54 protein-coding genes (2 of these 54 cut by a window edge) are annotated in these 56,027 nt (G+C 60.0%); 22 read left to right on the forward strand and 32 right to left on the reverse strand.

Annotated features, from left to right (window positions below; all coding sequences use genetic code 11):
* From nagZ to purT, 5 genes are all read left to right on the forward strand, one after another.
* On the forward strand, window positions 1-229 hold the final stretch of the coding sequence (gene nagZ, locus F7P80_RS08365) for a beta-N-acetylhexosaminidase (RefSeq protein ID WP_151043952.1). The gene continues 866 nt to the left of window position 1, outside the view; the window shows 229 of its 1,095 coding nt (coding positions 867-1,095); the start codon falls outside the window, past its left edge; it ends in the stop codon at window positions 227-229.
* A gap of 16 nt (window positions 230-245) precedes the next feature.
* Complete coding sequence (locus F7P80_RS08370; protein ID WP_151043957.1) at window positions 246-1,301, forward strand: 6-phosphofructokinase; 1,056 nt, start codon at window positions 246-248, stop codon at window positions 1,299-1,301.
* Window positions 1,302-1,579: 278 nt separating this feature from the next.
* A complete protein-coding gene (locus tag F7P80_RS17295) occupies window positions 1,580-3,355 on the forward strand; it encodes a methyl-accepting chemotaxis protein (RefSeq protein ID WP_428840862.1) in 1,776 nt (591 codons plus the stop codon).
* Between the two features lie 118 nt (window positions 3,356-3,473).
* Complete coding sequence (locus F7P80_RS08380; RefSeq protein WP_054067439.1) at window positions 3,474-3,956, forward strand: hypothetical protein; 483 nt, start codon at window positions 3,474-3,476, stop codon at window positions 3,954-3,956.
* A gap of 86 nt (window positions 3,957-4,042) precedes the next feature.
* Window positions 4,043-5,260, forward strand: coding sequence for a formate-dependent phosphoribosylglycinamide formyltransferase (purT, locus tag F7P80_RS08385; protein ID WP_058880117.1), 1,218 nt, complete (start codon window positions 4,043-4,045; stop codon window positions 5,258-5,260).
* Window positions 5,261-5,350: 90 nt separating this feature from the next.
* Here purT and F7P80_RS08390 read toward each other — a convergent pair whose 3' ends face one another.
* The 3 genes from F7P80_RS08390 to F7P80_RS08400 all read right to left on the reverse strand — a co-directional run bounded on the left by F7P80_RS08390 (window position 5,351) and on the right by F7P80_RS08400 (window position 8,628).
* On the reverse strand, window positions 5,351-6,064 hold the full coding sequence (locus tag F7P80_RS08390; protein WP_151043963.1) for a mechanosensitive ion channel family protein: 714 nt from the start codon (window positions 6,062-6,064) through the stop codon (window positions 5,351-5,353).
* A 165-nt stretch (window positions 6,065-6,229) separates the two neighbouring features.
* Window positions 6,230-7,777 carry a lysine--tRNA ligase gene (gene lysS, locus F7P80_RS08395; protein ID WP_151043966.1) on the reverse strand — a complete coding sequence of 516 codons (1,548 nt, stop codon included), beginning with the start codon at window positions 7,775-7,777 and terminating at the stop codon, window positions 6,230-6,232.
* 230 nt (window positions 7,778-8,007) lie between these two features.
* Window positions 8,008-8,628: an LON peptidase substrate-binding domain-containing protein gene (locus F7P80_RS08400; protein WP_151043969.1), complete on the reverse strand. Its 621-nt coding sequence runs from the start codon at window positions 8,626-8,628 to the stop codon at window positions 8,008-8,010.
* A gap of 126 nt (window positions 8,629-8,754) precedes the next feature.
* Here F7P80_RS08400 and F7P80_RS08405 point away from each other — a divergent pair, with 126 nt between their 5' ends.
* Window positions 8,755-9,312 carry a YggT family protein gene (locus F7P80_RS08405; protein WP_054067434.1) on the forward strand — a complete coding sequence of 186 codons (558 nt, stop codon included), beginning with the start codon at window positions 8,755-8,757 and terminating at the stop codon, window positions 9,310-9,312.
* 93 nt (window positions 9,313-9,405) lie between these two features.
* Here the strand turns inward: F7P80_RS08405 and accD are convergent, their stop codons facing one another.
* From accD to grpE, 17 genes are all read right to left on the reverse strand, one after another.
* Window positions 9,406-10,287 (reverse strand): acetyl-CoA carboxylase, carboxyltransferase subunit beta, encoded by an 882-nt coding sequence (gene accD / locus F7P80_RS08410; protein ID WP_054067433.1) that lies wholly within the window; start codon window positions 10,285-10,287, stop codon window positions 9,406-9,408.
* Window positions 10,288-10,353: 66 nt separating this feature from the next.
* Complete coding sequence (gene trpA / locus F7P80_RS08415) at window positions 10,354-11,175, reverse strand: tryptophan synthase subunit alpha (protein WP_151043971.1); 822 nt, start codon at window positions 11,173-11,175, stop codon at window positions 10,354-10,356.
* Entirely contained in the window at window positions 11,172-12,440 is a 1,269-nt protein-coding gene (gene trpB, locus F7P80_RS08420) for a tryptophan synthase subunit beta (RefSeq protein ID WP_054067431.1), read from the reverse strand. Before trpB ends, trpA begins: the two co-directional genes overlap by 4 nt.
* Window positions 12,433-13,164 carry a phosphoribosylanthranilate isomerase gene (locus F7P80_RS08425; protein ID WP_151043974.1) on the reverse strand — a complete coding sequence of 244 codons (732 nt, stop codon included), beginning with the start codon at window positions 13,162-13,164 and terminating at the stop codon, window positions 12,433-12,435. Before F7P80_RS08425 ends, trpB begins: the two co-directional genes overlap by 8 nt.
* Window positions 13,165-13,188: 24 nt before the next feature.
* On the reverse strand, window positions 13,189-14,004 hold the full coding sequence (gene truA, locus F7P80_RS08430; protein ID WP_151043977.1) for a tRNA pseudouridine(38-40) synthase TruA: 816 nt from the start codon (window positions 14,002-14,004) through the stop codon (window positions 13,189-13,191).
* A 44-nt stretch (window positions 14,005-14,048) separates the two neighbouring features.
* On the reverse strand, window positions 14,049-16,787 hold the full coding sequence (locus tag F7P80_RS08435; protein WP_151043980.1) for a motility hub landmark protein FimV: 2,739 nt from the start codon (window positions 16,785-16,787) through the stop codon (window positions 14,049-14,051).
* Window positions 16,788-17,155: 368 nt separating this feature from the next.
* Window positions 17,156-18,268 (reverse strand): aspartate-semialdehyde dehydrogenase, encoded by a 1,113-nt coding sequence (gene asd / locus F7P80_RS08440; RefSeq protein ID WP_151043983.1) that lies wholly within the window; start codon window positions 18,266-18,268, stop codon window positions 17,156-17,158.
* Window positions 18,269-18,657: 389 nt separating this feature from the next.
* A complete protein-coding gene (gene leuB, locus F7P80_RS08445; protein ID WP_054067427.1) occupies window positions 18,658-19,737 on the reverse strand; it encodes a 3-isopropylmalate dehydrogenase in 1,080 nt (359 codons plus the stop codon).
* A 129-nt stretch (window positions 19,738-19,866) separates the two neighbouring features.
* Entirely contained in the window at window positions 19,867-20,523 is a 657-nt protein-coding gene (leuD, locus tag F7P80_RS08450) for a 3-isopropylmalate dehydratase small subunit (protein WP_054067426.1), read from the reverse strand.
* Window positions 20,524-20,551: 28 nt separating this feature from the next.
* The gene (locus F7P80_RS08455) at window positions 20,552-20,677 is read right to left on the reverse strand and encodes an entericidin A/B family lipoprotein (protein ID WP_151043986.1); all 126 of its coding nucleotides are present in this window, start codon (window positions 20,675-20,677) and stop codon (window positions 20,552-20,554) included.
* Window positions 20,678-20,712: 35 nt separating this feature from the next.
* Window positions 20,713-22,134 carry a 3-isopropylmalate dehydratase large subunit gene (gene leuC, locus F7P80_RS08460; protein WP_151043989.1) on the reverse strand — a complete coding sequence of 474 codons (1,422 nt, stop codon included), beginning with the start codon at window positions 22,132-22,134 and terminating at the stop codon, window positions 20,713-20,715.
* Between the two features lie 45 nt (window positions 22,135-22,179).
* Entirely contained in the window at window positions 22,180-23,121 is a 942-nt protein-coding gene (locus tag F7P80_RS08465; RefSeq protein ID WP_151043992.1) for a LysR family transcriptional regulator, read from the reverse strand.
* 289 nt (window positions 23,122-23,410) lie between these two features.
* Complete coding sequence (locus tag F7P80_RS08470) at window positions 23,411-25,549, reverse strand: TonB-dependent receptor family protein (RefSeq protein WP_151043995.1); 2,139 nt, start codon at window positions 25,547-25,549, stop codon at window positions 23,411-23,413.
* A gap of 185 nt (window positions 25,550-25,734) precedes the next feature.
* Entirely contained in the window at window positions 25,735-28,152 is a 2,418-nt protein-coding gene (locus F7P80_RS08475) for a membrane-bound PQQ-dependent dehydrogenase, glucose/quinate/shikimate family (RefSeq protein ID WP_151043998.1), read from the reverse strand.
* Window positions 28,153-28,454: 302 nt separating this feature from the next.
* On the reverse strand, window positions 28,455-29,579 hold the full coding sequence (gene dnaJ, locus F7P80_RS08480) for a molecular chaperone DnaJ (RefSeq protein WP_151044001.1): 1,125 nt from the start codon (window positions 29,577-29,579) through the stop codon (window positions 28,455-28,457).
* Window positions 29,580-29,677: 98 nt separating this feature from the next.
* Window positions 29,678-31,618 (reverse strand): molecular chaperone DnaK, encoded by a 1,941-nt coding sequence (dnaK, locus tag F7P80_RS08485; RefSeq protein ID WP_151044003.1) that lies wholly within the window; start codon window positions 31,616-31,618, stop codon window positions 29,678-29,680.
* A 106-nt stretch (window positions 31,619-31,724) separates the two neighbouring features.
* A complete protein-coding gene (gene grpE / locus F7P80_RS08490; protein WP_054066807.1) occupies window positions 31,725-32,282 on the reverse strand; it encodes a nucleotide exchange factor GrpE in 558 nt (185 codons plus the stop codon).
* A 195-nt stretch (window positions 32,283-32,477) separates the two neighbouring features.
* On the opposite strand from grpE, the gene rpsF reads away from it, so the two are divergent.
* From rpsF to dnaB, 5 genes are all read left to right on the forward strand, one after another.
* Window positions 32,478-32,840 carry a 30S ribosomal protein S6 gene (gene rpsF / locus F7P80_RS08495; protein WP_054066806.1) on the forward strand — a complete coding sequence of 121 codons (363 nt, stop codon included), beginning with the start codon at window positions 32,478-32,480 and terminating at the stop codon, window positions 32,838-32,840.
* 21 nt (window positions 32,841-32,861) lie between these two features.
* Complete coding sequence (gene priB, locus F7P80_RS08500; RefSeq protein WP_054066805.1) at window positions 32,862-33,152, forward strand: primosomal replication protein N; 291 nt, start codon at window positions 32,862-32,864, stop codon at window positions 33,150-33,152.
* A gap of 18 nt (window positions 33,153-33,170) precedes the next feature.
* Window positions 33,171-33,452, forward strand: a complete 282-nt coding sequence (rpsR, locus tag F7P80_RS08505; protein WP_042411225.1) for a 30S ribosomal protein S18 — start codon at window positions 33,171-33,173, stop codon at window positions 33,450-33,452.
* Between the two features lie 12 nt (window positions 33,453-33,464).
* Window positions 33,465-33,914 (forward strand): 50S ribosomal protein L9, encoded by a 450-nt coding sequence (gene rplI, locus F7P80_RS08510; RefSeq protein WP_077345182.1) that lies wholly within the window; start codon window positions 33,465-33,467, stop codon window positions 33,912-33,914.
* Between the two features lie 240 nt (window positions 33,915-34,154).
* Complete coding sequence (gene dnaB / locus F7P80_RS08515) at window positions 34,155-35,582, forward strand: replicative DNA helicase (protein WP_054066803.1); 1,428 nt, start codon at window positions 34,155-34,157, stop codon at window positions 35,580-35,582.
* Window positions 35,583-35,735: 153 nt separating this feature from the next.
* Here dnaB and F7P80_RS08520 read toward each other — a convergent pair whose 3' ends face one another.
* From F7P80_RS08520 to F7P80_RS08535, 4 genes are all read right to left on the reverse strand, one after another.
* Window positions 35,736-36,137, reverse strand: a complete 402-nt coding sequence (locus tag F7P80_RS08520) for a hypothetical protein (protein WP_054066802.1) — start codon at window positions 36,135-36,137, stop codon at window positions 35,736-35,738.
* Window positions 36,137-38,008, reverse strand: a complete 1,872-nt coding sequence (locus F7P80_RS08525) for a PhoH family protein (protein WP_151044006.1) — start codon at window positions 38,006-38,008, stop codon at window positions 36,137-36,139. Before F7P80_RS08525 ends, F7P80_RS08520 begins: the two co-directional genes overlap by 1 nt.
* 174 nt (window positions 38,009-38,182) lie before the next feature.
* The gene (locus F7P80_RS08530) at window positions 38,183-38,671 is read right to left on the reverse strand and encodes a peroxiredoxin (RefSeq protein WP_054066800.1); all 489 of its coding nucleotides are present in this window, start codon (window positions 38,669-38,671) and stop codon (window positions 38,183-38,185) included.
* 139 nt (window positions 38,672-38,810) lie between these two features.
* A complete protein-coding gene (locus tag F7P80_RS08535) occupies window positions 38,811-39,179 on the reverse strand; it encodes an Mth938-like domain-containing protein (protein WP_054066799.1) in 369 nt (122 codons plus the stop codon).
* A 177-nt stretch (window positions 39,180-39,356) separates the two neighbouring features.
* Here F7P80_RS08535 and F7P80_RS08540 point away from each other — a divergent pair, with 177 nt between their 5' ends.
* From F7P80_RS08540 to F7P80_RS08570, 7 genes are all read left to right on the forward strand, one after another.
* Window positions 39,357-40,640: a pyridoxal phosphate-dependent aminotransferase gene (locus F7P80_RS08540; protein ID WP_054066798.1), complete on the forward strand. Its 1,284-nt coding sequence runs from the start codon at window positions 39,357-39,359 to the stop codon at window positions 40,638-40,640.
* Between the two features lie 73 nt (window positions 40,641-40,713).
* Window positions 40,714-42,048, forward strand: a complete 1,335-nt coding sequence (locus F7P80_RS08545) for a homoserine dehydrogenase (protein ID WP_054066797.1) — start codon at window positions 40,714-40,716, stop codon at window positions 42,046-42,048.
* On the forward strand, window positions 42,048-43,472 hold the full coding sequence (thrC, locus tag F7P80_RS08550; protein WP_054066796.1) for a threonine synthase: 1,425 nt from the start codon (window positions 42,048-42,050) through the stop codon (window positions 43,470-43,472). Before F7P80_RS08545 ends, thrC begins: the two co-directional genes overlap by 1 nt.
* Before the next feature lie 188 nt (window positions 43,473-43,660).
* Complete coding sequence (gene mobB, locus F7P80_RS08555; protein WP_151044009.1) at window positions 43,661-44,215, forward strand: molybdopterin-guanine dinucleotide biosynthesis protein B; 555 nt, start codon at window positions 43,661-43,663, stop codon at window positions 44,213-44,215.
* A complete protein-coding gene (locus F7P80_RS08560; RefSeq protein WP_249041415.1) occupies window positions 44,215-45,453 on the forward strand; it encodes a molybdopterin molybdotransferase MoeA in 1,239 nt (412 codons plus the stop codon). Before mobB ends, F7P80_RS08560 begins: the two co-directional genes overlap by 1 nt.
* Before the next feature lie 19 nt (window positions 45,454-45,472).
* The gene (moaD, locus tag F7P80_RS08565; protein ID WP_151044012.1) at window positions 45,473-45,724 is read left to right on the forward strand and encodes a molybdopterin converting factor subunit 1; all 252 of its coding nucleotides are present in this window, start codon (window positions 45,473-45,475) and stop codon (window positions 45,722-45,724) included.
* Window positions 45,725-45,727: 3 nt separating this feature from the next.
* On the forward strand, window positions 45,728-46,060 hold the full coding sequence (locus F7P80_RS08570) for a recombinase family protein (RefSeq protein ID WP_151044015.1): 333 nt from the start codon (window positions 45,728-45,730) through the stop codon (window positions 46,058-46,060).
* Between the two features lie 303 nt (window positions 46,061-46,363).
* On the opposite strand, the gene F7P80_RS08575 is transcribed toward F7P80_RS08570, so the two are convergent.
* The 5 genes from F7P80_RS08575 to F7P80_RS08595 form a co-directional block, all read right to left on the reverse strand.
* The gene (locus tag F7P80_RS08575) at window positions 46,364-46,969 is read right to left on the reverse strand and encodes a TetR/AcrR family transcriptional regulator (protein ID WP_151044018.1); all 606 of its coding nucleotides are present in this window, start codon (window positions 46,967-46,969) and stop codon (window positions 46,364-46,366) included.
* A 42-nt stretch (window positions 46,970-47,011) separates the two neighbouring features.
* On the reverse strand, window positions 47,012-48,229 hold the full coding sequence (locus F7P80_RS08580; protein WP_054066820.1) for a multidrug effflux MFS transporter: 1,218 nt from the start codon (window positions 48,227-48,229) through the stop codon (window positions 47,012-47,014).
* Window positions 48,230-48,461: 232 nt separating this feature from the next.
* A complete protein-coding gene (locus tag F7P80_RS08585; RefSeq protein ID WP_054066791.1) occupies window positions 48,462-48,659 on the reverse strand; it encodes a CsbD family protein in 198 nt (65 codons plus the stop codon).
* A 187-nt stretch (window positions 48,660-48,846) separates the two neighbouring features.
* The gene (locus tag F7P80_RS08590) at window positions 48,847-49,173 is read right to left on the reverse strand and encodes a hypothetical protein (RefSeq protein ID WP_151044021.1); all 327 of its coding nucleotides are present in this window, start codon (window positions 49,171-49,173) and stop codon (window positions 48,847-48,849) included.
* Window positions 49,174-49,184: 11 nt separating this feature from the next.
* Complete coding sequence (locus F7P80_RS08595) at window positions 49,185-49,439, reverse strand: hypothetical protein (protein ID WP_151044024.1); 255 nt, start codon at window positions 49,437-49,439, stop codon at window positions 49,185-49,187.
* A gap of 118 nt (window positions 49,440-49,557) precedes the next feature.
* Here F7P80_RS08595 and moaE point away from each other — a divergent pair, with 118 nt between their 5' ends.
* Complete coding sequence (gene moaE, locus F7P80_RS08600; RefSeq protein ID WP_054066788.1) at window positions 49,558-50,019, forward strand: molybdopterin synthase catalytic subunit MoaE; 462 nt, start codon at window positions 49,558-49,560, stop codon at window positions 50,017-50,019.
* Between the two features lie 69 nt (window positions 50,020-50,088).
* Here the strand turns inward: moaE and F7P80_RS08605 are convergent, their stop codons facing one another.
* From F7P80_RS08605 to F7P80_RS08615, 3 genes are all read right to left on the reverse strand, one after another.
* Window positions 50,089-50,664: a YceI family protein gene (locus F7P80_RS08605; RefSeq protein WP_151044027.1), complete on the reverse strand. Its 576-nt coding sequence runs from the start codon at window positions 50,662-50,664 to the stop codon at window positions 50,089-50,091.
* 129 nt (window positions 50,665-50,793) lie between these two features.
* A complete protein-coding gene (locus F7P80_RS08610; RefSeq protein ID WP_077345222.1) occupies window positions 50,794-51,366 on the reverse strand; it encodes a YceI family protein in 573 nt (190 codons plus the stop codon).
* A 38-nt stretch (window positions 51,367-51,404) separates the two neighbouring features.
* A complete protein-coding gene (locus F7P80_RS08615; RefSeq protein WP_151044030.1) occupies window positions 51,405-51,971 on the reverse strand; it encodes a cytochrome b in 567 nt (188 codons plus the stop codon).
* Window positions 51,972-52,213: 242 nt separating this feature from the next.
* On the opposite strand from F7P80_RS08615, the gene clpB reads away from it, so the two are divergent.
* The 3 genes from clpB to F7P80_RS08630 all read left to right on the forward strand — a co-directional run.
* The gene (gene clpB, locus F7P80_RS08620) at window positions 52,214-54,823 is read left to right on the forward strand and encodes an ATP-dependent chaperone ClpB (protein ID WP_054066786.1); all 2,610 of its coding nucleotides are present in this window, start codon (window positions 52,214-52,216) and stop codon (window positions 54,821-54,823) included.
* A 51-nt stretch (window positions 54,824-54,874) separates the two neighbouring features.
* Window positions 54,875-55,249, forward strand: coding sequence for a hypothetical protein (locus tag F7P80_RS08625; protein ID WP_077345189.1), 375 nt, complete (start codon window positions 54,875-54,877; stop codon window positions 55,247-55,249).
* A gap of 155 nt (window positions 55,250-55,404) precedes the next feature.
* A protein-coding gene (locus F7P80_RS08630) for a coniferyl aldehyde dehydrogenase (protein ID WP_054066784.1) crosses the window boundary here: on the forward strand, window positions 55,405-56,027 show its 5' portion. 826 nt of this gene lie beyond the right edge of the window; 623 of the gene's 1,449 nt are visible here — the first part of the coding sequence; its start codon is at window positions 55,405-55,407; its stop codon lies beyond the right edge, outside the window.

A 56,027-nucleotide genomic window follows, 5' to 3' on the forward strand; every position in this document is an offset into this window, starting at 1 on the left:
GAACGCGGGCTGCGACATGGTGCTGCTGTGCAACCAGAGCCTGGGTTTGGGTGAGCATGTCGATGCACTGCTGGACGGCATGGACGACGCACTGCGCACGGGTCGCTGGGTGCCGGATGTGGACTCGGAGTCACGCCGCCTGTCGCTGCTGCCCGAGACCATGCCCCAGCCCTGGGATGAGCTGATGCTGCAGCCTGCCTATCAGGATGCATTGAATTTGCTGAACTAAGCAGAAAGAGGGAGTGATGAAAGTTGGCGTGTTGACAGGGGGCGGCGACTGCCCCGGCTTGAACGCGGTGATCCGCGCCGTGACCAAGTCTTTGATCAGCCAGGGGCAGTGTGAGGTCATTGGCATTCAGGATGGCTTTGAAGGCCTGATGGGCGAGACGCCTCGCGTCAAGCCGCTGGGCTGGGATGAGGTTTCAGGCATCCTGCACATTGGAGGCACCATTCTGGGCACCAGCAACAGCGCCAACCCGCTCAAGAACGAGGAAACACTGGCCCAGGTCAAGCGCAATGTGCAGGCGCTGGGTCTGGACGTGGTGGTGTCCATTGGCGGTGACGGCACGCAAAGCCTGGCCTATGGCCTGGCCCATGCCGTTGGCATGCAGTGCGTGGGTGTGCCCAAGACCATTGACAACGACATTGCCAACTGCGAACGCAGCTTTGGCTTTGACACGGCCGTGGCTACCGCCACCGAGGCCCTGCGCCGCATTGAAAGCACGGCCAACAGCCACCACCGCGTGATGATTGTGGAGACCATGGGCCGCAATGCGGGCTGGCTGGCGCTGGAAGCGGGTATTGCTGGTGCGGCAGACATCATCCTGATTCCCGAGATCGATTACGACCTGCAGACCATCATCGAGGTGTGCAAGGCGCGCGAGCAGCGCCAGCGCTACACCATCATCTGCATCGGCGAGGGTGCCAAGGAAAGCGGCCACAGCCTGACGGTGCGCGAAACCGTGGCCTACAGCCCTGACCCTGTGCGTCTGGGAGGCGTTGGCCATGTGCTGCGGGAGCGTCTGCAGCCACACCTCAAGAGCGAGGTACGCACCACCGTGCTGGGCCACGTGCAGCGCGGTGGCGACCCTACGCCGTTTGACCGTGTGCTGGCCACCCAGTTTGGTCACCATGCCGCGCAGCTGATTCTGTCCGGCCAGTTTGGCCGCATGGTCACCCTGCAGAACGGCCAGATTGGCAGCGTAGCAATTGCCACGGTTGCCAATACCCAGCGCCGCATAGCGCTGGACCACCCGCTGCTGACCATGGCGCGGGACATTGGGATCTGCCTGGGGGCTTAAGCTGGTAGCCGTGCATGCGCAGAAAACAAGAAGCCGCTGGGGCCTGCACCAGCGGTTTTTTTTCATGGACTTGGCTTGCGATGCCTGCAATGCAACAGCTTGTACGAAAATGTAAAAAAAAGTTAATGAACAAGTGATTACAGGTAAACCCCAGGCAGTTTTCGACGATAAACCATGGAACGCGTGGCTCGTGATCTGCAAGGCCCGGGCCTTTTTTATTTGTTAGGAAAGATATGCAGTTTCAGAACTTGTCGGTGTCCAAAAAGATTTGGGCGCTGATGCTCTTGGTGATGGGTGCCTTGCTCGCTGCAGGCTTGGGCATGCAGACCTATATGCTGAGTCTGGAAAGCAGTTTGCGTCAGCAGCTGCAAAGCGTGGAAGAGCGCATCCGGGTGGTGGTGCAATGGCGAGGTGCGGTAGAAACCTCGGCCAGCTTTCTGGTGGCAGCCAATATGGCTCAGGACCAAGCGAGCATGGACTTTTTCAACACACGTTATGAAGAAGCACGCAAGATCACCACCGTGCTGCGCGAAGAAACGGAGGAGCATCTAGAGACGGCGGCCGGACGTCAGCGCCTCCAGAGCATCAATGCTGCCCGCGAGAAGGTGAACAATATTTCCCAGCAGGTGGCCATGGAGCGTCGCAGTGATGGTGATGTTGCCGCCATGGTGCAGTCTGATCTGATACCCGCAGTGACCAGCTACATAGCGGAGCTGGATGCCATGGTCAAACTGCAGGAGCAGTTGCGTACCACCATCATTCAGGACAGCGACAGCATCCGTACCCGAGCCATGATCATTGGAGGGCTAGGCTTGCTGGCTGTGGTGGTCGTAGGCTTGTTGATTTCAGCATGGCTGGTGCGCCAGCTAACAGCACCTTTGGCGAGGGCCGTAGATTTGGCACAGGAAATTGCCAACGGCAACCTCACCCGCGATGTACATGACGACCGCAAGGACGAGCTGGGCCAGCTGCTGCGCAGCCTGAACACCATGACGCAAAAGCTGCGCGCTGTGGTGGGTGAAGTGCGCAATGGCGTGGATTCTGTGTCCTCGGCCGCAACCCAGATCGCTTCGGGCAATCAGGATCTGTCGGCACGTACCGAGCAGACGGCTGCCAATCTGGAAGAAACGGCGGCTTCCATCGAAGAGCTGACAGCCACCGTGACCCAGTCTGCCGATACCGCACGCCAGGCCAATCAGCTGGCAGCCACGGCCGTGCAGGCCGCTGAGCGCGGTGGTGAGGTGGTCAGCCAGGTGGTCATGAGCATGGACCAGATCAATACCTCCAGCCGCAAGATCAGCGACATCATCGGTGTGATCGACGGTATTGCCTTCCAGACCAATATCCTGGCGCTGAACGCCGCCGTGGAAGCTGCCCGAGCGGGCGAGCAGGGCCGTGGCTTTGCCGTGGTGGCAGGTGAAGTGCGCTCGCTGGCGCAGCGCAGTGCCGAGGCGGCCAAGGAAATCAAGGCCTTGATCACGACCAGCGTGGGCAATGTGGAAGTGGGTGCCGAGCAGGTAGCGCAGGCCGGCGAGAGCATGCAGGAAATCGTTGCCAGCGTGCGCCGCGTGACGGATCTGATCGGGGAAATCTCTGCTTCTTCCCAGGAGCAGCGCGATGGTATTGCTCAGGTCAACCAGGCGGTGAGCAATCTGGATCAGATGACCCAGCAAAACGCTGCGCTGGTGGAAGAGTCCTCGGCCGCCGCGATTGCCATGAACGAGCAGGCACAGCGCCTGGCCCAGGTGGTGGCACTTTTCAATGTGGGGCAGGAGCAGGTGCAGCGTCTGGCAAGCCCAGCCTCAGCACCTCGCGCCAGTACAGCTGCAGCCCCCGCTGTGCCACGCAAGCCTGAAAATGTGGCCAAGGCTACAGTGCCCAAGTTGAGCAGCAAATCTGGCACAGCCAGCAAAGCAGACGCCGCGCAAGAAAAACCTGCATCTGCCGCCGCCAAGCCAGCACAGGAGGCTGCACCCAAGCTGCTGCGGCCTGCACCATTGCATGCAGCAAGCAGCAAAAATACCGTCAACGATGACGACTGGGAAACCTTCTAAGCCCCGTCGCCGTATCCGGTACAAAGGAGTCCTAGGGACTCCTTTTTTATGCGCAAAATAAGGCAGGAACGCTTATTTCATCAGCGCAATCAGCTATTCATTCAGAAAGCCAGACACCATGGACCGACACGAAGAAGCCGTCATGCATTTGCTCACGGCCAATGGCGACACCTTTATCGCGCCGCAGTACGACGTAGCTTCTGGTTGGATGTGTCCAGACTTTGTCGCTTTGCGGCCTGCCAAAAAACAGATCTGGGTGGCAGAGGTCACGGCATCTGGCTATCCCATCGGTCTGGTGGACAAGATCAACCAGCGTGTGGAGCGCTGCTACGCCCCATTGCTGGAGCAGCTGCAGCGCCTGCAGCTGACGGACAGTGAGTGGAGCATTGGCATGTTGATCTTTGCACGCGATGACCAGCTGGAATGGCTCAAGGGGCGTATCAAGGACAGCGCAGGCGTGCATGTGCTGAGCCTGGAGACTGCCAGCAGCTCCTGGCTGTGGGCAGACCTGGTGTGGTCTGAGGACATGGACTTTGGCCTGGGCTATATCCCGCGCAAAGATGGTGTCATACCTGCGGCCAGCAAGCCCACTACGCATTAACACGTTGCAGGCGGGCCACTGCCGTCACCTATGATCTGGGGCAGTTTGTGCAACACGGGCTGCCGTGCCCGAGACTGGGACAAGAAATGACAACGCTGGGAACGCCTTTATCTGCCAATGCCACCAAGGTCATGCTGCTGGGCAGCGGAGAGCTGGGCAAGGAAGTCTTGATTGCGCTGCAGCGCCTGGGTGTGGAAACCATTGCTGTGGATCGCTACGAGAATGCGCCCGGCCAGCAGGTGGCCCACCATGCGCGCACCATCACCATGAGTGATCCGGCGCAACTCAAGGCGCTGATTGAAGCCGTCAAGCCCGATCTGGTAGTGCCCGAGATTGAGGCCATCGCTACCCCCATGCTGGAAGCGCTGGAGGCCGCAGGCGTTATCACCTGCATTCCCACTGCGCGTGCTGCACGCCTGACCATGGACCGGGAAGGCATTCGCCGCCTGGCTGCCGAGACGCTGGGCTTGCCTACCAGTCCTTACCGCTTCTGTGATTCGCTGCAGGAGTTGCAGGCTGCCATCGATGGCAGCGACGGCCAGCCCGCCATTGGCTACCCCTGCGTGGTCAAGCCGGTGATGAGCAGCTCGGGCAAGGGCCAGAGCAAGATCGATGGCCCAGCGGACGTGGCCAAGGCCTGGGACTACGCCATGGCGGGTGGCCGTGTGGCCAAGGGCCGTGTGATTGTGGAAGGCTTTATCGACTTTGACTACGAAATCACCCAGCTGACCGTGCGTGCCAAGGGCAAGGACGGCCAGGTGGAAACCCACTTCTGTGACCCCGTGGGTCATATCCAGCAGTCGGGCGACTATGTGGAAAGCTGGCAGCCGCACCCCATGCACCCCGCAGCGCTGGAAAAGGCGCGCCAGATTGCCAAGGCAGTGACGGACGATCTGGGGGGGCTGGGTCTGTTTGGCGTGGAGCTGTTCGTCAAGGGTGAGCAGGTCTGGTTCAGCGAAGTCTCTCCCCGTCCGCACGACACAGGTCTGGTGACGCTGTGCACCCAGTGGCAGTCCGAGTTTGAACTGCATGCGCGTGCCATTCTGGGCCTGCCTGTGGATGCCAGCCTGCGCAACCCCGGCGCCAGCGCGGTGATCTATGGCGGCCAGGATGCAGAAGGCCTGGTGTTTGATGGCGTGGATGAAGCGCTGGCCATCGAAGGCACAGACCTGCGCCTGTTCGGCAAGCCAGAAGCCTTTGTGAAGCGCCGCATGGGCGTGGCACTGGCCCGTGCCAAGGATGTGGATACGGCCCGTGCGAATGCCAAGCTGGCAGCCAGCAAGGTGCAGCCCAGAAAGCCTTAAATTTTGTAGCTTCTAGCGCTTGCTGCATGGGCGTTAGAGTCCTGAAAGACCATAAAAAAACGCTGCCAGATCAGGGCAGCGTTTTTTGTTTCAGGGAATGATGGGCGTGTGTGATGGCTGCTTGCTGTTGTCAGCCGGCACGGCCTGCGTGGGCATGGCGGCCTCGGCTGCGCGCTGTACGCGGTGGGTGGGCACCGGTGTGCCCGCACGCCAGCGGCGCACCACGCGCTGAAAGATCAGGGCGTTGGGCACCTGGATCAGCGAGCCGGGCTGCTCGGTGGTCAGATCTTCCAGCGTGGTGTAGAGCAGGTTGATATCCACGACGCGGCCCAGTGCACCGGGCTTTTCGGCCGTGTCCAGCACTTCAATATGATCACCCACCCGGAAGGGGCCTACGGTAAAGATCAGGAAGGCGCAGAACAGGTTGGACAGCACACTCCAGGCCGCAAAAAATGCAACCGCACCTACGGTGGCAAAGCCCGTGAAGGCCGACCACAGCACACTGGCAGACACGCCCAGACGTTCCAGCACCAGCAGCAGGGAGCCCGCCACAATCAGCCAGCGCACGACAGCATGTACCGGGCGCAGCAGCTCATCGGGGAAGTCGTAGTGATGGCTGGCACGCTGCACCAGGCGCTTGAGCATGCGCTGCAGCAGCCAGGCCACGCCAATAATCAGCAGAATCTGTAAGACGGGGATAACGATTTCCACCCATTCGTGCAGCCACGCTGGCAGATGGTGGCGCAGGTTGGCAAGGCGATCGAACAAAGTCACAACAATCAATTCCTCTGGTTCAAAAAGCATGCAGACAGCTGGTGGCTGCTGCAGGCAAGGCGGTGTTCATGGTAGCTATTTGTCAGCCATTGATGCAAAGCCAGGCTGGTTTTTGGGTTTTTGCCAGATGCATGACAAAAAAAGGTGCGCCCGGCGCAGCCGGACACACCTTATCGCTTGCGGCTATGAATGTGCTCAGATCTGTTCGCGGCGCAGAGCAGGGAACAGAATCACGTCACGGATGCTGGGGCTGTCAGTCAGCAGCATCAGCAGACGGTCGATACCGATACCGCAGCCACCTGTGGGGGGCATGCCGTATTCCAGCGCGCGCACAAAGTCATGGTCGAAGTACATGGCTTCGTCGTCGCCGCTGTCCTTGGCTTCGACCTGGGCATTAAAGCGTGCGGCCTGGTCTTCGGCGTCGTTCAGCTCCGAGAAACCATTGCCGAATTCGCGGCCGGTGATGTACAGCTCAAAGCGCTCGGTCACTTCGGGGCGCTGGTCGTTGGCACGGGCCAGTGGCGAGATTTCTGTGGGGTGCTCCATGATGAAGGTGGGGTTCCACAGCTTTTCTTCGACCACTTCTTCGAAGTACAGCACCTGCAGGCTGGCCAGTGAGCGGGTGGACAGCTTGTCCTTTTCCTCGTTCATGCCCAGCTTCTTCAGAGCGTTGATCAGCCAGTCGCGGCTGGTGACGTTGTCACCGGCTTCGGTGTACTTCACGATGGCTTCGGGGATGGTCAGGCGCTCGAAAGGCTTGGCCAGGTCCACCGGCTTGCCGCCGTAGGTGCACTGCAGCGTGCCCACGGCCTTCATGGCGGCGTCACGGATCAGCTGCTCGGTGTAGTTCATCAGGTCCTGGTAGTCCCAGTACGTGGCGTAGAACTCCATCATGGTGAACTCGGGGTTGTGGCGCACCGAGATACCTTCGTTACGGAAGTTGCGGTTGATCTCGAACACGCGCTCAAAGCCACCGACGATCAGGCGCTTCAGATACAGCTCAGGCGCAATGCGCAGGTACATGTCCTGGTCCAGCGCATTGTGGTGGGTGATGAAGGGCTTGGCGTTGGCACCGCCGGGGATGGGGTGCAGCATGGGGGTTTCCACTTCCAGGAAGCCGTGCTCCACCATGAATTCGCGGATACCAGCCACTGCCTTGGAGCGTGCCACGAAGCGCTTGCGTGCGTCTTCGTTCATCATCAGATCGACATAGCGCTGGCGCACCTTCTGCTCGGGGTCAGCCATGCCGTGGAACTTGTCGGGCATGGGGCGCAGGCTCTTGGTGAGCAGGCGGATCTTGCTGGCCTTGATCGACAGCTCGCCGGTCTTGGTCTTCATCAGCGTGCCTTCGACGGCAATGATGTCGCCCAGGTCCCACTTCTTGAAGTCGGCATAGACCTCTTCACCTACGGCGTCGCGGGTGATGTAGGCCTGGATGCGGCCGGTAGCGTCCTGCACGGTGGCAAAGCTGGCCTTGCCCATGACGCGCTTGAGCATCATGCGGCCGCCTACGGATACGCTCAGGCCTTCAGCTTCCAGCGCTTCGGCTTCTTTCTCGCCGTGGGCTTCGATCAGGGGCAGGGCACGGTCAGCAGGCTTGAAATCGTTGGGGAATGCCGCTGTACCTGCAGCCTTGGCAGCTTCGCGCAAGGCTTTGAGTTTTTCGCGGCGCTCAGCGATGAGTTTGTTTTCGTCCTGGGGGGCAGCGGTTTCTGCTGCAGGTGTGTTTTGTGGTTCAGACATGGATGAGCGCAGCGCAGTGGCTGGTAAGACTTGCCAAAACCCGCTATTTTAGGTTTTTGTGCATCCCGGTGCATGCATGGCGTGCAATTACAAGGCTTTCTGGCTGATCGTGCAGCAGACAGGGCATGAAAAAATAAAAAAATAGCTGCAAGCGCTTGTATTTACTGGGTTTCAGATGGAAATCACCTTCAATTGCTTGCAGAACAAGCGCAAGCTGCTATTTTTTTGTGTCACACAATGCCAGCGCGCTCCAGCGCATCGGTGACCAGCTCCAGCCGCAGCAAGGGGCTGGCCGTCTCCAGCAGCTGCAGTTGCAGGTCTGTATCCAGCGGCAGCAGCTCGCACCAGCGGTTGGCCACCCAGCCACATTCATTCCAGCGCACATCGCTGGCGGGCAGCATGATCGGCTGCTGCGGCAGTTTGTTCAGCACCTGGCGCAGTGCAGTGGCGCTGTGGGCCAGATCGGGGGGAATGGCCATGGACATGTCTGGTGGCAGCAATTGCACATCTGCCACCCAGATGCTGCTTTGCAGCTGGCGTGTGCTGGTGATGCGAAAGCGCTCGTAGCCCTGGCCCTGCAGCAGTGCCAGCTGGGGGCTGATGGCAGAAAGCTGCGTGATCTTGGCCAGCGTACCCAGGGGATGAAAGCGTCCCTGGGCGGGCTGCTCTGCAGCTTCGTTCTGGGAATGTGTCAGTGTTACCACGCCAAAGGGGGCGTCCTGCTCCAGACAGCAGCGCACCATGGTGCGGTAGCGTTGTTCAAAGACGCGCAGCGTCAGCCTGCCATCCGGAAACAGTACGGTGCGCAGCGGGAACAGGGGTAGAGAAACCAGGGTCAGAGGAGGATTCATGGAGCATTACGGCGATACGCTGGATATGATGGCCTGCAGTGCCGCAGTGCTCGCGTAGGCAGAAGTCCCGCACTCTTGCCTGTGGAGCTGGCTTTTCTCGTAGTGTTCCAAGCGCTTTCAAACTACATGATTGTTCAAATTCTTCAGTTCTTGCTGGAAGTGGCATGCGGCCTGGTGGCCGGTGCCTGTCTGCTGCGTCTGTATATGCAGGCCCAGCGCATTCCGTTTTCCAACCCCATCGGGCAACTGGTGTTCGCGCTGTCGGACTGGCTGGTCATGCCGCTGCGCAAGCTCATTCCCAACCGAAGCAAGTACGACTTGTCCAGCCTGGCTGGGGCGTTGCTGGTCATGCTGGCGCAGTATGTGCTGGTCTGGCTGCTGCTGGGCGCGGTGGGCAACCCCGTCATGATTGTGCTGCTGGCCTGCTTTGGCCTGCTGCGCATGGTGCTCACGGGGCTGATTGGCATTCTTATCGTCTATGCCATCCTGAGCTGGGTGCAGCCACAGTCGCCGATTGCAGGCGTGCTGTACCGCCTGAGTGAGCCGCTGCTGCGCCCGCTGCGCAAGGTGATTCCGCTGGTAGGTGGCGTGGATCTGTCCGTGCTGGCAGCGATTGTCATTTTGCAGGTGCTGATGATGGTGCTGGGCCATCTGCAGCTGACTGCGCTGGGCGTGCTGTATTGACAATGGACAAAGCGCGCATGTCGCCGTTGCGGCGGCTTCAGCCATAAAAAAGGCTCCTGAATAAGGAGCCTTTTTTGTGCGTGCGAAGAGCGCTTAGTCTTGCACCACGGCGTCAGCAGGCAGGCGCTGCAGCATGGCCAGCGTAGAGGCCACGGTTTCGCGCAGCTCGCGGCGGTCCACGATCATGTCCACGGCACCCTTTTCCTGCAGGAATTCGGAGCGCTGGAAGCCTTCGGGGAGCTTCACACGCACGGTGGTTTCAATCACGCGGGGGCCGGCAAAGCCGATCAGCGCCTTGGGCTCGGCCATGACGATGTCGCCCATGAAGGCAAAGCCGGCAGACACGCCGCCCATGGTGGGGTCGGTCAGCACGGAAATGTAGGGCAGGCCCTTCTTGGCAAGACGGGTCAGCGCTGCATTGGTCTTGGCCATTTGCATCAGCGACAGCAGGCCTTCCTGCATGCGCGCGCCGCCGGTGGCGGTAAAGCACACAAAAGGCACCTTCTGCTCGATGGCGGTTTCCACGCCACGCACAAAGCGCTCGCCCACCACGGAGCCCATGGAGCCGCCCATGAAGTCAAATTCAAAGCAGGCCACGACCAGCTCGATGCCCTTGACGGAGCCGCCCATCACCACCAGTGCATCGGTTTCACCGGTGTTTTCCATCGCTTCTTTCAGGCGCTGGGGGTACTTGCGGCTGTCCTGGAACTTCAGTGGGTCCACAGGCAGGACTTCCTGGCCAATTTCATAGCGGCCTTCGCCATCGAGGAAATGGTTCAGACGTGCACGCGCGTTGATGCGGTGATGGTGGCCGCAGGTGGGGCAGACGTTCTGGTTGCTTTCCAGATCGGTCTTGTACAGCACCGATTCGCAGCTGGGGCACTTGATCCACAGACCTTCAGGAATCTGCTGTTGGCGATCCTTAGCTTCGGTTTGCTGAATTTTGGCGGGTAAAAGTTTTTCGAGCCAAGACATACGGTTTCCTTTTCAGGGCGATCGGGCTGTGCCGGTGCTGTGCACCGGCAGGCCAAGGGTCGCACATTATGCGTCCATCGCTTTGCGCACACCGCGCAAGAAGTCAATGGCCAGGGGAACAATCTTTTCGTGGGGCTGGTCTTCCAGCAGCTGGATGATGCGGCTGCCGATGATGGCGGCATCGGCAATCTCGGTCACAGCGTGGGCCGTCTGCGCATCGCGGATGCCGAATCCTACGCCAACTGGCAGATTCACGTACTGCTTGATGCGGGGCATCATGGCTGCCACATCTTCGATGTCCAGGGCATTGGAGCCCGTCACGCCCTTGAGCGAAACGTAGTAGACATAGCCGCTGGCAATGCGTGCCACCTGCTGAATGCGCTCGTCCGTGCTGGTGGGCGCCAACAGGAAAATCTGGTCCATGCCGTGTGCGCGCAGCTTGGCAGCAAAGCTTTCGCTTTCTTCTGGAGGGTAGTCCACCACCAGAATGCCATCTACACCGGCTTCAGCAGCGTCACGCACAAAAGCGTCTTCGCCGTGCAGCTGGTCATAGCGTTCGATGGGGTTGGCATAGCCCATCAGCACCACGGGGGTGGTGTGGTTTTTCTGACGGAACTCACGTACATAGCCCAGCACCTGCTTGAGGCCCACGCCGTTGGCAATGGCGCGGTCGCCAGCCTTCTGAATGGTCGGGCCGTCGGCCATGGGGTCGGAAAACGGCACGCCCAGTTCGATGATGTCAGCACCGGCTTCCACCATGCCGTGCATCAGCGAAGGCGTGATGGCAGCAAATGGATAGCCCGCAGTGACAAAAGGAATCAGGGCCTTGCGGCCTTCGGCATTCAGTTTGGCAAAAGTAGCGGCAATACGAGACTGATTAGGGCTCATGCAACAGGCCCTCCCTTGACGGACAGACCGCGTGAACTGGGGCGGTCATAAAAATCAACGCCGGACAGATCGGCCACAGTGCCGATGTCCTTGTCACCACGGCCGGACAGGCAGACCAGGATGGACTCTTCGGTCTTCATGGTCTTGGCCAGCTTCATGGCGTAGGCAATGGCATGGCTGGATTCCAGCGCAGGAATAATGCCTTCGGCACGGCACAGGTAGTGGAAGGCATCCAGCGCTTCCTTGTCGGTAATGCCCACGTACTGGGCACGGCCGATTTCCTGCAGCCAGGCGTGCTCGGGACCCACGCCAGGGTAGTCCAGGCCTGCACTGATGGAGTGCGTGTCCAGAATCTGGCCGTTGTCGTCCTGCATGATGAAGGTACGGTTGCCGTGCAGCACACCGGAGCTGCCTTTTTGCAGCGAGGCAGCGTGCTTGCCTGTATCCAGACCTTCGCCGGCAGCTTCCACGCCGATGAGCTTGGTGTTTTCGAACGGAATATAGGGGTAGAAGATGCCCATGGCGTTGGAGCCACCGCCCACGCAGGCCACAACGGCATCGGGCTGCTCGGCGGCCATCTTCAGTTCCTTGAAGAGCTCGGGCATCTGCGTGAGGCACTCCTGGCCAATCACGCTCTGAAAATCGCGCACCATGGCAGGGTAGGGGGCAGGGCCTGCAACCGTGCCGATGATGTAGAAGGTGTTGTCCACATTGGCCACCCAGTCGCGCATGGCCTCGTTGAGCGCATCCTTGAGCGTCTTGGAGCCCGATTCCACGGGGATCACGGTCGCGCCCAGCAGCTTCATGCGGTAGACGTTGGGGCTTTGGCGTTTCACGTCTTCGGCACCCATGTAGACGATGCATTCCAGACCATAGCGTGCGCAGATGGTGGCAGTAGCCACCCCGTGCTGACCTGCGCCAGTTTCGGCAATGATGCGCGTCTTGCCCATGCGCTTGGCCAGCATGGCCTGACCGATCACGTTGTTGATCTTGTGCGCGCCGGTGTGGTTGAGGTCTTCACGCTTGAGGTAGATCTGCGCGCCGCCCATTTCGCGGGACATGCGGGCTGCGTGGTAGACCGGCGAGGGACGACCCACGAAGTGGGCCAGTTCGGACTGGAATTCAGCAATGAATTCCGGATCGTTCTGGTACTTGGCATAGGCCTGACGCAGCTCATTCAGGGCGTGAGTGAGCGTTTCGCTGGCAAAGCTGCCACCGTAAGGGCCGAAGTGGCCGCTGGCATCGGGGTAAGAGTATTCAAACATCAGGATTAAGGGCAATTTGGGCGTCGGCGGTGCGTACTGCAGCGACGAAGCGTTGAATTTTTTCAGCATCCTTGATGCCCTTGAGCGGCTTGCCGTCAGGGCATGTAGCTTCTACACTGGAGCTGACATCAACTGCCAGAGACAGGCAGCGTGGGCGCAGTTGGCGGATGCCATCGATCACGTTTGCAGGCGTAAGTCCACCAGACAAAACGAGGTGAGCGCTGACGCTTGGTGGAAGCAGTGACCAATTGAATGCTTTGCCTGCGCCACCGTAGCCGTCCACATGGGCGTCTAGCAAAATGGCCTGGGCCTGAGAGTACTGATGCGCGTATTCTACGAGGTCAAAGTCACGGGCTGCATCGCCAAGGGGAATGCGTGCTGCCCGCAGATAGCGCACGCGGCCTTGCTGGCTCAGCCTTGTGCAGACTTGCGGGCTTTCATCGCCATGAAACTGCAGCAAGGCGTGGGGAATGGCGTGCAATGCTGCATCTACCTCCTCCTGGCTGGCGTTCACAAAGAGCAACACAGGTGTGACCAGGGGCGGCAGACGATCGATCAGCCTGCTCGCCTGTGCCAGGCTCACGGCGCGTGGGCTTTTGGGGTAGAGCACAAAGCCCAGGGCATCCACCCCGGCTGCCACGGCAGCATCTACGTCACACGCACGGGTCAGGCCACAGACTTTGATGCGGGTACGGGAAACAGGAGCATTCAACGCAGTATTCATAAGCGCTAGAGGGCAATTTAATGCTTAAGGCAGCCAGTCAAAGCCGGGCACATGGTCAGGCAGGCCCCACTGCGCATCGTAGCGCGGCCCCATGAAGTACAGGCCATCGGGAGAGAAGGTGGGGGCTGCCGCATCGCGCGAACGTGCATCCAGCACCTGCTGCATCCACTCAGGGGGGTGGGAGCCCTGGCCAATGTAGATCAGGCAGCCCATGATGTTGCGGATCATGTGGTGCAAAAAGGCGTTGCCCTCAAACTCGAAACGCCAGTAGCAGCATTCCATGTCGCGGTGCTGCGCGGAGGAAATGCTGCGGCGCGTGATGTCAATGCGGTGCAGGGTTTTGATGGGGGTCAGCGACTGGCAGGCAGCTGCGCGGAAGGAGCTGAAGTCATGCTCGCCCAGCAGGCAGGATGCTGCCTTGCGCATGGCATCCCCATCCAGAGGGTTGAACACCCAGCCCACGCGCCCGGCTTCCACGCTGGGGCGCACGGGCGATTGCAGCAGCACATAGGCATAGCGGCGTGAGGTGGCGCAGGCGCGGCTGTGGAAGGCATCCGGCATATGGCGTGCCCACTGCACGGCAATGTCGGGTGGCAAAAAGGTATTGGTGCCGCGCACCCAGGCGTTTTCGGGGCGCACGATGTCGGTGTCAAAGTGCACGACCTGCATCAGGCCATGTACACCGGCGTCGGTACGCCCAGCACACAAAGTGGAGATCTTTTCAGTAGCAAAGCGGCCCAGGGCCGCTTCGAGTTTGTCTTGAACGGTATTGCCGTTCGGTTGACTTTGCCAGCCGTTATAGGCTTGGCCGTTGTAGCTCAGCCCGAGGGCTATACGCATGCTGGCTCCTAGGGAAGCGGCCGCAGCCGCTTCAGAAAAATGCATCAATCAAGTTCGGACAGCATCTTCTGTGCACGCTCCTTGAGCGAACCGCTGGCTTCGGCCAGCACTTCCTCAATCAGGGCGCGTGCACCTTCGCTGTCGCCAATGGCGTTGAATTCCCTGGCCAGGTCAAGCTTGGTGGACAGGGGATCATCGGCGAGATTGTGCATGGGCTTGGCATTGTCTGCAGGCTCGGCGCTGGTGTCTGTGCCCAGGTCGAGGTTCAGAGAGCCCAGGTCAAAGTCCAGACTGGTGTCTGGCGCAGGGGCCGACGGTGCTTCTGGTGTTTCTGCGGGAGCAGCCTCCGCTGCGGGCGCTTCGATATTCAGATCGAAGTTGAGGCCGTCGTCCAGCTGGTCGGCAGCAGCGGCAGGTTCCGTGGCCGGTGTGCTCTGGCTCTGTGGCAAGTTGGCTTCAAAGCCCGACAGGTCCAGATCCAGTGCATCGCTGATGCTGTCGTTGTCCTGCACTGTGTCCTGCTCCAGCGATGGTGGCTCGGACGGTGTGAAGGGGGAAGACAGGTCCAGCTGGCTGTCCAGCGCGCTGGTATCGCCTTTGGTTTCGGACGCAGACGAAGTGGTGTCTGTGGCCGGAGTCGCTGGCGCAGTTTCCGAAGGCTCGGCAAATGCGGCAGACAGATCCAGAATGGGCAGCTCAGGGCTGGATGCAGTGTCTGTATCGCTGGCCAGTGCGCCTGCTGCAGCACCCGTTGCGGCAGCGGCTGTGCTGGCTTGCAAGGCTGCGGCAAAACCGGAGCCTGGCTTGTCAGCGGGGGCGTTGCTGGCTGCATCGGCCGCATCTGCATACAGGGGGTTCTGTGGTGCAAGCTGGCGGCCCAGTGCCGTGACGCGCTGCCACTCGGAAGAGCCAGTTTCGGTGTGTGGCTGCAGGCTGCGGGCGATGTCTTCCAGTGCCTTGGCGTCTTCGCGCTTGGCATAGATTTCTGCGAGCTTGACGTAGATGGCCGTGCGCTCAGGCTGGGTGCGAAGGGCTTCCTTAAGGATTTCCTCTGCCTGCACATCACGGCCATAGGCCAGGTAGACATCGGCTTCGGCGACGGGGTCTACGTCTGCACCGCCATCGAGCTGGCTGAGCGCGTAGGCCATGGTGGTGGCTGCAGCATCCGTGGTGTCCACGTGCTGGCCGCCGCTGCCGGCAAAGAAGGTGTCGGGGTGGAGCTGGCTGTCACCCAGGCTGGGGTCTTGCTCTGCAGCCTGTGCTGCACGGCGACGCTTCCAGGTGCTGTAGCCCAGCAGACCCAGCAGGATGGCAATCAGTGCACCACCGGCAGGAACCAGCGGGTTGTCCAGCAGCGAGGGCTCTTCCACAGGCATGGGCGCAGGTGCTGGAACTGGGCGGGGTTGTGCAGCAGCTGGCTTGGGCGCTGGCTCTTCGGCAGGCGCTGCTGGTGGGGCTTCGTTGCTGCTGGCAGCGGGTGTGGCATCGGCAGCAGCGCTGGCATTGGATTCGATCAGCGCCGCATTGGCGCTGGCCACTTCTACGGCAGGTAGGGAGGCATTAGCCTCTGCCGATGCAGCAGCTTGGCTGTCTGCAGGAGCCGCTGTAGCCGCTGCAGGGGCTGCAGGTGTTTCAGCAGGCTGGGTGCTGGCGTTGGCAGACGCTGGTGTGCTGCTCTGTGCCAGCTCGTTGAGTTCTGCCAGGTTGCGCTGCAGCTCAGACAGGCGGCTTTCCTGCGCTTCGGCCTGTTTATGTGCGGCCAGCTTTTCTTCTTCTTCTGCGGCAGTCTGGATGGCCCCCTTGGACAAAGTCAGCTTGTCTGCGGTCTCTGCATTGGCACGGGTTTCAGACACCTGGGCCTGTACCTGGCCGCTGGCGCTGCGTGCAGCAGCCTGCACGGCGGCCTGAGGTGCCTTGGCGGCAAGGCTGCGGCGGTAGGCATTGAAGTCACGGCTTTGGGCGGCGACGATCTGGCGCGCTTCCTGGGCGGAAGTCTCCAGTGCCTGTTCACGGCTGGGCATCTGCAGCACGGTGCCAGCACGCAGGCGGTTGACGTTGCCGTTGATAAAGGCATTGGGGTTGCTGCGCAGCATGGCGACCAGCATCTGGTCGAGCGACACACCTGCAGGGCGGTTGGCGTTGGCGATGCGCCCCGCAGTGTCGCCGGAGCGCACGCGCACGGCTTCATTCTGAGCGCCGGCAGGAGCAGGAGCTGGTGCCGTAGCTGCCGCGACTGGCTGGGCGGGAGGTGTGGTCGCGCGGATGCGTGGGCTGGAGGAGTAAGTCTTGCCTGTGACCGATACAGGTGCTGGAGCAGTGACCTGCGGTGCGGTGATCTGTGGTGCCGCAGCAGTTGCAGGTGCTGCGCTGCGCGGGGTGGAAGGAGGGTCCAGCAGCAGGGTGTAGCTGCGCTGCATGCTGCCGGTGTTCCATTGCGTGTCCACGATCAGATCGACAAAGGGATCGTTCAGTGGCGCATTGCTGCGCAGTTGCAACAGGGCGGTGCCATCAGGCTTTTGGACCAGTTGCACATTGATGGAGCTGGCTGCAGCGCTGTAGTCCAGACCACGGGCTCGGAAGGCTTCGGGGGGCGCGATCTGCACAATCAGGTTGCTCAACTCTGCAGGCGTGGCCTGTGGAATGGCAATTTCAGCGCGCAGGCTCTCGCCCAGCGCAGAATCAACGCGCAATGCACCCAGGGTCAAGGCAGAGGCACTCAGGCTGGTGAATGCGGTGGTGGCAAAGGCGGCCGCGGCCAGAGCTGAAAGTTTCCAACGATGCATGTTTGTGGTCACGTTCAAAATGTATGGCCGCTAGGTTTCGGCCAGTGTTCTTATCGGAGGTGCGCCCAGATTCCCCCCAGCGCAATGGATGCGCTGACATTAGCAGTATTGCCAGAGGGTGACAAGCAAGACCAAGGAGCAAAAAACAGGCTGTTTTGGCGCTGGAATGCTGTGAGCGTGCTCCATTATGTCAAGCGAAGCAGGAGCCAAGGCTTCAGTGACGTGCAAGGCGATGGGGTAGGGCATGTCAGATCAAAAGATGCACAGCGCATTGGTGTCCTACTGTTGTCTGGCGGAGACATTCTGCCGGAAGACGGGCACGAAAAAAGGAAGCCGAAGCTTCCTTTGCAGTGCAGGCAGGGGCTTGATTACTTGGCCAGCAGAATGCGCAGCATGCGGCGCAGGGGCTCGGCAGCACCCCACAGCAGCTGGTCGCCGATCACGAAGGCCGACAGGTATTCTCCGCCCATGTTCAGCTTGCGCACGCGGCCCACAGCCACTTCCAGGCCGCCGGTGGTGGCCGCTGGGGTCAATTCCTTGACGGTCTCAGCACGGTCGTTGGCCACGAACTTGACCCAGGGGTTGCCGCCCTTGATCAGTGCTTCGATTTCTTCCAGTGGCAAGTCCTTCTTCAGCTTCAAAGTCAAAGCCAAAGAGTGGCAGCGCATGGCGCCGATGCGCACGCACAGGCCGTCGACAGGGATGGTGGCTTCGGTGCCGAGGATCTTGTTGACTTCGGCCTGGCCCTTCCACTCTTCCTTGGACTGGCCGTTGGGCAGCTGCACGTCGATCCATGGGATCAGGCCGCCAGCCAGCGGTGCGCCGAAGAATTCGGTGGGCACATCTTCGCGGATGGTCTGGGCGACCTTGCGGTCGATGTCCAGAATGGCGGAAGCGGGGGTGGCCAGCTGGTCCGCCACGGCAGCGTGGATCACGCCCATGCCCTTGAGCAGTTCGCGCATGTGGTTGGCACCGCCACCCGATGCGGCTTGGTAAGTCATGGAAGACACCCACTCCACCAGACCCGCCTTGAACAGGCCGCCCAGGCCCATCAGCAGGATGGAGTTGGTGCAGTTGCCGCCAATCCAGTTCTTGCCGCCTGCGGCCAGCTTTTTCTGGATCAGGTCTTCGTTGACGGGGTCCAGCACGATGACGGCGTCTTCTTCCATGCGCAGGGAAGAAGCAGCGTCAATCCAATGGCCTTGCCAGCCCGCCGCGCGGATCTTGGGGAAGACTTCCTTGGTGTAGTCGCCACCCTGGCAGGTGATGATGATGTCGCACTTGGACAGCTCGGCGATGTCGTTGGCGTCCTTCAGTTCAGTGTGTGCCTTGGCCATGGCTGGGGCCTTGCCGCCAGCGTTGGAGGTGGAGAAGAACACGGGCTCGATCAGGTCAAAGTCGCCCTCGGCCTGCATGCGGTCCATCAGAACGGAGCCGACCATGCCGCGCCAGCCCACCAAACCTACCAATTGCTTGCTCATTGTTGAAACGCCCTTAAGAGAGATGTTGCAAAAACAGATGTGAAGAAGTGCTCAATCTGGCTTTCTGCACCCGGCTCGTCTGGCCGGTACAAGGGCGCACGACGAACCGGGCTGGGTCAGCCTTTAATCGTCGTAATGGTTGTCGCGCGCACGGCCACATCTGCCAGCAAGGCTTGGATGTGAGAGGCAGTGGGGGAGTGTGCGGCAAACATTGTGCGAGGATTGTAGCTTAACTAATGCGGCTTTAGAGAATCTAATTTCCTCCCGCCGTGGGAGTGATTGCTGGCATTGTGACCGTAAACCGTACGCACAAGGCCTGAAATTTGCTGAGCAGGCTTTAGCTGCATCCAAAAAGCCGCGTGACTGCATGGGCCACGCGGCTGTTCGTTTTAGACCGCTGCCAGCGCGGCGACGACGGCATCACCCATTTCGCTGGTGGAGACCTTGGTCGTGCCTTCGCTGTAGATGTCGGCAGTGCGCAGGCCATCGGCCAGCACCTTCTGCACCGCAGCTTCGATCTTCTGGGCTGCAGCTTCCTGGTTCAGAGAGAAGCGCAGCATCATCGCGGCCGACAGGATGGTGGCCAGCGGGTTGGCAATGCCCTTGCCAGCGATGTCGGGGGCCGAGCCGTGGCTGGGTTCGTACAGGCCCTGGCCCTTGGAGTTCAGCGAAGCCGAAGGCAGCATGCCGATGGAGCCTGTGAGCATGGAAGCTTCGTCGCTCAGGATGTCGCCAAACATATTGCCGGTGACGACCACGTCAAAGCGCTTGGGTTCCTTGACCAGCTGCATGGCGGCGTTGTCCACGTACATGTGGTCCAGTGCGACGTCTGGGTACTGCTTGCCGACTTCGGTGACGATGTCTTTCCAGAACTGGAAGGTTTCCAGCACGTTGGCCTTGTCCACGCTGGTCACGCGCTTGCTGCGCTTTTGCGCGGCCTGGAAGGCCACGTGGGCGATGCGCTCGATCTCGGGGCGCGAGTAGCGCATGGTGTCAAACGCTTCCTCGGTGCCGGGGAAGTGGCCGTCTTCGGCCGTGCGGCGGCCGCGGGGCTGGCCGAAGTAGATGTCGCCCGTCAGCTCACGGATGATGAGGATGTCCAGGCCAGCGACCAGCTCGGGCTTGAGGCTGGAAGCGTGGGTCAGTTCCTTGTAGCAGATGGCAGGGCGGAAGTTGGCGAACAGGCCCATGGCCTTGCGCAGGCCCAGAATGGCTTGCTCGGGGCGCAGGCGGCGCTCCAGCGTGTCGTACTTCCAGTCGCCCACGGCGCCGAACAGCACGGCGTCCGATTCCATGGCCAGCTTCAGCGTGGCTTCAGGCAGGGGGTGGCCCGCAGCTTCGTAGGCGGCACCGCCCACAGGTGCGGTTTCCATCTCCAGGTTCAGATCCAGTGCGTTGAGCACTTTCACGGCTTCAGCGACGATTTCCGGGCCAATGCCATCACCGGGCAGGACTGCAATCTTTGTCATGGTGTTTCCTCAACTTTGATAGCTGCAAGCGCTTGGTATTGCTTGTTTTCAGATAGTTTTCTATTGGAAAACCTTGCAGATCAAGCGCAAGCAGCTCTTTTATTTATAGATTTATAGATGTGGCGAGGCTTAGCCCTGCACCAGGGTGTGGGCCAGCCAGGGCTTCTGGGCCAGACGTTCGGCTTCGAAGGCCTTGATCTTGTCGGCGTGGCGCAGGGTCAGGCCGATATCGTCAAAGCCGTTGAGCAGGCAGTACTTGCGGAAAGGAATGACGTCGAAGGGGATCTCTTCACCCTGGGGGCGCACGATGACCTGGCGCTCTAAGTCAATGGTCAGCTCGTAGCCGGGAAAGGCCGCTACTTCGTGGAACAGCAGGTCAATCGTGGCCTCGGGCAGCACGATGGGCAGCAGGCCGTTCTTGAAGCAGTTGTTGAAGAAGATGTCGGCAAAGCTGGGGGCCAGAATGGCGCGGAAGCCGTACTGGTCCAGCGCCCAGGGGGCGTGCTCGCGGCTGGAGCCGCAGCCAAAGTTCTTGCGCGCAATCAGGATACTCGCACCTTTGTAGCGGGGCTGGTTCAGCACAAAGTCGGGGTTGGGCTTGCGCTGAGATTCAGGCACGCCGGGCTGGCCGGGCTGGTCCAGGTAGCGCCATTCATCAAAAGCATTCACGCCAAAGCCGGTCTTTTTGATCGACTTGAGGAACTGCTTGGGAATGATGGCATCGGTGTCGACGTTCTCGCGGTCCATGGGGGCTACCAGGCCCTTGTGCACGGTGAATTTCTGCATAACGTGTCTCTCGGTATTCAGTGGCGCTTTAACGGGCTGCACGCTCAATGGCGTTGCCGGCTTTCTGGATGTCCTGGCCCAGGCCCTGCACGGTGCTGCAGGCAGCCAGGGTGAAGGCCAGTCCAAGGAGCAAAATGGTGAAAGAGGGCTTCATGGCAAAGTTCTCTCGCAGTCCGTGTGGCACAAGGGTTAGGCGAATTTGCGGATGTCCACGAAGTGGCCGTGGATGGCGGCAGCGGCTGCCATCGCAGGGCTGACCAGGTGGGTGCGGCCACCCGCGCCCTGACGGCCTTCGAAGTTGCGGTTGGACGTGGAGGCGCAGCGCTCGCCGGGCTCCAGACGGTCGGCATTCATGGCCAGGCACATGGAGCAGCCTGGTTCACGCCATTCAAAACCAGCGGCCTTGAAGATCTGGTCCAGACCTTCACGCTCGGCTTGCTCCTTGACCAGGCCAGAGCCGGGAACCACCATGGCGAGCTTGACGTTCTTGGCCACTTTCTGGCCCAGTTTTTTCACCACAGCTGCGGCTTCGCGCATGTCTTCGATGCGGCTGTTGGTGCACGAGCCGATGAACACCTTGTCCACGCAGATGTCGCTCAGCGGCTTGCCGGGCTCCAGCGCCATATAGGTCAGCGCGCGCTCGATGGCGTTGCGCTTGTTGGGGTCCTGTTCCTTGTCAGGATCGGGCACGGTAGCGTCTACGCCCAGCACCATTTCGGGCGATGTACCCCAGGTCACCTGCGGCACGATCTCGGCGGCGTTCAGCTCCACCACGCGGTCGAACTGGGCGTCTGCGTCGGAGTGCAGCGTCTTCCAGTAGGCCACGGCAGCATCCCACTCCGCGCCTGTAGGTGCCAGGGGGCGGCCCTTGATGTATTCAATGGTCTTGTCGTCCACAGCCACCAGACCGGCGCGGGCACCGGCTTCGATCGCCATGTTGCACACGGTCATGCGGCCTTCCATGGACAGATCGCGAATGGCTTCACCGGCGAACTCGATGGTGTAGCCCGTGCCACCTGCGGTGCCGATCTTGCCGATGATGGCCAGCACGATGTCCTTGGCGGTAATGCCGGGCGCCACCTTGCCGTTGACCTTGACCAGCATGTTCTTGGCCTTCTTGGCCAGCAGGGTCTGCGTGGCCATGACGTGCTCGACTTCCGAGGTGCCGATGCCGTGCGCCAGTGCGCCAAAGGCGCCATGGGTGGAAGTGTGGCTGTCGCCGCAGACCACGGTCATGCCGGGCAGGGTGGCGCCCTGCTCAGGGCCCATCACGTGCACAATGCCCTGGCCCTTGCTCATGAAGGGGAAGAAAGCGGCAGCGCCAAACTCGGCAATATTGGTATTCAGCGTGGTGATCTGTTCCTTGCTGATGGGGTCAGCAATGCCGTCATAGCCCAGTTCCCAGCCATTGGTGGGCGTGTTGTGGTCGGCCGTTGCCACCACAGAGCTGATGCGCCACAGCTTGCGACCTGCCAGACGCAGCCCTTCAAAAGCCTGGGGGCTGGTGACTTCGTGCACCAGATGGCGGTCGATGTAGAGGATGGAGGTGCCATCTTCTTCGGTGTGGATGACGTGCTCGTCAAAAATCTTGTCGTAAAGCGTGCGGCCCATATGTTGTTCTCTGCTTCGTGGGGTGGGAAGTTGTCTCGGTAAATTTTAGGCAGCCGACTTGACGGGTGGCACCCAGCCTTTGCCGAGGTGCTCCACCAGCAAACGCGATGTCACTGGCAGGGCGTCAAAGTCGCGCGCGACCAGGCTCAGCGTACGCTGGGCCCAGCTGTCGGTCAGTGGCACGCTCTTTAAGCGGCCCACGCCATGCATGAGTTCGAACGCGCGGTCGGGGATGATGCCCACGCCCAGGCCGTTGTCGATCATGCGGCACATGGCATCCAGGCTTGTGACCTGAATGCGTTGTTGCAAGGGGCGGCCAGAGCGGGCTGCCGCGCCGCGCATGGCCAGGCTGATGGAGCTGCCGCCCTGCAGGCCCACCACGTCCCATTCCAGCACTTCTTCAAACGAGATGTTTTCGCGCTTGGCCAGGGGGTGGTCCTGTGGCACGACCAGCAGCAGGCGGTCAGTGCGGTAAGGCTTGGTCTGCAGGCCATTGGTATTGGCCTGGCCCATGTTGCAGATGCCGATGTCGGCTGTGCCTTCGTGCACAGCCTGCAGCACGTCGGCCGAGAGGTGCTCCTGCAGGTCAATCTTGATCTGGGGGTGGTCCTTGCTGAAGGCACCCAGGTCTTCAGGCAGGAACTGCACGATGGCCGAGATGTTGGCGTGCATGCGCACATGGCCACGGATGCCGTCGGCGTACTCGGACAGCTCGCCCTGCATGCGCTCCAGTCCGTACAGCACGTTGCGAGCGTGATGCAGCAGGCTTTCACCAGCGGGGGTCAGGGTCACGCCACGGCTGTGGCGGTAGAGCAGCGCGGTATCGACGGCCGCTTCCAAATCAGACAGGCGCTTGCTGACAGCAGAGGCGGCAATGTATTCGCGCTCAGCAGCGCGGCCAATGCTGCCCAGTTCGCACACGGCGACGAACAGTTGCAAGGAGGTCAGGTCGATACGACGAGCAAAACTGCGTTCGGAATTCTTCATGGCGGGGGGAATGTTTTCAGTCTTCTCGTTTTGAGAAGTTGATGTCATTTTGCGTCATGAAAATGCGTTTGTCATCGCGCGGTGCGAAGACGATGCCAGATAAAACGCAGGTCAGGCATCGCGTTTCACGATGTCTATGCTTTTTTCTTATTAAAAAGAGAGCGGTTAGTGCATATCAAATCTGGCTTTGATAAGCATTTGTGCTTAAAAATGGCAAAAATAAAGCGCAGGCAGCTCCTGATTTGGGAGTGGTCTGCGCTCAAAGGCGACCAGTCAGTCTGCTGCAAATTTAGAAGTTGTAGCGCAGGTTTACGCCGGTAGCCCAGTTGCGGCCTTGTGCGCTTTCGTAATAGCGGCCGTTGCCATCGTTGACGATGACGGAGCCCACATAGTTGCGGTCAAACAGGTTGTCCACACGCGCAAACGCATGCAGGCGCCAGTCGCCCATATCCTTGGTGTAGCCCACGCTGGCCGAGGCAATGGTGAAGGCGGGTGCGGCTTCGCTGTTGCTGTCATTCACAAACACCTTGCTGGCGTGCTGTGCAGACAGGCCCAGCTTCCATGCAGGGGTCAGCTGGTAGCTGGTGGCCACAAACATGTTCTGCCTGGACAGGCCGGGCAGCTGATTGCCCATGGCAGCGTCCCCCGAAGCCTGGCGGAATGTGGCGTCCAGATAGGTGTAGGCCGCCTGCACTTGCCACTTTGGGGTCAGGTGCATATCGGCCTGCAGCTCTACGCCCTGGCGGCGGGTCTTGCCAGCGTTGCGGTAGGTGGTGCGGCCCCCGGTACCACCGGCGCTGACGATTTCATCGCTGGTCTGCGAGTGGAATACAGCAGCGCTCCACTGGCCCTTGACGCTGCCACGCAGGCGCTGGCGATAGCCCAGCTCATATTGGGTGCTCACGCTGGGCTGCAGGTTCAGGTTCAGACCATTGATGTTGTTAGGGCTGTAGGACAGCTCGGCAAAGGTCGGGGTTTCAAAGCCGCGGCCTACGCTGGCGTAGACGGTGTCATCCGGTGTGAGTGCATGGGCCAGCGACACCACGGGCAGCGCCTTGCGGTGCGTGACCTTGCCGGAGTCGTCGGGGTTACCTGATTGGATGAAGTTGTCCTGGGTATCAAACTTCACGCGGCTGTAGCGCAGGCCGGTGTCCAGCGTCCAGGTGGGGGCCAGCTTCCAGGTGGCCTGCACATAGGGGTCAATATTGGTGATGGTGTTTTTCTCATCACGGCGCAGTTCGCCTTTGATGCCAAGCGCTGTTGGGGCAGAAGCATTGCCGGTGTAGTTTCTATAGCCCTTGCGATCTTCAACGACCCGGTCGATTGCAATACCAGCCGTCAAGGTGACGGGTACAGGTGCTTCGCTGAAGTTTGCAGTCCAGCGTGCATCTACCCCAGCGTAGTTGCGAGACATGTCAATCACGCCGCCTGGATGCTTGGGGTTTTCTTGAATGGGATAGCCAGTGTCGGGGTTGGTCAAGGGAATGGACTGGTACTGTTCCATGGAACGGTGACCGGCATAGGCCATCAGCGCGATGCTGTGCGTGCCGCTGAGGCGGCGCTCGTACGTCATGCCGACCTGGGTTTGTTCCAGCGACTTGCGGGTGTTAAAACGCTCTGCCACCACGGAAGGCTGCTTGCGGTTGGCCAGGTATTGGTCCCATGTCAGCCCCTGCGGATCCTGCGCACTGGACTTCATGGTATTGGCCACCAGGGTCCAGCGGGCATCGTCGCCAATGGCGGCAGACAGCTTCACATTGCCCACATTGCGGTCAGCAGCGCTGTGCGCACGGTAGCCATCGGTCAGAAAGCGGCTGGCGCTGACCAGATAGCTCAGGCCCTGGGCGGTTTCGCCGCCGGCCTTGGCGGAAAAGCGCTTCTGGCCATTGCTGCCAAAGGCCACGCCAGCTTCCACAAAAGGCTTGCCTTCCGGTGTTTCGGTAAAGATGCTGACTACGCCGCCGGACGAGTTACCGTACAGGGCCGAGTAGGGGCCGCGCAGCACTTCGACGCGCTCAATGCTGCCAATATCGATGTGCGAGAGCGAGCCCTGGCCATCAGGCATGGTGGCAGGGATGTTGTCGACATACAGACGTACACCACGCACGCCAAAAGTGGAACGTGCACCATAGCCGCGGATCGAAAGCTGCAAGTCCTGTGCGTAGTTCTGGCGGTTCTTGATCTGCAGGCCGGGTACGCTGGCCAGACCTTCGGATAGGTTGACCTGCAGCTGGTGTTCACGCATGTGCTCACCGTCCAGCACGGTGGCCGAGGTGGGCAGGGACTGCAGGCTGGCTCCATTGGTGGCTGAGCGGATTTCCACGGTATCCAGTGTGGGGGGCGTCTCTTGCGCCCAAGCGCTCAGGCTCAAGCCACTGAGCAAAATGGCAATGGCCTGGCTTTGGGTGGAGCGGGGAAAGGAATGCATGTTTCTGAAAAAGATAAAGCTGCTTGCAAGGTGCGCAAGCATTCGTCGGCAAATCGTAGGTTCTGGCGACGCATGTCCTGTGGGCTGGCTCCAGAGCCCATGCATGCAGCATAGGCTTGCAGTGGCCTGCCACACATAAAAAAGGGTGGCTGATACGCCACCCTTTTTTTGCATGGTCGCAGTGCTTATTGCTTGGGCAGCGCGAAGGCGATCACGTAGTCACCCTTTTCCGGGGTCATGCGTGCACCGCCCGCAGAGACCACCACAAACTGGCGGCCCGACTCTGGCGAGAGGTAGGACATGGGGGTCGCCTGCGCGCCCACGGGCATGCGGTACTTCCACACTTCCTTGCCAGTCTTGTTGTCAAAGGCACGGATGTAACGGTCCATGGAGCCTGCAAAGAAGGTCAGGCCACCGGCTGTGGTGATGGGGCCGGACAGCGAAGGCATGCCCACGGGGATGGTGGCATCCACGGTCACACCAGCCATTTGCGAGCCAGCCACGGTGCCCAGAGGCACTTGCCAGGCGATGCTCTTGGTGTTCATGTCGATGGCGGTCAGATTGCCCCACGAAGGCTGGTGGCAAGGCAGGCCCAGGAAGGAATTGAACGCACCACGGATCGACTGGAAGGGGGTGCCTTCCTGGACGTGGGTGGCCCATGCCGACTTGTGCATGCCGTCTTCTGCCTTGAGCTTGGCCAGCATGTCCGCAGCCTGGTCCTGAGGTGCCAGGAAGCCGATCTGTGGCATGCGCATGTCGTTGACGAAGTACATGTTGGTACGTGGGTCAAACGCATGGCCGCCCCAGTTGAAGCCACCGTAGTAACCGGGGTAGATGAGGGTCATCTTGTCGGTCAGCTTGGTGTAGGGGCCTTCATAGTTCAGCTGCTTGAACTTGATGCGGCAGTACAGCTGGTCAAACATGGTGGCGCCCCACATGTCGGCCTCGCTCAGCTCCATGGGCGCTACCTGGGGCATGCCTGTGGAGAAGGGCTGGGTGGCCGAAGCCGGTGCATCACCTGCCATGGTGGCTTGCGACACGGGCAGCTCTTGCACCTCAGCCAGAGGCTGGCCATTGGTACGGTCCAGCAGGAACAGCTGGTGGGTCTTGGTGGCGGCCACCAGCGCCTTGTTCATGCCGCCCTTGCCGTCTGGCAGGTCCATCAAAGTGGGAGGGGTGCCGTTGTCATAGTCCCAGGTGTCCATGTGCAGGGTCTGGTACTTCCAGGCCAGCTTGCCGGTCTTGGCATCGAGCGCGACCATGGAGGTCGAGAACTCATTCATCTCTGGCGTGCGGTGGGCACCCCAGAAGTCAGGCGTGGCATTGCCCAGTGGCAGGTACACCTGATCCAGTTCGGCGTCATAGGAGCCGTTGGACCAGAAGTTGGGTGTGCCCTTGGTATAGGTTTCACCATCGGCAGGCAGCTTGGTGTTGGCTGCATTGCCCAGGTCCCAAGCCCAGTCCAATGTGCCGTCTACGAGGTTGTAGGCACGCACTACGCCCGAAGGCTGTTCGGTCTTCTTGCCGTCCCAGACCCAGCCGCCAATGACCACGCGGTCATCCGCCACCAGAGGCTGGGAGGTAGGCATGTAATAGAAGTCCTGGTACTCACCCATGCCAACGCTCAGGTCGGTATAACCCTTGTCGGTGTCGCCAAAGCTCTGGCAGATCTCGCCAGTTTGCGCATCCAGTGCCCACATGCGAGCCTGCTTGTCGGTGGTGATGATGCGTGCTTCGCACTTGCCAGCAGGTGCTTGCGGGTTGGCAGCCTTGGCTTGTTGCAGTGCGGGCATTTCGTAGTAGGCTACGCCACGGCAGCGGCTCCACCACTTGTTTTCCTTGGCCTGTGGGTCAAAGCTCCACTTTTCTTCGCCGGTTTCGGCGTTCAGTGCAATCACCTTGTTCTGTGGTGTGCACAGGTAGACTGAGTCACCGACCTGGATCGGGGTGTTCTGGTCTTCATTGCCGCCGCCAGTTTGTGCGCCGGTGCGGTATGTCCATGCCACTTCCAGCTGGTCGACGTTGTCGGCATTGATCTGGTCAAAAGCCGCAAAGCGCTGGCTGGCAGCATTGCCACCGTAGTATTTCCAGCTGTTGGCTTCACTCTGAGCATCGGTCACCAGAGGTATATCGTTGACGATGTCCACACCCTTGCTGGCTGTGTTCTCAATGGTGTTGTGTGGAGTGGTCAGCGATGCCGCGCCAGCTACCAGTACGACAGCTTGAACGGCTGCAGCGGGCATTGCCAGCTTTTTGGCTTCAGGACGCAGGCTGCGTACTGCCAGCGCAGCTACAAAACCCAGCACCAGCACGGGAGCGAGGCGAGGCACAAGACCCCAGAACGCGGTGCCGACTTCGGCCAGCGCCCATACAGCGGTTCCAATGACGACGACGAGGTACAGCAGGCCGCCCTGGGCTTTGCCGCGCACCAGCAGTGCGCCGGATACCAGCGTGGCCAGACCTGCGATCAGGTAGTACCAGGAGCCGCCCAGCGTGGCCAGGCGTAATCCGCCCAGCAGCAGTGCCAGGCCAACCAGGGCCAGTACTACGCCAAAAATGCGCACCCACATGGGGGTAGGCGCAGGAGTAGAGGGGGTAGACATAGCAATTCCACAAATTTCTAAAGTGTGGCGATTCTAGGAATGCTGGGCTTTTCTTGCTGGGCGTCTTATATAAGAGTTGGTGATGTGTGGAGCCTTACTGCGGAAACCTTTGGTTTTGCTTTCCAAGGGTTAACCCTTTGTATATAAGTCATTGTTTTATAAAGATTGATTGATTTTCTGAAATTTCTGAAATCGCATTAATTTGATTAAAACCTTGATTTATGCAGGCTTATTGCGTCAATCCATAGAAAGCAGGCAAGAAAAAACCCCGCCAGGGCGGGGTTTGCAGTGAGGTTGTGGCTTTAGCTAAAGAAACGCTTGAGCTTGTCTGTCCAGCTGTCTGCGCTGGGCGAGTGCTTGCTGCCACCCTTTTTCAGAGATTCTTCCAGCTCGCGCAGCAGCTTGCGCTGGTACTCCGTCAGCTTCACGGGTGTTTCCACCACGATGTGGCAGTACAGGTCACCGGGGTAGCTGGAGCGCACACCCTTGATGCCCTTGCCACGCAGGCGGAACTGCTTGCCAGCCTGGGTGCCTTCGGGGATGTCAATCGCCACCTTGCCTTGCAGGGTCGGCACTTCAATCTCACCGCCCAGCGCTGCCGTGATAAAGCTCACGGGCACCTGGCAGTGCAGGTCATCGCCGTCGCGCTCAAAGATGTCGTGTTCCTTGACGCGAATTTCGATGTACAGGTCGCCGGGAGGGCCGCCGTTGACGCCGGGCTCGCCATTGCCGCTGGAGCGGATGCGCATGCCATCGTCGATACCCGCGGGAATCTTGACCTCCAGCGTCTTCTGGCGCTTGATCTTGCCTTGGCCGCTGCAGCTTGGGCATGGCTCGGGAATGATCTTGCCCGTGCCACGGCAGTGGGGGCAGGTCTGCTGGACGCTGAAGAAGCCCTGGCGCATCTGCACCGAGCCCTGACCACCGCAAGTGGTACAGGTCTTGGGGCTGGTGCCGGGCTTGGCACCGCTGCCATGGCAGGTATCGCAGCTGTCCCAGCTGGGGATGCGAATCTGGGCATCCTTGCCCTTGGCCGCTTCCTCCAGGGTGATGTCCATGGAGTAGCTCAGATCATTGCCGCGATAGACCTGGCGACCGCCGCGTGTGCGTGCGCCGCCGAACATATCGCCAAAGATGTCGCCAAAAGCTTCGGCGAAACCGCCGGCACCAAAGCCGCCGCCCATGCCACTGTTGGGGTCTACGCCGGCATGGCCGTACTGGTCATAGGCTGCGCGCTTCTGACCGTCCGAGAGCATCTCGTAGGCCTCTTTGACCTCCTTGAACTTCTCTTCGGCTTCCTTGCCTTTTTCACCCTGATTGCGGTCAGGGTGGTACTTCATGGCCAGCTTGCGGTAGGCCTTCTTGATTTCATCGTCCGAGGCCGTCTTGGAGACGCCCAGAACTTCGTAATAGTCGCGTTTGGACATGTGATGTGCAGCCGGTTAAAACAGGAACGCCGCGCAAGTCGCCCCAGTTGAGGCGGCAGCGCGGCGGCAAGCGGTCAGGAATGCCGCTCTGCGTCCAATTACTTCTTCACTTCCTTGACTTCAGCGTCTACGATGTCGTCGTCGCCGGAGCCTGCGGGCTTGGCCTGTGCAGCTTCTGCACCAGCTTCGGCAGCGCCGCCTGCAGCTGCCGCAGCCTGGGCTTCGGCGTAGACCTTCTCGCCCAGCTTCTGGCTGGCAGTCATCAGGGCAGTGGTCTTGGCCTCGATGGCGTCCTTGTCGGAACCATTCAGGGCTTCTTCCAGATCCTTGACGGCAGCTTCAATCGCTTCCTTCTCGGCAGCTTCCAGCTTGTCGCCGTGCTCGCCCAGGCTCTTCTTGACGCTGTGGACAGCGGCTTCGCCCTGGTTCTTGGCCTGCACCAGCTCCAGCTTCTTCTTGTCTTCTGCGGCGTTCAGTTCCGCGTCCTTGACCATCTGCTGGATTTCTTCTTCCGACAGACCGGAGTTGGCCTTGATGGTGATCTTGTTTTCCTTGCCAGTGCCCTTGTCCTTGGCGGACACGTTCAGGATACCGTTGGCGTCGATGTCAAAAGTCACCTCAATCTGGGGCGTGCCGCGAGGAGCGGAAGGAATGCCTTCCAGGTTGAATTCACCCAGCAGCTTGTTGCCCGAAGCCATCTCACGCTCGCCCTGGTAGACCTTGATGGTCACTGCAGGCTGGTTGTCCTCAGCGGTTGAGAAAGTCTGCGAGAACTTGGTGGGAATGGTCGTGTTCTTGGTGATCATCTTGGTCATGACGCCGCCCAGGGTTTCGATACCCAGAGACAGAGGGGTCACGTCCAGCAGCAGCACGTCGGAACGCTCACCACCCAGCACCTGGCCTTGCACGGCAGCACCCACGGCCACGGCTTCGTCAGGGTTCACGTCCTTGCGGGGATCCTTGCCGAAGAATTCCTTGACCTTTTCCTGCACTTTGGGCATGCGGCTCATACCACCGACCAGGATCACGTCCTGAATGTCAGACACAGAGATACCTGCGTCCTTGATGGCAGTGCGGCAGGGAGCGATGGTGCGCTCGATCAGGTCTTCCACCAGCGATTCCAGCTTGGCGCGGGTCAGCTTCAGGTTCAGGTGCTTGGGACCGGAGGCGTCAGCCGTGATGTAGGGCAGGTTGATGTCGGTCTGTGTGGAGTTCGACAGCTCGATCTTGGCCTTTTCAGCAGCTTCCTTCAGGCGTTGCAGCGCCAGCACGTCCTTGGTCAGGTCTACGCCTTGCTCTTTCTTGAACTCGGCAATGATGTAGTCAATGATGCGCTGGTCAAAGTCTTCGCCGCCCAGGAAGGTGTCGCCGTTGGTCGACAGCACTTCGAACTGCTTTTCGCCGTCCACGTCAGCGATTTCGATGATGGACACGTCGAACGTACCGCCACCCAGGTCATACACGGCAATCTTGCGGTCGCCCTTGCCAGCCTTGTCCAGGCCGAAGGCCAGTGCAGCAGCAGTAGGCTCGTTGATGATGCGCTTGACTTCCAGACCTGCGATGCGGCCGGCGTCCTTGGTCGCCTGACGCTGTGCGTCGTTGAAGTAGGCAGGCACGGTGATCACGGCTTCGGTCACGGGCTCGCCCAGGAAGTCCTCAGCGGTCTTCTTCATCTTGCGCAGCACTTCTGCGGAGATCTGGGGAGGTGCCAGCTTCTGGCCGCGCACTTCCACCCAGGCGTCGCCGTTGTCAGCCTTGGTGATGGTGAAGGGCATCAGGTCGATGTCCTTTTGCACTTCCTTTTCGTCGAACTTGCGGCCAATCAGACGCTTGGCGGCAAAGATGGTGTTCTTGGGGTTGGTGACAGCTTGACGCTTGGCAGATGCACCCACCAGAATCTCACCGTCTTCCAGGTAAGCAACGATCGAAGGCGTGGTGCGCGCACCTTCGCTGTTTTCGATCACGCGGGTGTTGTTGCCTTCCATCACAGCCACGCAGCTGTTGGTGGTGCCCAGGTCAATACCGATAATTTTTCCCATTTGAATGCTCCGAATTCTGAAATTTGTTGGTCGATTGGCTTGTAACTAAGGGTTGTGCCGGAGGTTTCAAGTCAATCGATGAAATTTTTTTGTGGCTGCTATGCGCTTACTTAGGGGCTGCCACGGTCACCAGGGCAGGGCGCAGCACACGGTCTGCAATCAGGTAGCCCTTTTGCAGCACGGTCACGATGGTGTTGGCTTCCTGCTCGGCAGGCACCACGGAGATGGCCTGGTGCTGGTGGGGGTCAAACTTGCTGGCAGGGGCGGGGTTGATCACCACCACCTTGTTGCGCTCCAGGGCCTGCTGCAGTTGGCGCAGTGTGGCTTCAGAGCCTTCGCGCAGTTGTTCGGCGGTAGCGTTCTGGATGGCCAGTGCAGCGTCCAGGCTGTCGCACACGGGCAGCAGGCTTTCTGCAAAGCTTTCGATGCCAAACTTGCGGGCCTTGGCCACTTCTTCGTCTGCGCGGCGGCGCATGTTTTCTGTTTCGGCCTTGGCGCGCAGGTACTGGTCGGCCATTTCACCGTTCTTGGCCTTGAGCTCACTCAGCTCGGCCTGCAGGCGGGAGATTTCGTCTGCCACATTGGCGGCCATTGCGGCTTCCATCTCTTCAGCGGAAGCATCGGAAGGCGCGGCATTTTGTGTAGTGTGTTGTTGTTCGGTCATGTGGATAGCGTCTCTAAAGAGTGAAACCTGAAAAGTCAGGTGGGGATGCCTGAAAGCTTTTCAAGGTCTTGGACACACTGAGGATATTCAAAGCCCCTGAGTGTACAAGCCTGCTAGGAATGCCTATAATTGCCCGTTTTACCTTGCCCCACCGCTACAGACGCAGTGGGGGGCTTAACCCAAAAGGGAGTTTTCATGCGTCATTACGAAATCATTTTGTTGATCCATCCGGATCAAAGCGAGCAAGTTCCAGCCATGCTGGAGCGTTACAAGGGCATGATTGTCGCTGGTGGCGGCAAGGTGCACCGCGAAGAAGACTGGGGCCGTCGTCAGCTGGCTTACATGATCAACAAGCTCGCCAAGGCTCACTACATCTGCTTGAACATCGAAGCCGACCAGGCTGTGATGGCTGAGCTGGAGCACGCATTCAAGTTCAACGATGCTGTGCTGCGTCACCTGACAGTTCAGAAGAAGAAGGCTGAAACAGCTGCTTCTTCCATGATGAAGACTGTCGAGCGCGAAGAAGCTCGCAAGGCTAACCAAGCCGCTGAAGCCTAATTCCTAGACTTCGCTTGGAGAGTGGAAAACCACGTTGTCCTGACGGCCTGTATTGATGAGCTGCAAAGCCTGCGATACACGCCCGCTGGATTGCCTGCTCTGGATTTGCGCCTGGTGCACGAATCCTCTCAAGTAGAAGCAGGCAGCCCGCGCAAGGTCTCGGCAGCTGTGAAGGCGGTGGCATTTGGCGCACTGGCTGAGCGACTTGCTCGTCAGGCGCCGGGAAGTATCTGGACTTTTCAGGGCTTTCTTGCCACGCCGCGCAACAGCAAAACCGTGGTGCTGCATATCCAGGATGTTCAACAAAATTAATTTTCAAGAGGTCCAGTAATGGCCACGTTCAAGAAATTCAACAAAGACAAGCGCCCAAAGCGCAACACCCAGTCGCTGCTGTTCAAGCGCAAGCGCTTCTGCCGCTTCACCGTGGCAGGTGTTGAAGAGATCGATTACAAGGATGTAGACACCCTGCGTGACTTCATCGCCGAAAACGGCAAGATCATCCCCGCACGCCTGACAGGCACTCGCGCCATCTACCAGCGTCAGCTGAACACAGCCATCAAGCGCGCTCGCTTCCTGGCTCTGCTGCCCTACACCGACCAGCACAAGATCTAAGGAGTCGCAACCATGCAAATCATTCTGCTCGAAAAGGTTGTGAACCTGGGTAACCTGGGCGATATCGTCAAGGTGAAGGACGGCTACGCTCGCAACTTCCTGATCCCCTCTGGCAAGGCTCGCCGTGCTACCGAAGCAGCTAAGGCTGAATTCGAAGCCAAGCGTGCTGAACTGGAAAAGGCTGCTGCTGAGAAGCTGGCTGCTGCACAAGCTGAAGGCGAAAAGCTGAACGGTTTCACCGTGAAGCTGTCGCAAAAGGCTGGCGTGGACGGCCGCCTGTTCGGTTCCGTGACCAACTACGACATCGCCGACGCTCTGACAGCCCAAGGCTTCAACGTGCACAAGGCGCAAGTGCGTATGCCTAACGGTCCTATCAAGACTGTTTCTGCTTCCACCGTGGAAGTGGCGCTGCACACTGACGTGGTAGTGGAAGTGAACGTGGAAGTGACAGGCGAAGCCTAATCACTGCTGCGGAAATCTTTCCCTGCACTGCAAAAGCCGCCTTCGGGCGGCTTTTGTGTTTTATGCGTTCTTATGCATAAAAATGCCTGCCAGCGCTTGCTGTGTCTGTGCTGGCAGCTTCTGTTTTGAAAGCATGTTTGGCACTAAGCCGTGCGTGCATGTCTGTGTTTGGCAAGGTTGGAGTGACGTCTGCATGCGCTGGCGTTACGATCTCAGGCTTGTCTTTTTGTGGGTGGATCGATGTCCTCTGTAATGCCTCCGTTGGAAGATGATGTGTTTGGCACACCTGCGCCTGAAGCTGATGACCAGCAGGTGGCCAAGCTGCGCCTGCCGCAGTACTCCATGGAATCCGAATCCAGTGTGCTGGGTGGCTTGCTGCTGGATAACTCGGCCTGGGACCGCGTGGGGGACTTGCTCACCGAGCGCGATTTCTACCGCCACGAGCACCAGCTGATCTACGCAGCCATTGGCAAGCTGATCAATGAAAGCAAGCCAGCTGACGTGATTACGGTGTTCGAGCACCTGCAGGGCATGGGCAAGGCCGAGGAGGTGGGGGGGATTCTCTACCTCAACCAGCTGGCCCAGTATGTGCCCAGTGCCACGAACATCCGCCGCTATGCGGAAATCGTGCGCGAGAAGGGCATCTTGCGCAAGCTGCTCACGGTGAGTGACGAGATTGCCACCAATGCACTCAACCCCCAGGGCAAGCCGGTAGAGCGCATTCTGGATGAAGCCGAGCAGAAGATCTTTGCCATTGGCGAAGAAGGCTCACGCATGAAGCAGGGCTTCCAGAGCATGGAAACCCTGGTGGGTGATCTGCTGGACCGCGTGCAGGAAATGGCAGACAACCCGGTCGATGTGACCGGTATTCCCACCGGTTTTGCGGATCTGGACCGCATGACCAGCGGCCTGCAGGCTGGTGACCTGGTGATTCTGGCGGCCCGCCCTTCCATGGGTAAGACCTCGTTTGCGGTGAATATTGCCGAGCACGTGGCGCTCAACGAAGGTCTGCCGGTGGCCATCTTCTCCATGGAAATGGGTGCCGCCCAACTGGCGGTGCGTATCGTGGGTTCAATTGGCCGTGTGAACCAGGGCCACCTGCGTACCGGCAAGCTCGAGCCCGATGAATGGGCGCGCCTGACCGAAGCGGTGGAAAAGCTCAGCCAGATCTCGCTGCACATTGACGAAACGCCGGGTCTGACGCCTTCGGAGCTGCGTGCCAACGCACGCCGTCTGGCGCGTACCTGCGGCAAGCTGGGTCTGATCGTGGTCGACTATTTGCAGCTGATGAGTGGCTCCAGCGGCGGTGGTGGTGACAATCGTGCGACCGAGCTGGGTGAAATCTCGCGAGGCCTGAAGATGCTGGCCAAGGAGCTGCAGTGTCCGGTGATTGCGCTGTCGCAGCTCAACCGCTCGGTGGAGCAACGCACCGACAAGCGTCCCATGATGTCTGACCTGCGTGAATCCGGCGCTATCGAGCAGGACGCGGACATCATCATGTTCATCTACCGCGACGACTACTACAACAAGGACTCCAAGGAGCCCAATATTGCGGAAGTCATTATCGGCAAGCAGCGTAACGGCCCGACAGGCACCGTGAAGCTGTACTTCCAGAAGAACCAGACGCGCTTTGAAAATCTGGCCATGGGGGCGGGTGACGACTACTGAGAGCCTGTAGCCGATGCCGTCCAAAGAAAAGGCCTTGTCAGATGACAAGGCCTTTTTGCTTGTGAAAGTAGAGCGCCTAGTGCTTGATATACATAGAGTTTAGATACTTATCTATCTGAAATCTATGAATAATGAGTGCTGGCAGCTATGTTTTTAGAAGCTGTAGACCAGCAGGCCGATCACCGCCACGCTCAGAATGCCGCAAGCCCACGCCAAGCGTGTAGCGCCCGTGCGCAGCAAGCCTACGGTCTTGACGATCTGTGCCTGCTGCTCGGCCATCTTCTCCAGCACCTGGTTGGAGGCGCGCTGCGCCGCTTCCAGCTGCTGGATGCGAGCCTCCAGCTGTGCCACCTTCTGCAGTGCCAGTTCGCCCGCATTGGCGGCAGGCGTCTGGCTTTCGGCGCTGGCAGGGAAGGCCGCCTGTGCGGCGTCTTCCAGCTCCTGCTCGGGGCTTTTCTTCATCAGGCCCTTGGCGGCCTTGAGTACCGTGGGGGCGGCCTGAATGACATCGCCCCAGGGCACCAGTTTGAGAGCACTTACCCAGCTGATCGCCATCACAGCACCTCACTCGCAAAGTCCGCCAGACGCGAGCGTTCGCCGCGTGCCAGCTGGATATGACCGCCGTGGGCCCAGCCCTTGAAGCGGTCGACGGCAAAGGTCAGGCCTGACGAACCTTCGGTCAGGTAGGGTGTATCGATCTGCGCCAGATTGCCCATGCAGATGATCTTGGTGCCGGGGCCGGCGCGCGTGATCAAGGTTTTCATCTGCTTGGGGGTCAGGTTCTGCGCTTCGTCGATGATGACCCACTTGTTCAGAAAGGTGCGACCGCGCATGAAGTTCATGCTCTTGATCTTGATGCGGCTGCGGATCAGCTCATTGGTGGCTGCACGGCCCCATTCGCCGGGATTGCCGCCGTCGCCCTTGGCCAGAAATTCGAGGTTGTCGTCCAGCGCGCCCATCCAGGGGCCCATCTTCTCTTCCTCGGTGCCGGGCAGAAAGCCAATGTCTTCGCCCACGCTCACCGTGGCACGGGTCATGATGATTTCTGTGTAACGGCGGTCGTCGAGCACCTGCGACAGGCCTGCTGCCAGCGCCATCAGTGTCTTGCCGGTGCCGGCGGTGCCGGTCAGGCTGACGAAGTCGATGTTGGGGTCCATGAGCAGGTTCAGTGCAAAGTTCTGCTCGCGGTTGCGTGCGTTCACGCCCCAGACATTGTGCTTGCTGCTGCTGTAGTCGCGCAGGGTTTCCAGCACCGCGGTCTTGTCGCGGATCTCGACCACGCGCGCGTGCAGGCTGGGCTCGTTGGGTGCTTCAAAGTACACGTACTGGTTGATCAGCATCTGGCTGGTGAGCGGGCTGGTGAAGCTGTAGTAGGTCTTGCCGCGGTCCTGCCAGCTCTCCACGTTCTTGGCTTTTTTCCAGAAGTCTGCGGGCAGGGCCAGGCTGCCGGTGTACAGCAGGTCGCCGTCGTCCAGCGTCTTGTCGTTGCGGTAGTCCTCGGCGGGCAGGCCCAGTGCGCGCGCCTTGACGCGCATATTGATGTCCTTGGACACCAGCACCACTTCCTGCTGACCTTGCTTGAGCAGACGCAATGCTTGCACTACACCCAGAATCTGGTTGTCGGCCTTGCCCTGCGGCAGGCTGGAGGGCAGTTTGTAGTCCAGCGGCACGGTCTGGAAGAACAGATGGCCGGTGGCTGTTTTGTGGCCCGTGGCATCCAGGCGCAGGCCTGCGGCCAGGTCGGCATCCTTCTGGGCATCGACCAGTGCATCCAGCGTGCGGCTGACTTGGCGGCCATTGCGTGCCACTTCAGTCATGCCCTTTTTGTGGGCGTCCAGCTCTTCGAGCACCACCATGGGCAGGAAGATGTCGTGCTCTTCAAAGCGGAAGATGCTGGTGGGGTCGTGCAGCAGCACATTGGTGTCCAGCACAAACAGGCAGGACTGGCCGCTGCGCTTTTTGCCCACAGGGCTGGCTGTCTTTGGTTTGGCGGTGCTAGCAGCCTTGCTTACGGCCTGGACTGGCTTGGCCGCGGTTGTGGCCGCTGCTTTGTTATCTGCAGGCGCTTGCGCCTTGGTGGCTGTGGGTGCTGCCTGTGTTGCGGCTGTGTGCTGTGTGCTTTGCGCGGCCTGTGCAGCCTGCACGGCGGCGCGCTGTTGAGCCAGCAGCATGGCGGCGGTATTGGTGGCTGCGCTGGCAGCGGGATTGGCAGGCGCAGCTTTTTTGCGGCTGCGCACTGCTGCAGTGGTGGTCGTTGCGGTCACGGCAGGTGCTGCAGGGATTGCTGCCGCAGCTGGCAGCTCATCATCCAGTGAGACGACTGCAGACTTGCTGCCCGTGGCACGCTTGGGCGCACGAGCGGTGACTTCAAAAGCTTCCTTGGCAACGCGCGCGGCGCGTTTGGTAGGGGCTGGAGGCAATGGCATAGGTGTTTCAGTCCTTGTTTTCAGGGCTGCAGAAAGCACAAAGCCGCCGGGCACGAGCCCAGGCGGCTTTGTTAGCAAAGGGTTGGCAATGCAGGGGCATGGTGCGCAAAGGCATGCCCCATTATGCATATCCTGCTGTCTGCATGGCTGCAGACTCCGCAGAATGTATGTGGCTTAGGCAGCCTTCTTGGCAGCGGTCTTCAGGGCCTTGACGGCCTTGAGCACTTCGTCCACATGGCCGGGGACCTTCAGGCCACGCCACTCTTGCACCAAAATACCATTGGCGTCGATCAGGAATGTGGAGCGCTCAATGCCCTTGACCTTCTTGCCGTACATGATCTTGTTCTTGACCACGCCGAACATGTGGCACATTTTCTCTTCGGTGTCAGCGATGAGTTCGAAGGGCAGTTCCAGCTTGGTCTTGAAGTCGTCGTGCGACTTCATGTTGTCGCGCGACACGCCAAAGACGATGGCACCGGCCTTTTCAAATTCTTTGTGCTTGTCCCGGAACTGCATGGCTTCGGTGGTGCAACCAGGCGTATTGTCCTTGGGATAGAAGTACAGGATCAGAATCTGGCCTGTGTGCGAGGTATTGGATACCTTCACGCCACCTGTAGCGTTGGCTTCAAATTCGGGAAGGGGTTTGTTGACAACGATCGCCATGCGCTTTGATCTCTCGGGAGTAGTCGTTGGAATGCCGAGGGGTGTAGGTTGGTGTTGCTTTTATTTAAAAGTAGTGCCCCTCGACCGCAACCTGCGATTTTACCCCGGATCATAGGTCTTGACGAGCCCCTCCCGGATATTACTCCAATAGCAGTGCGGCTATCACATTGCGGCCTTCTCCAGCCAAAACGTTGTAGGTGCGGCATGCGGCATGGGTGTCCATGGTCTCCAGGCCGATGCGCTTTTGCATCAGTGGCTGCAGCCAGGAAGGGTGCACAAAGCGGATGCTTTTGCCGCTGCCAAAGATGATGACTTCGGCGTTGAGCTCGGCCAGCTCGGCAAAGTGTGCGGCGGTCAGGTCTTCAAAACGCGAGCAATTCCAAGGACGTAGAAAGCCGCTGGAGCCCAGCAGCAGGTTGTTGCGGTGCTCCTGTTTGTTGATGGCGATCCAGCTTGGGCCGTAGCCTGTCACCATTTGCACGTCAGAACGGTCGGCGTGTAGCTGCATGGGAATTCCTTCTCGGGGGCGTGTGCAAAGAGGTCGGTGGGCGGTTGCCTTGCAGCTAAATAGCATGGGCACCGCCGTTTGCGCGGGGGCATTCGGCCTGAACTGTGGTCAAATTATAGGTTTCACCGAGGCGCGGGCGCGCCTTGGCGCTGTTCAAGCTAGAGGTTGCATATTTCCATGAAAACCGTCCAAAAATCCGCAAAGCTGGCCCACGTTTGTTATGACATCCGGGGGCCGATCATGGACGCGGCCAAACAGATGGAAGAAGACGGCCACAAGATCATCAAGCTCAACATCGGCAATCTGGCCGTGTTCGGCTTTGATGCGCCGGAAGAAATCCAGCAGGACATGATCCGCAACCTGCCCAACTCGGCAGGCTACTCGGACAGCAAGGGCATTTTCGCGGCGCGCAAGGCGGTGATGCATGAAACCCAGCGTCAGGGTGTCAAAGGCGTGACGCTGGACGATATCTATCTGGGCAATGGTGCATCCGAGCTGATCAGCCTGGCCACCAACGCACTGCTGGACAACGGCGATGAGCTGCTGCTGCCTGCCCCTGACTATCCCCTGTGGACAGCGGCGACCAGCCTCTCGGGTGGCACACCCGTGCACTACATCTGTGACGAAAACAATGGCTGGATGCCCAGCCTGGACGACATTCGCAGCAAAGTGACACCCCGCACCAAGGGCATTGTGGTGATCAACCCCAACAACCCCACGGGCGCGCTGTATTCCAAGGAACTGCTGCTGGGCATTATCGAGATTGCCCGTGAGCATGGCCTGGTGATCTTTGCTGACGAGGTCTATGACAAGGTGCTGTATGACGATGTCAAGCACATTCCTCTGGCCACGCTGTCGGAAGATGTGCTGACGCTGACGTTCAACTCGCTGTCCAAGGCCTATCGCTCCTGCGGCTACCGTGCGGGCTGGATGGTGATTTCGGGCGACAAAAAGCCTGCCAAGGATTACATCGAGGGCCTGAACATGCTCTCGAACATGCGCCTGTGCGCTAACGTGCCCGGTCAGTGGGCGGTGCAGACTGCGCTGGGTGGCTATCAATCCATCAATGATCTGGTCTGCGAGGGCGGCCGTCTGCGCAAGCAGCGTGACTTGGCCTGGGAAATGATCAATGCCATCCCCGGTGTGAGCTGTGTGAAGCCGCAAGGCGCGCTGTACATGTTCCCCCGCCTGGATCCTGAGATTTACCCCATCCAGGACGACCAGCAGTTCTTCCTGGAAGTGCTGCAGGAAACCAAGGTCATGCTGGTGCAGGGCACGGGCTTTAACTGGCCCCATCCTGACCACTTCCGCATCGTCTTCCTGCCCCATGAGGCCGACCTGCGCGAAGCCATCAACCGCCTGGCGACTTTCCTCGCCAAGTACCGCCAGCGCCATGGCACGGACAAGCTGCTGAACAAGCCATCCGCCAAGGCCAAGCACAAGGCAGAGGCGGCAGCCTGAGATTTTTTGATAGCTGCAAGCGCAGACCCCGTAAGCGCTGTAGCCACTTTTGACGTAGAAACCAAAGAGACTTATGAAACCGATCCAAGTAGGCCTGTTGGGCATTGGCACCGTGGGTAGCGGCACATTCCATGTGCTCCAGCGTAACCAAGAAGAGATTCGCCGCCGTGCGGGTCGTGGCATTGAGATTGCCATGGTGGCCGACTTGGACACGACACGCGCCAAGCAGATCGTGGGTGATGCTGCCAAGGTGGTGGGCGATGCACGTGAAGTCATTGCCAACCCCGATATCGACGTCGTGGTCGAGCTGATCGGTGGCTACGGCATTGCCAAGGCGCTGGTGCTCGAAGCCATTGCCGCAGGCAAGCATGTGGTGACTGCCAACAAGGCGCTGCTGGCCGTGCATGGCACAGAAATCTTCAAGGCTGCGGCTGAGAAGGGCGTGATGGTGGCCTACGAAGCAGCCGTGGCTGGTGGCATTCCCATCATCAAGGCGCTGCGCGAAGGCCTGACGGCCAACTCCATCCAGTGGGTGGCAGGCATTATCAACGGCACGACCAACTTCATCCTGTCCGAAATGCGTGACAAGGGCCTGGACTTTGACGTTGTTCTGAAGGAAGCCCAGCGTCTGGGCTATGCCGAGGCCGACCCCACCTTTGACATCGAAGGCGTGGACGCCGCGCACAAGGCGACCTTGATGAGCGCGATTGCCTTTGGCATTCCTGTGCAGTTTGACAAGGCCTATGTGGAAGGCATTACCAAGCTGACCTCCACCGACATCAAGTACGCCGAGCAGCTGGGCTACCGCATCAAGCTGCTGGGCATTACCAAGCGCACCGACAAGGGCGTGGAGCTGCGCGTGCACCCCTCGCTGGTGCCCACCAAGCGCCTGATTGCCAATGTGGAAGGTGCGATGAATGCTGTGGTCGTGCATGGCGACGCCGTGGGCACCACGCTGTACTACGGCAAGGGTGCAGGCTCTGAGCCCACCGCTTCGGCCGTAATTGCAGACCTGGTAGACATTGCCCGCATGGATGGCTCTGACCCCGCACACCGCGTGCCTGCGCTGGCATTCCAGGCCAACACCCTGGCGGCAGCGGGCAACGAACTGCCCGTGCTGCCCATGGCCGATGTGGTCACCAGCTACTACCTGCGCATCCGCGTGGCGGACGAAGCAGGCGTGCTGGCCAAGATCACCACGCTGCTGGCCAATGCCGGCATCAGCATTGACGCCGTGATCCAGCGCGAAGCCGATGAAGTGGGCGGCGAAGGCTCGAACCAGACCGACCTCATCATCCTGACGCACGACACCCGCGAGGGTGATATGGACAAGGCACTGGCCGAAATCCAGGGCCTGCCCACCGTGCTGGCACCTATCACCCGCATCCGCAAGGAAGAGCTGAACTGATGCTGTATCTGTCCACCCGTGGTCATGCAGACCGCAAACGCTTTTGCGACATCCTGCTCGAAGGCCTGGCACCCGATGGTGGCCTGTACCTGCCTGAGCACTACCCACAGATTGACGATGCCAAGCTGACCCAGCTGCGCACCGTGCTGGCGCAGCAGGGCTACGCTGGGCTGGCGTTTGAAATCCTGTCGCTGTACATCGATGACATTCCTGCCGACGACCTGCGCGCCCTGTGCGCCAAGACGTACACCCCCGAAGTGTTCGGCACGGACGCCATCGTGCCCGTGCGCAAGCTGGAAAACAATCTGTACATCGAAGCCCTGTCCAACGGCCCCACACTGGCCTTCAAGGACATGGCCATGCAGCTGCTGGGCAACCTGTTCGAGTACGAACTGGCACGCCGTGGCGAAGAGCTGAACATTCTGGGCGCCACCTCGGGCGACACCGGCAGCGCGGCGGAATACGCCATGCGCGGCAAAAAGGGTGTGCGCGTGTTCATGACCAGCCCGCACGGCCGCATGAGTCCCTTCCAGCAGGCGCAGATGTTCAGCCTGCAGGACGCCAACATCCACAACATCGCCATCGAAGGCGTGTTTGACGACTGCCAGGACATCGTCAAGGCGGTGTCCAACGACCACGCCTTCAAGGCCAAGTACAAGATCGGCACCGTCAACTCCATCAACTGGGCACGTCTGCTGGCACAGGTGGTGTACTACTTTGCGGGCTATCTGCAGATCACCACGCACAATGCCGAGAAGGTGAGTTTCACCGTGCCTTCGGGCAACTTCGGCAATATCTGCGCAGGCCATGTGGCACGCCAGATGGGTCTGCCGATTGCGCAGCTGGTGGTGGCGACCAATGAAAACGATGTGCTGGACGAGTTCTTCCGCACGGGTGTCTATCAGGTGCGTGGCTCGGCCAATACCTATGAGACATCGAGCCCCTCGATGGACATCTCCAAGGCCAGCAACTTTGAGCGCTTTATCTTTGACTTGGTCGGCCGCGATGGCGAGCGCACGCGCCAGCTGTTTGCCGAAGGCGTGGCCAAGCAGGGCAAGTTTGACCTGAGCCAGGACGCCGTCTTCCAAGACGCTGCCATGAAGTATGGCTTTGTCAGCGGCAAGAGCACGCACGCCGACCGTTTGGCTACCATCAAGGACTGCTACGAGCGTCTGGGTCAGATGATCGACACCCACACCGCCGATGGCGTGAAGGTGGCGCGTGAGCGCCTGCGTGCTGAGCCCATGATCGTGCTGGAGACGGCATTGCCCATCAAGTTTGCAGCCACGATTGAGGAAGCGCTGGGCCGCCAGCCCGATCGTCCCGCCAAGTTTGAAGGCATCGAAGCCTTACCGAAGCGTGTGGTGGTGATGCCTGCGGATGTGGAAAAGGTTAAGGCCTATATTCAGCAGCATTGTGATTAAGCCATTGCAGAGCTTGTAAAAAGATAGCTGCCAGCGCTTGATAGAAAAGGTTTTGCGATAGAAATGATTTGCAAGCCAAGGAAATTCAAGCGCTGCAAGCTCTGATTTTTGAAGCTCTGCAGGCGAAAGCACATGGACGGCGCTTGGTTTTCAAGCGCCGTTTGTTATTGGAAAAGAAAGCGCACACCATGAAAGCTCTGGGCTTTGCCGCTTACTCCGGCATGGGCAAGACGACCTTGCTGGAACAATTGATCGCCGCGCTGCGCGCGCGCGGCCAGCGTGTGTCCACCGTCAAGCACGCCCACCATGATGTGGACATCGACATCCCCGGCAAGGACAGCTGGCGCCACCGCCAGGCGGGTGCCTCTGAAGTGCTGCTGGTCTGCGACAAGCGCCTGGCGCTGGTGCGCGAGTTTGAGGCTGAGCAAGACCTGGATGTGCATGCCATGCTGGCCGAGCTGCGCTCAGATGTGGACTGGGTGCTGATCGAAGGCTTCAAGCACGGCAATCTGCCCAAGGTGGAAATCTGGCGCGCACCAGATCCCGCCAGCGGCAAGCTGCCCAAGCCGCTGCGCTTTCCTGAAGACCCGCACGTTGTGGCGCTGGCTACCGATGATGTGGCGGCACTGCCCGTGCAGCCGCCTGCCCATATGGCACTGTTAGATTTGAACCAGCCGGAACAGATCGCCGACTGGATGCTGGCCAATGCCAGCCGTTTTGAATACCAAGGAGTGAATGCCTGATGGCTGCTATGACCACTTTGGATGATGCGCTGGCCCATGTGCTGGCGCAGGCCCAGCTGCTGGGCGTGGAACATGTTGACCTGTTCAACGCCGATGGCCGCGTGCTGGCGCAGGACTGCATCTCAGCCCTGCAGGTGCCGCCGCAGGACAACTCCGCCATGGACGGCTATGCCGTGCGCGTGGCAGACATTACGGCTGCGGGCGTGCAGCTGCCCGTGAGCCAGCGCATTCCCGCAGGCCATGTCGGCACGGAATTGCAGCCCGGCACAGTCGCCCGCATTTTCACCGGCGCGCCTGTGCCCCCCGGTGCAGATGCGGTGCTGATGCAGGAAGACACCCAGGTGCTCGATGATGGCCGCGTACAGTTCAACGCTGTACCCAAGCTGGGCCAGAACATCCGCCGCGCGGGCGAAGACATTGCCCTGCACAGCGCTGTGCTGAGCCGTGGCATGCGCCTGACGCCTGCTGCCGTGGGCCTGGCCGCCAGCATTGGCATGGCCACGCTGCCCGTGGGCCGCAAGCCCCGCGTGGCGCTGTTTTCCACGGGCGATGAGCTGGTCATCCCCGGTACTGTGGCGCCGCAAGACATGCAGCCCGGCCATATCTACAACAGCAACCGTTACTTTCTGCGCGCGTTGCTGCAGCGCCTGGGCTGTGAGGTGGTGGATGGCGGCATCCTCCCCGACAACCGTGAACAGACGGTGGAGGCCATTCATCAAGTGGCGCAGGACTGCGATCTGGTGCTCTCCAGTGCCGGTGTCTCCGTGGGCGAAGAGGACCACGTCAAGCCTGCCGTGGAGCAGCAGGGTGAGTTGAACCTGTGGATGATCTCCATGAAGCCCGGCAAGCCCTTTGCCTATGGCCGCGTGTTCCGCAATGGCAAGGATGATGCACAAGGCGTGGCCCACTTCATGGGCCTGCCCGGCAATCCGGTCTCCAGCTTCATCACTTTCTTGCTGCTGGTGCGCCCCTTTGTGCTGCGCCTGCAGGGCATGGAAGATGTCGCGCCCAAGGCCATTGAAGTCACGGCCCAGTTTGACTGGCTCAAGAACGAAAAACGCCGCGAATTCCTGCGTGCACGCCACACGGGCAATGGTGGGCTGGCACTGTTTGGCAACCAGGGCTCTGGCGTGCTGACTTCGACTGTCTGGGGCGATGGCTTGATCGACAACCCGCCGCTCACGCAAATCCGCCAGGGCGACATCGTGCGCTTTATTCCCTTCTCGGAATTGATGTAAGCAGCCAAGGAATACATCTATGAATATCACCGTTCGATACTTTGCATCGATTCGCGAAGCCATGGGCACCAGCAGCGAAAGCCTGACGACCATGGCCACTACCGTTGGTGCGTTGCGTGAAGAGTTGATGGCACGCAGCGAGGCAGCAGCCAATGCCCTGGCCCACGGCAAGGCCGTGCGCATGGCGCTGAACCAGGAGATGTGCCAGGGCGATGCCGCTTTGAAGGCAGGCGATGAAGTGGCATTCTTTCCGCCTGTCACCGGTGGCTAAGCCATGACAGCGGCCAACAAAGACGTGGATGAGGCCATCAGCCGCCGCACGCGCCAGGCGCTCAGCGAAGCCAAGGCACGCGGTGTGCAGCTGGGCAAGGCGGGCGCAGACAACATCCGCGCCACCGTGGAAAAGCGCAAGTCGGCGGCCGATGCTTTTGCCAGGCAGCATGAGGCCTTGTTTGCCGAATTCGTGGCGCAGGGCCTCACGCACCGCAAGATGGCCGACGTGCTCAATGAACGCGGCATTCCTGCCGCCAAGGGTGGGCCCTGGACGCATGGGCAGGTACAGCGCATTCTGAACCGCTACGCCGACTGGGCGCAGGCCCAAACTTAAGCACCAGCGGCTGAATAGGCCGCAACGCTGACCCATTGGTCTAGGGCGTGTTCACATAAAGCTTGAGATTCGCGTTGAAGGCGTGGGGATGGGATGCTAGGCGCGGTGGCGCAGCAATGCCGAGCGCCTTGCAAGCTGCCGCAACAACGCAGACCGCCCCAAGCCTTCAACCCCATTTGTGATCTCCATAATCAGGGGCAGCGAACCCAATGTTGATGTGAACACGGCCTAGCCCCCATAACAAAGCCCATCTGCTTGCCGATGGGCTTTGTTATGGGGTGCGGACATGCGCCGCTTCGGCGCTTAGCGGGCAGGAACCGCCTTGCTGTGCAAGGCCAGTGAGTCGCTCAATATTCCCCACATGGCCGTGTAGCGCCGCTGCATCTGGGCACGGCCGGCGTATTGCAGCTCCACGCACAGGCTCTCCACAATGCCTTGGTAGGCATCGGCATAGCGGTCGGTTTCAGCCGCGCTGAAGTGCTGGCCATAGGTGGCATGCATTTGGTGCAAGTAATGCTGGCGCACCAAGTCCCCCAAGCTTTCAAACAGCACGGCAATGCTGGCGCGGTGCTGCTGTGGAGGCAAGAACGCTGCGCGCAGCATGAAGCGCATGTGGGCAGAGTTTTCATAGCGCTCCCCCAGCGCCCGGGCGTAGGCTGCGCCTGGGCCGTCGGCGTCCACAGGCGCAGAGAGCATCTGCGTGGCAAAGTCTTTTTCAGCGGCAATTGCTTCTTCCAAGCACAGCACAAACAAAGCGTCTTTACCTGCCACGTGGGAGTACAGCGACGCTTTGCGGATGCCTACCAGGTCGGCAATCGCGCTGAGCGATGCACCGTCATAGCCATGCTCTGCAAAGTGGCTCATGGCAGCGGTGCAAATGCGCTGCAGGGCGGGGGAGTGTTTGCTCATAGCCAATGGCCTCCGTGGTAGATGTAGGGATGGTGTCGTGCGTTAGTGTGCGTGGCTCACCGTCACGCCGGACTGAACGATCATGCGGGCGGTGCGTACGCTCAAAGCCACGGCGATGACCCCCACGGCAAAGATCAAACCCAGCCATGTGGCGGCGTTGTGTTTTGCAGCAATGGCTGCCACCGGGGTGATGGCTGCACCCAGCAGCAAAGGTACGGCCCCCAAGAGGGCGGCGCTGGCACCCAGTGCGGTGCTGCGCAGCGACAAGGCCATGGACATCAGCATGGCCTCTGCCATGCCCACACCCGCCAAGGCAATGAAAAAGCCAGCGATGATGCCGGGCAAGCCAATGGCCGTGAGGGCAGACACCAGCCCTACCAGCGCGCCGACGGCCAAGCAGGTCAAGCCAGCGATGGCCAATTGTTCGGTACGAAAGCGCGCGACCAGTTTGGCTGTGGCGGCTGCGCCTATGAATACGGCGATGCCCGTACCCCCAAAGACAAAACCAAAGTCACGCGGCGACAGACCGTAATGCGTCTGATAGACGTAGGCTGCGCCGCCCACATAGACAAAGATAAAGACAAAAGCGGCAGACAAGGTCAGCCCCGCCAGCACAAAGCGCTGGTCTTGCATGATGGCGGCATAGGTGCGCAGCACCTCTCCCGGGCGCAAAGAGCTGCGTGCGGCAGGCGGCAGGGTTTCCTTCAGGTGGATGGCCGAGTTAATGGTCGCCATACAGCCCAGCATCGCCAGCGCAATGAACACCCCGCGCCAGCCAAAAGCACTGCCAATCAAACCGCCTGCAGCAGGTGCCAGCACAGGGCCTACGCCTTGGATGGTCATCAGCATGGCAAACAGTTTGGCGGCGTCGGCGCCTTCGGTCACATCGCGCACCGTGCTCATGGCGGTCACCAGCACCAAGGAGGCGGCCAGGCCTTGCACTGCACGCGCCAGCAGCAGCACGGGCAGGTTGTAGGCGTAGGCTGCCCCCAAGGAGGCCAGTGCAAACACGAACAAGGCGGTCAGCAAAGGGCGGCGACGGCCATAGGCATCAATCAGCGGGCCGCAGATTAGCTGCCCAGCGCCAAGCGCCACCAAAAACACGGCCAGCGTCAGCTGCATGGCGGCGTAGTCAGTGCCCAGCTCCTGCGCCATGGCAGGGATAAAAGGCAGGTACATATCGATCGACGCAGGGCCGATGAGGGTGATCAGGCCTAGCGAAACCGCGATGAGGCCCAGAGAAATGGAAGGGGAAGGCATGAGAGAGTGGGTGCGCCCCAGCGCCATTGACAAACGCTTGGGTGAGATGGAATAAAAAAGCTACCGATCGATAGGTAGCTTAATCGAGTACATCGACAGGCGTTGGGGTGCCGCGCAGCAAGCATGCTGTGGTGAGGGTTTTCTAGACATTGGGTTGGGGGCAGCAGTCAATACCCATAAAAAAGGAGCGCAGCAAGCGCTCCTGTACGGGATGAGGGCTCCGAGGGATGCGTCAGATGCGCTTCTTCACGGCATCAGCGGCATCTTTCGCCGCTTCTTTGACGTCGCCCACTTTCTGCTGGGCCAGCCCTTCCGCCTGTTTGGCCAAGCCCTTGGCCTGTTGCTCGGGGCTGTCGATCAGCTCGCCGGTCTTTTGCTGCACTTTGCCTACGGTTTCCTTGATCGTGCCGGTGATTTGGTCTTTGTTCATACCGCCTCCTTACATCGTAAAAACAAGGGCGGTCAGCGCTTGCTGACCGTTCGAAGGGATAGCGTAACCCGATGAGCGGCTGGGGATGGACGGTCAGAGGCGCCCATGTCTGTGCGCGATGACTGACAGGCAGAGCCTGCTTTTTAGAGAGCATGCAGCGTAGAAGGGGCAAGCGCTGGAGGCTGTTTTATGCTTGGTCCTGCAATGCGGGCAACTGTGGTGTAGGCCACTCCAGCAGCTCTGCCAAGCGCTGGATGACCCAGCCCGCTTCGGCTGGGGTGACGGGGCCACCTTCGGCAGACAGCGCCGCATGAAAACCCAGCAAAATGCCCTCTTCGCTGGAATTGCCGCTGTGGTACAGCGTCTGCGCCTGTTCCACCAGGTGGCAGGCCAGGTCTTCGCACAGCTCGTAGCGCGCGACGACCTCGGCAATCGGCGTCTTCAGCACCCCGGCGCGGCTGCGGAACAGGCTGGCAAAGCTCTCGGGGGGCTGAATCTGGCTGGTGTCATCCATGGTGCAGCTGCTTATTCGTGGTCGTACAGGCGCTCAAAGCGCAGGATGTCAATTTCCAGCTCACAGGTCACCAGCTGCCCGTTTTTGCCATCGGCCTTGCGGTGGGCCGCAAACAGCGTGGCCTTGCCGTCAAAGTCATAGTCCGGCAGGTGGATGAGGGCGTAGGCATCGGAGACAAAGCATTGGTGCTCGAACACTACGCGGTGTTCGTTGCGCGGAGAGGGGTACAGGATGTACTCAGGGGTATCAATGGTTTGAGTGGCCATACAAGCGAAAAAAATTTCGTCTCCGTAATTTCTAGTGGGCGACAATCCTAGCGCGTTAGTGCAGGCTTTCATGCGCATGTGGGCATGTACTCCATCACCTGCTGCGACAATCGTGTCCATGACTGCCCCTCGCGTTTTGATCCAGACCCAAGATTTCGATGTTTCTGCCGAACTGGCCGCCCTGCGTGCAGGCGATGCGCGCGTGGGCGCAGTGTGCTGCTTTGTGGGCACGGTGCGTGACCGCAATGAGGGAGCCAGTGTCTCGGCCATGGAGCTGGAGCACTACCCCGGCATGACCGAAAAAAGCATTGAGGCCATTATTGAACGCGCCACCGAGCGCTTTGGCATCCATGCCGCCAAGGTGATTCACCGCATTGGCCCGCTGCAGCCCATGGACCAGATTGTGTTTGTGGGTGTGACATCGGCCCACCGTGGCATGAGCTTTCAGGCCTGCGAATTCATCATGGACTACCTCAAGTCCGAAGCCCCTTTCTGGAAGAAAGAGCAGACGCCCGAAGGCGCGCGTTGGGTGGATGCGCGCGTCAGCGACGAAGAAGCACTGGCGCGCTGGCAGCCGTAAATACGGTTGCACGCAGCCTATGAAAAACGGGCCTGCATGCAGGCCCGTTTTGTTTGTGGCAGGTGTCGCTTAAGGTTGCTTCACGGCTTCCATCTGCAGCACCAGTCGCACGTTCTTGGGGAAGCCCCAGTCGACGCCGTAGTTCACGCCCCACTGGGTGCGGTCGATGGTGGTTTCAAAGTCACCGCCGCAGACTTCTGTCTTGAGCATGGGGCTGTCATAGCAGGTGAACTTGTTGGCCTGGATGGTCACGGGGTGGGTCTGGCCGTTCATGGTCAGCTGGCCGGTCACTTCCTTGAGCTTGTCGCCGTCAAACACAAACTTGTCAGAGACAAACTTGGCTTCAGGGAACTGCTCCACGTTAAAGATGTCGGCGCTCTTGAGGTGCTTGTCGAACGCGGCAGTGCCGGAGTTCACGGATGCGGTTTTCAGCACCACTTCTACCTTGCCGTTCTTGCCAGCCTTGTCGAAAGCCACAGTGCCGCCAATGTCGTCAAAGCGTGCACGGTTGGTGGATGCGCCAAAGTGGTCGATCTCGAACGTGGCGAAGGTGTGTGTGGGGTCGATGGTGTAGTTCGCAGGGGCAGCGTGTGCGGCGGTGGCAAACAGACCAGCGGCGGTCAGGGTCAACAGAGTAGTGCGCATGAAGATCTCCTTGAAGTTCAGTGAACGTGCTTTGAAATAAGGAGCTGCCAGCGCTTGTGATTGCTTATTTTCAAAGTGATATGGCTTTGAAATGGTGCAAATACAGCGCAAGCAGCTATGAAAACAGAATCAGAGCTTGCCAATGCCCGTCAGTGCCAGCTTGAACTGGACGTTGACCTCATTGGCGACCATGGAGGTGTCCGCCCAGTCGCCATCGCCAATCTTGAAGGACAGGCGCTGCAGCGGCAAGCTGCCGGTGGCGGTGGTGATGTCGCCAGATTGCGTCAGCGTCACCGGTACGGAGACTGGCTGGCTCTGGCCCTTGATAGTGAGCGTGCCGTCAATCTGGTACTTGCCATCGCCCAGCGCCTTGACGGCAGTGGAGTCAAACGTGGCCTTGGGGAACTGGCCCACATTGAACCAGTCGGCACTCAGCAGATTGCTGTCGGTCTCCTTGCTGCCCATAGTGGCGCTGCCCGTGTCCACGGTGAACACAATCTTGCTGGTTTCGGGCTTGGCCACATCAAACTGCAGCTGCGCTTCAAATTGCTTGAAATGGCCTTTGAGCGGCACGCCCAGCTGTTTGGCAGTGAACTCAATGCTGCTTTGTGCAGGCAGTACGGCCTGCTGGGCCATGGCAGCCGTGCCCAGCAGGGCCAGGCTGGCAAAGCTCAGGGTGCGGAAGGTGGTGGTGAAGGTCATGGAAGTCTCCTTGTGACGCTTGGCAAACAAATATTCCATCATCGTGATCCGTCGCGGCCAGGCAGCATGCGCTGCAGCAGGCCATCGCGGTCGACCAGCTGGTGCTTCAGGGCGGCCGCTACGTGCAGCACGATGAGCACGGCCAGGGTGTAGGCCGCGATCATGTGCCATGGCTTGATGGTTTCGGCCAGCTCAGGGCTGGCGGCCACCAGATCAGGCAGCTGCCATACGCCAAACCACACGACCGGAAAACCTGCGGCCGAGCTGTAGGCCCAGCCCAGCAGCGGCACGGCAAAAAACAGCACATACATCAGGTGGTGTACACCGTGGTGTGCCACCTGTTGCCAGCGCGGCATGAGGCTGGTGATGCGGGCAGGCAGGGCAGGCGGGCGGTGCGTGATGCGCCACAGCAGGCGCAGCGCACTCAGGGCCAAAATGGTCATGCCCGCCCATTTGTGCCAGTTGTAGTACTTGAGCTTGGTGGGCGAAAACGGCAGCCCCACCATGTACCAGCCAAAAACCAGCAAACCAATCAAGCCAAGGGCCAGCAGCCAGTGCAGAGCCATGGCAGTGAGGGTGTAGCGCGTGGTGGTGTGGGATGGCATAGGTACGGTTGCAGTTCGGAAGAGGCACTCAGTCTAGAAGCAGCGGGTGGCCTTGGCATTCAATGCGCTTGAAGACACACTTCAAATCATTGCAAGGAACTTTGTGCAAGCGGCGCAATCGGCATGCTGGCTGCCAAGGTGATGAAAAAAGTGCAGATGCATGGCTTGTTATATCTTGAAAACTGTGCCAAAGCCCTGAACTGCTTATCAGCAAACGAATAACAGATAAGGACACAATTAATATGCGCATCGACAAACTCACCACCAAATTCCAAGAGGCATTGAGCGACGCCCAGAGCCTGGCCCTGGGCAACGATCACGCCTATATCGACCCCCTGCACCTGCTGGCTGCCATGCTGCGCCAGAACGATGGCCCCAAGGCCTTGCTCGAGCGTGCAGGCGCGAATGTGGCCGCCATGAGCACGGCGGTGGAAAACGCCGTCAAGCAGCTGCCCCAGGTGACAGGGCAAGACCAAGTGCAGGTCGGCCCCGATCTGGCCAAGCTGCTGCAGGCCACGGAAAAAGAAGCCATCAAGCGTGGCGACCAGTTCATTGCCAGCGAGCTGTTCCTGCTGGCGCTGGCAGACAGCGACACCAAGGCGGCCAAGATTGCCAAGGACAACGGCCTGAACCGCAAGGCCATGGAAGCTGCCATCAGCCTGGTGCGCGGCGGCAAAACCATGGACAGCGCCGAAGGCGAAAGCCAGCGCGATGCCCTGAAGAAATACACGCTGGACCTGACCGAGCGCGCCCGCATGGGCAAGCTCGACCCCGTGATTGGCCGTGACGACGAAATTCGCCGCGCCATTCAGGTGCTGCAGCGCCGCAGCAAGAACAACCCCGTGCTCATCGGTGAACCCGGTGTGGGCAAGACCGCCATCGTGGAAGGTCTGGCACAGCGCATTGTGGAAGGCGAAGTGCCTGAAACCCTCAAGGACAAGCGCGTGCTGGTGCTGGACATGGCAGGCCTGCTGGCCGGTGCCAAGTACCGCGGTGAGTTTGAAGAGCGCCTCAAAGCCGTGCTCAATGACGTGGCCAAGGAAGAGGGCCGCATCATCTTGTTCATCGACGAAATCCACACCATGGTCGGCGCAGGCAAGGCCGAAGGTGCCATGGACGCGGGCAATATGCTCAAGCCTGCGCTGGCACGTGGCGAGCTGCACTGCATTGGCGCCACCACCCTGGACGAATACCGCAAGTACATCGAAAAAGACGCCGCACTGGAGCGCCGTTTCCAGAAGGTGCTGGTGGAAGAGCCTTCGGTGGAAGACACCATTGCCATTTTGCGCGGCCTGCAGGTGCGCTACGAAGCTCACCACGGCGTGGACATTACCGACCCTGCCATCGTGGCTGCGGCCGAACTCTCGCACCGCTACATCACCGACCGCTTCCTGCCTGACAAGGCCATTGACCTGATCGACGAGGCGGCGGCCAAGATCAAGATCGAGATCGACTCCAAGCCCGAGGAGATGGACAAGCTTGAGCGCCGCATGATTCAGCTCAAGATCGAGCGTGAGGCCATGAAGAAGGAAAAGGACGAGGCTTCGCAAAAGCGCCTGCAGCTCATCGAGGAAGAGCTCGAAAGCCTGGAGCGTGAGTACGCCGATCTGGAAGAAATCTGGAAGGCCGAAAAGGCCAGCGCCCTGGGCTCTGAGCAGATCCGCAAGGAAGTGGACGCCATACGCACGCAGATCGAAGATCTGAAGCGCAAGGGCGACTTCAACAAGGTGGCCGAGCTGCAGTACGGCAAGTTGCCTGCGCTGGAAAAACAGCTCAAGGAAGCGCAGGCCAATGAGGCCGATGGCGAGGCCCCCAAGCACCGCCTGCTGCGCACCCAGGTGGGCGCGGAAGAAATTGCCGAAGTGGTCAGCCGCGCGACCGGTATTCCGGTGGCCAAGATGATGCAGGGCGAAAAAGACAAGCTGCTGCACATGGAAGACAAGCTGCACGAGCGTGTGGTGGGGCAGGATGAAGCCATTTCCGCGGTCTCCAACGCCATCCGCCGTTCGCGCTCGGGTCTGGCAGATCCCAACAAGCCGTTGGGCAGCTTCCTGTTCCTGGGCCCCACTGGCGTCGGCAAGACCGAGCTGTGCAAGGCGCTGGCAGGTTTCCTGTTCGACAGCGAAGAGCATCTGGTGCGCATCGACATGTCGGAATTCATGGAAAAGCATAGCGTGGCACGCCTGATTGGTGCGCCTCCCGGCTATGTGGGCTATGAAGAAGGCGGCTATCTGACCGAAGCCGTGCGCCGCAAGCCCTACAGCGTGCTGCTGCTCGACGAGGTGGAAAAAGCCCACCCTGACGTCTTCAACGTGCTGCTGCAGGTGCTGGACGATGGCCGCCTGACCGATGGCCAGGGCCGCACCGTGGACTTCAAGAACACGGTGATCGTGATGACCAGCAACATTGGCTCGCAGCTCATCCAGGCGATGGTGGGTCAGGACAATGAGGAGATCAAGGAAGCAGTCTGGGGGGAACTAAAACTGAATTTCCGCCCCGAATTCCTGAACCGTATCGACGAAACCGTGGTCTTCCATGGGCTGGATGCCGCCAACATTGCGTCCATCGCCAAGATCCAGTTGCGCTTGTTGCAACAGCGTCTGGAAAAAATGGATCTGGAAATGGTTGTCACCGACGCTGCCTTGGCGGAATTGGCTAAAGTAGGGTTTGATCCGGTCTTTGGCGCACGTCCGCTCAAGCGGGCGATTCAGCAGCGCATCGAGAACCCGCTCTCGCGCCTGCTGCTGGAAGGCAAGTTCCCGCCCAAGAGCCGCATCGAGGTGTCCGTGGATCCTGTGCTGGAGCCCGGCGTCTTCAAATTTGGCTTGGCCAGCGCTGACAGCGCCAGCTAAGCTCACGGCATCCGGTGCTCCGGCACCGGGTGTGCATAGAAAGGCATAGCTTTGAACGACTTTTTGAATGCTGTAACCCGCTGGACCGTACGCCTTGTGCTGCTCGCGGTTGGTGTGGTGTTCTTCCTGAGTCTCTTGACCGTGGCTTGCATCTTGGCCGCCGTCTGGGCATTGCGTGCGCTGTGGGCCAAGCTCACAGGGCAGCCGGTGACTCCGTGGGTCATGCCCATGCGTGGCGCAGCCAGTTGGGCCAGCATGGCGCAGCGCGCTGGCGGATTTGGTGGCATGCGTGGTGCAGCTGCGGACAGCAGCGAAGAAGCCAGTGACGCAGCCCCCTTCACCCCCGCAGCAGGCAGCAAGCGCGGTGGCATCCTGCCCAAGATGGCCAACGATGTCAGCGATGTACAGCCACGCGAAGTTCGCTAAGCCTTGAGTTCCAGAGCAGGCCCTGTGCCTGCTTTTTTGTCGCTGTGTGCGCCTGAGCAGCTCGTGTGTGAACACATGGTGCGCCTGTCACGTGTTGTGCAACCATGGGTGGGAACCTATCGTGCTTCCCGCAGTCCCCCTCTACCATGCAAGTTATGAATCACACCGATCTCCGCGCCTTGTTTGATCAGCAGCACCAAGCCAGCCGCCGTCAAGTGGAAGTGCCTCTGGTGGTGCGTCGCGAGCGTTTGCTGCGCATCCAGAAGCTGCTTGAGGAGCATGGTGTGACGCTGGCCGCTGCCGTGCAGGCTGACTTTGGCGTGCGCTCACCCCAGCTCACGGAAATGGCCGATCTGATGGTGCTACGCACCATGCTGACCCATACCTTGCGACACTTGGCACGCTGGATGAAGCCGCGCCGGGTCTGGACACCACTGCACCTGCTGCCTGCCTCGGCGCGCATCGAGCGCCAGCCGCTGGGGGTGGTAGGCATCATCTCGCCCTGGAACTATCCGCTGCAGCTGGCTCTGGGCCCCGCCATTGCCGCCATGGCCGCTGGCAACCGCGTGATGCTCAAGCCCAGTGAGCTCACGCCGCACACTTCGGCCCAGCTGGCACATGTGATTGGCCAGTTTTTTGCGCCCGATGAGTTTGCCGTGGTGCAGGGCGATGCACAGGTGGCCAGCCAGTTTTCTGGTCTGCCGTTTGACCATCTGGTGTTCACAGGCTCCACGGCGGTGGGGCGTAAAGTTGCCATCGCTGCGGCGCAGCAGCTCAC

The sequence above is a fragment of the Comamonas kerstersii genome (assembly GCF_008801935.1).
Classification (GTDB): Bacteria; Pseudomonadota; Gammaproteobacteria; order Burkholderiales; family Burkholderiaceae_C; genus Comamonas; species Comamonas kerstersii.

Excerpts from the sequence above, each read along its gene's own strand:
- F7P80_RS08570 (WP_151044015.1), top strand. The coding sequence starts at position 45,728 with ATGACAGCGGCCAACAAAGACGTGGATGAGGCCATCAGCCGCCGCACG.
- lysS (WP_151043966.1), bottom strand. The coding sequence starts at position 7,777 with ATGTCTGAACCACAAAACACACCTGCAGCAGAAACCGCTGCCCCCCAG.
- F7P80_RS08595 (WP_151044024.1), bottom strand. The coding sequence starts at position 49,439 with ATGGCCACTCAAACCATTGATACCCCTGAGTACATCCTGTACCCCTCT.
- F7P80_RS08455 (WP_151043986.1), bottom strand. The coding sequence starts at position 20,677 with ATGAAGCCCTCTTTCACCATTTTGCTCCTTGGACTGGCCTTCACCCTG.
- F7P80_RS08545 (WP_054066797.1), top strand. The coding sequence starts at position 40,714 with ATGAAACCGATCCAAGTAGGCCTGTTGGGCATTGGCACCGTGGGTAGC.
- F7P80_RS08575 (WP_151044018.1), bottom strand. The coding sequence starts at position 46,969 with ATGAGCAAACACTCCCCCGCCCTGCAGCGCATTTGCACCGCTGCCATG.
- F7P80_RS08465 (WP_151043992.1), bottom strand. The coding sequence starts at position 23,121 with ATGAAGAATTCCGAACGCAGTTTTGCTCGTCGTATCGACCTGACCTCC.
- thrC (WP_054066796.1), top strand. The coding sequence starts at position 42,048 with ATGCTGTATCTGTCCACCCGTGGTCATGCAGACCGCAAACGCTTTTGC.
- leuC (WP_151043989.1), bottom strand. The coding sequence starts at position 22,134 with ATGGGCCGCACGCTTTACGACAAGATTTTTGACGAGCACGTCATCCAC.
- leuB (WP_054067427.1), bottom strand. The coding sequence starts at position 19,737 with ATGACAAAGATTGCAGTCCTGCCCGGTGATGGCATTGGCCCGGAAATC.
- F7P80_RS08530 (WP_054066800.1), bottom strand. The coding sequence starts at position 38,671 with ATGGCGATCGTTGTCAACAAACCCCTTCCCGAATTTGAAGCCAACGCT.
- leuD (WP_054067426.1), bottom strand. The coding sequence starts at position 20,523 with ATGCAGAAATTCACCGTGCACAAGGGCCTGGTAGCCCCCATGGACCGC.
- dnaJ (WP_151044001.1), bottom strand. The coding sequence starts at position 29,579 with ATGTCCAAACGCGACTATTACGAAGTTCTGGGCGTCTCCAAGACGGCC.
- F7P80_RS17295 (WP_428840862.1), top strand. The coding sequence starts at position 1,580 with ATGCTCTTGGTGATGGGTGCCTTGCTCGCTGCAGGCTTGGGCATGCAG.
- asd (WP_151043983.1), bottom strand. The coding sequence starts at position 18,268 with ATGAGCAAGCAATTGGTAGGTTTGGTGGGCTGGCGCGGCATGGTCGGC.
- F7P80_RS08400 (WP_151043969.1), bottom strand. The coding sequence starts at position 8,628 with ATGAATCCTCCTCTGACCCTGGTTTCTCTACCCCTGTTCCCGCTGCGC.
- mobB (WP_151044009.1), top strand. The coding sequence starts at position 43,661 with ATGAAAGCTCTGGGCTTTGCCGCTTACTCCGGCATGGGCAAGACGACC.
- F7P80_RS08435 (WP_151043980.1), bottom strand. The coding sequence starts at position 16,787 with ATGCATCGTTGGAAACTTTCAGCTCTGGCCGCGGCCGCCTTTGCCACC.
- F7P80_RS08370 (WP_151043957.1), top strand. The coding sequence starts at position 246 with ATGAAAGTTGGCGTGTTGACAGGGGGCGGCGACTGCCCCGGCTTGAAC.
- F7P80_RS08470 (WP_151043995.1), bottom strand. The coding sequence starts at position 25,549 with ATGCATTCCTTTCCCCGCTCCACCCAAAGCCAGGCCATTGCCATTTTG.
- moaE (WP_054066788.1), top strand. The coding sequence starts at position 49,558 with ATGACTGCCCCTCGCGTTTTGATCCAGACCCAAGATTTCGATGTTTCT.
- dnaK (WP_151044003.1), bottom strand. The coding sequence starts at position 31,618 with ATGGGAAAAATTATCGGTATTGACCTGGGCACCACCAACAGCTGCGTG.
- purT (WP_058880117.1), top strand. The coding sequence starts at position 4,043 with ATGACAACGCTGGGAACGCCTTTATCTGCCAATGCCACCAAGGTCATG.
- F7P80_RS08585 (WP_054066791.1), bottom strand. The coding sequence starts at position 48,659 with ATGAACAAAGACCAAATCACCGGCACGATCAAGGAAACCGTAGGCAAA.
- F7P80_RS08475 (WP_151043998.1), bottom strand. The coding sequence starts at position 28,152 with ATGTCTACCCCCTCTACTCCTGCGCCTACCCCCATGTGGGTGCGCATT.
- trpB (WP_054067431.1), bottom strand. The coding sequence starts at position 12,440 with ATGTTTGAATACTCTTACCCCGATGCCAGCGGCCACTTCGGCCCTTAC.
- F7P80_RS08605 (WP_151044027.1), bottom strand. The coding sequence starts at position 50,664 with ATGCGCACTACTCTGTTGACCCTGACCGCCGCTGGTCTGTTTGCCACC.
- rplI (WP_077345182.1), top strand. The coding sequence starts at position 33,465 with ATGCAAATCATTCTGCTCGAAAAGGTTGTGAACCTGGGTAACCTGGGC.
- F7P80_RS08610 (WP_077345222.1), bottom strand. The coding sequence starts at position 51,366 with ATGACCTTCACCACCACCTTCCGCACCCTGAGCTTTGCCAGCCTGGCC.
- rpsR (WP_042411225.1), top strand. The coding sequence starts at position 33,171 with ATGGCCACGTTCAAGAAATTCAACAAAGACAAGCGCCCAAAGCGCAAC.
- accD (WP_054067433.1), bottom strand. The coding sequence starts at position 10,287 with ATGTCTTGGCTCGAAAAACTTTTACCCGCCAAAATTCAGCAAACCGAA.
- F7P80_RS08540 (WP_054066798.1), top strand. The coding sequence starts at position 39,357 with ATGAAAACCGTCCAAAAATCCGCAAAGCTGGCCCACGTTTGTTATGAC.
- F7P80_RS08390 (WP_151043963.1), bottom strand. The coding sequence starts at position 6,064 with ATGCTTTTTGAACCAGAGGAATTGATTGTTGTGACTTTGTTCGATCGC.
- trpA (WP_151043971.1), bottom strand. The coding sequence starts at position 11,175 with ATGAGCCCTAATCAGTCTCGTATTGCCGCTACTTTTGCCAAACTGAAT.
- dnaB (WP_054066803.1), top strand. The coding sequence starts at position 34,155 with ATGTCCTCTGTAATGCCTCCGTTGGAAGATGATGTGTTTGGCACACCT.
- F7P80_RS08380 (WP_054067439.1), top strand. The coding sequence starts at position 3,474 with ATGGACCGACACGAAGAAGCCGTCATGCATTTGCTCACGGCCAATGGC.
- F7P80_RS08615 (WP_151044030.1), bottom strand. The coding sequence starts at position 51,971 with ATGCCATCCCACACCACCACGCGCTACACCCTCACTGCCATGGCTCTG.
- F7P80_RS08425 (WP_151043974.1), bottom strand. The coding sequence starts at position 13,164 with ATGAATACTGCGTTGAATGCTCCTGTTTCCCGTACCCGCATCAAAGTC.
- moaD (WP_151044012.1), top strand. The coding sequence starts at position 45,473 with ATGAATATCACCGTTCGATACTTTGCATCGATTCGCGAAGCCATGGGC.
- F7P80_RS08535 (WP_054066799.1), bottom strand. The coding sequence starts at position 39,179 with ATGCAGCTACACGCCGACCGTTCTGACGTGCAAATGGTGACAGGCTAC.
- F7P80_RS08405 (WP_054067434.1), top strand. The coding sequence starts at position 8,755 with ATGATTGTTCAAATTCTTCAGTTCTTGCTGGAAGTGGCATGCGGCCTG.
- clpB (WP_054066786.1), top strand. The coding sequence starts at position 52,214 with ATGCGCATCGACAAACTCACCACCAAATTCCAAGAGGCATTGAGCGAC.
- F7P80_RS08520 (WP_054066802.1), bottom strand. The coding sequence starts at position 36,137 with ATGGCGATCAGCTGGGTAAGTGCTCTCAAACTGGTGCCCTGGGGCGAT.
- F7P80_RS08525 (WP_151044006.1), bottom strand. The coding sequence starts at position 38,008 with ATGCCATTGCCTCCAGCCCCTACCAAACGCGCCGCGCGCGTTGCCAAG.
- grpE (WP_054066807.1), bottom strand. The coding sequence starts at position 32,282 with ATGACCGAACAACAACACACTACACAAAATGCCGCGCCTTCCGATGCT.
- F7P80_RS08560 (WP_249041415.1), top strand. The coding sequence starts at position 44,215 with ATGGCTGCTATGACCACTTTGGATGATGCGCTGGCCCATGTGCTGGCG.
- F7P80_RS08580 (WP_054066820.1), bottom strand. The coding sequence starts at position 48,229 with ATGCCTTCCCCTTCCATTTCTCTGGGCCTCATCGCGGTTTCGCTAGGC.
- truA (WP_151043977.1), bottom strand. The coding sequence starts at position 14,004 with ATGCGTATAGCCCTCGGGCTGAGCTACAACGGCCAAGCCTATAACGGC.
- F7P80_RS08590 (WP_151044021.1), bottom strand. The coding sequence starts at position 49,173 with ATGGATGACACCAGCCAGATTCAGCCCCCCGAGAGCTTTGCCAGCCTG.
- rpsF (WP_054066806.1), top strand. The coding sequence starts at position 32,478 with ATGCGTCATTACGAAATCATTTTGTTGATCCATCCGGATCAAAGCGAG.